This window comes from Klebsiella sp. CN_Kp100 (assembly GCF_040065315.1).
In the GTDB taxonomy this organism is placed as follows: domain Bacteria; phylum Pseudomonadota; class Gammaproteobacteria; order Enterobacterales; family Enterobacteriaceae; genus Klebsiella; species Klebsiella oxytoca.
Genome location: NZ_JBEAIJ010000055.1, coordinates 1 through 41,976, shown reverse-complemented (window position 1 = coordinate 41,976; position 41,976 = coordinate 1). Strand labels below are relative to the sequence as shown.

Below are 41,976 nucleotides of genomic sequence, written 5' to 3'. Positions count from 1 at the left end.
AGTGAAACGCCGTAGCGCCGATGGTAGTGTGGGGTCTCCCCATGTGAGAGTAGGGCATTGCCAGGCATCAAACAAGTAAAAAGCCCATCCGTCAGGATGGGCTTTTTGCGTTTTCGCTCCTGCGTAAATATCCTTTTTCCTGGCTGGTAATGGCAATTTATCCGTTTGACGTTATCTGAGGGGAGGGGCTTTGCCCGGCCTTTAGTCGCGGGTGATACCGTTAAGCATCGCGGAACTTACCTTCGGGAAGCGGTACCGGATAACCCTCCGGTACCTTTTATGGCAGAGAAGAGAAGGCGTTAACGGGTTAAAGCTACAATACCGAGCGTCAGGCCAGCTACCGCGGTTGCGCCGCCGGCAATCGCGCCAGCGGTTTCCCAGTTATCCTGAGTTGTTCCTTTCACACAAGTATTGGTATGGACGAGTCTACCTTCAGAGTCATAAACCGGTACGCACGGAGAGTCATGTGCACAGCCGGCAAGTAGCGTAGCCAGCAATGCCACTATAATAAATTTGTTCATGATGTTACCTCTAAATAATCCGCTTCGCTGTAGTGGCGAACCCACGTACATACGGAACAGCTTATTTTATCATCAGAAATATAGTTGGCCGCCAGAGTAAATAATCTCAATTTATGACTAACGTAAATATTATTAAGAAAGACAGATGATTATGAGTAAATAATGTGGATTGCGGGGCGAGGGTAGGTTAAAGAATAATAAATATATTTAATATCAGTGAGATAGGTATTTATTTTTCAGGCAAGAAAAAAGGCACCGGATGGGTGCCCTGGAAAGAATATTTAGTCTATGTGCCTGGTAAAGCGCCGCCTTACTACCACAAAGAAGACCGGGACAAAGAATATAGCCAGCAATGTTGCCGTCAGCATTCCGCCCATAACTCCGGTACCTACTGCATTTTGAGCTCCGCTGCCTGCGCCATGGCTAATAACCAGAGGCAGAACACCCAAAATAAAAGCAAGGGAAGTCATCAGGATAGGACGTAGACGCATACGGGATGCTTCCAGTGCGGCTTCGATAATGCCCTTGCCTTCTTTATCCATCAGGTCTTTGGCAAACTCAACGATAAGAATCGCGTTTTTCGCAGAGAGGCCAATAGTGGTTAATAAACCTACCTGGAAATAAACGTCATTATTAAGCCCGCGTAACGACGCCGCGAGTAATGCTCCAACAACGCCTAATGGTACGACGAGCATGACAGAGAAGGGAATCGACCAGCTTTCATAAAGCGCCGCAAGACACAGAAAGACGACAATCAGCGAAATGGCATACAGGGCTGGCGCCTGATTACCCGATAAACGTTCTTGATAGGACATTCCCGTCCAGTCGTAACCAATACCGGCAGGAAGCTTGCTGGCTAGCTGTTCCATTAAAATCATCGCATCACCGGTACTTTTCCCCGGCGCCGCTTCCCCCAAAACTTCCATAGAGGGTAAACCATTGTAGCGCTCCAGGCGCGGTGAACCATAAACCCAGCGCGAGGTCACGAATGCGGAGAACGGGACCATCTCGCCGTTCGCGCTGCGAACGTACATATTATTGATATCGCTCGGCAGCATACGGAATTTAGCATCGGCCTGAACGTAGACTTTTTTCACGCGTCCATGGTCAATAAAGTCGTTAACATAGTAGCCCCCTAGCGCCGCGGAAATGGTCTCATTGATATCGGATAGCGAAATACCCAGAGCCTGAGCTTTCTCTTGATCGACATCAAGCTTGAATTGCGGCGTGTCTTCGAGCCCGTTGGGGCGAACGCGTACCAGCTGGTCAGGGTATTCTCTCACCATACCCAGAAGTTGATTACGGGCCTGGGTTAATGCGCTATGGCCCAGGTTACCCTGATCGATAAGCTCAAAATCAAAACCGGTAGCCGTACCCAGCTCGATAATTGCCGGCAGGTTGAAAGGAAAGACCATAGCATCTTTAATCTGACTAAAGGCAACGGTAGCCCGTTTGATGATTGCCTCAACACCATTCTCTGCGCCACTGCGCTCTTCCCATGGCTTCAGGCTGACAAACGCCATACCGGAGTTTTGGCCCTGGCCGCTAAAGCTAAAGCCGTTAACGGTAAAGACGCTTTCAACGTTCGCCTTCTCTTTATGCAGATAGTAATCGGTAACCGTATCAAGAACCTTCTGCGTGCGTTCCTGCGTTGCGCCTGAAGGGAGCTGGATCATGGTCATAAATACCCCCTGATCCTCATCCGGCAAGAAAGAGGTGGGCAGGCGCATAAACAATACCGCCATACCCACAACGATTAGCAAATAGATGATCAGATAGCGCCCGGTACAGCGCAGGATCCCACTCACGCTGTTGGTGTAGTGATTCACGCTACGATCGAATTTCGCATTAAACCAGCCAAAAAATCCTTTTTTCTCATGATGATCGGCTGATGCGGGTTTCAGTAAGGTGGCACAAAGCGCGGGGGTCAGGATCAGCGCCACCAGTACGGACAGCGCCATCGCGGAGACGATGGTGATAGAAAACTGCCGATAAATCGCCCCCGTAGAGCCGCCAAAGAAGGCCATCGGGACAAACACCGCCGATAGCACCATGGCAATACCCACCAATGCCCCCTGGATTTGCGACATCGATTTTTCCGTCGCCTCTTTTGGGGAGAGCTTCTCTTCTACCATCACGCGTTCGACGTTTTCCACTACCACGATAGCATCGTCGACCAGCAGGCCTATTGCCAGCACCATGCCAAACATCGTTAGCGTATTGATGGAGTAACCGAAGGTTGCCAGTACGGCAAAGGTGCCAAGCAGAACGACCGGAACCGCGATAGTGGGGATCAGAGTAGCCCGGATATTCTGTAAGAACAGATACATCACCAGGAAGACGAGGATGATGGCTTCAAATAGCGTCTTCACCACCTCGTGGATAGAGATTTTCACAAACGGCGTGGTGTCGTAAGGATAGACGACCTTCATCCCCTGAGGGAAGTACGGCTGCAGTTCGGCAAGCTTCGCTTTTATCGCCGCGGCGGTATCAAGGGCATTAGCGCCGGTCGCAAGTTTAATTCCCAGGCCTGAAGCTGGCTTGCCATTGATTCTTGCGACGACGTTATAGTTTTCTCCGCCCAGCTCAATGCGTGCCACATCTTTCAGATGCACGACTGACCCGTCGGCGTTCACTCGCAGGGTTACTTTGCCAAATTCTGCGGGGTCCTTCAGTCGCGTCTGGGCAATGATGGATGCATTTAGCTGCTGGCCTTTAAGGGCCGGAGTGCCGCCAAGCTGCCCTGCAGCAATCTGATCGTTTTGGATTTTAAGCTGGTTAATGACGTCAACAGGCGTCAAATTGTACTTATTCAGCAGGTTTCCATTCAGCCAGATGCGCATTGCATACTGTGCGCCGAAGAGCTGTACGTCACCCACGCCGTTAAGGCGGCTGATGGTATCTTTGACGTTCGAGGCCACATAGTCAGAGATATCATCCTGAGTGGTGCTGGGGTTATCGGAGATGAAACCAGCGACCATTAAGAAGCTACTGCTTGATTTCTCGACGCTAATCCCCTGCTGCTGAACTTCCTGAGGCAGTAGCGGCGTTGCCAGCTGGAGTTTATTCTGTACCTGAACTTGCGCAATATCCGGATCCGTACCCGAGGTAAAGGTCAGCGTAATGGTCACGCCGCCGGCGGAATCGCTGGTTGAGGACATATACATCAGGTTATCAATGCCGTTCATGTTCTGTTCGATAACCTGAGTCACCGTATCCTGTACGGTTTGGGCATCCGCGCCAGGGTAGGTGGCGGAGATAGCGACCGCAGGCGGTGCGATGGTCGGGTATTGTGCTATCGGGAGCTGCATAATCGCGAGGCCGCCGGCAATCATCATGATGATTGCCAGCACCCAGGCGAAAACCGGGCGATGGATAAAAAACTTAGACATAGGGATTCGTACCTTATTGCGCGACAGTCGTCGCGGTATCCTCTTCGGCCTTCACCGTGACGCCGGGACGCACTTTCTGCAGACCGCTGACGATGACCTTTTCACCGGCTTTCAGACCGCTCGTAATTAACCACTTATCGCCAATCGCCTGCGAGGCGGTGACTGGCCGCGTTTCAACCTGGTTTTTGTCATTGACGAGCATCACGCTGGCATCACCGCGCGGCGTACGGGTTACCCCCTGCTGAGGAACGAGAATAGCGTCTGGTGAAATACCTTCGTCGATGCGAGCGCGAACAAACATTCCTGGCAGCAGAGCATGCTGTGGGTTGGGGAAGATCGCGCGCAGCGTAATAGAGCCGGTGCTCTCATCTACCGTAACATCGGAGAACTGCAGGGTGCCCCGCAGCGCATAAGGTTGACCGTTTTCCATAATCAGCTGCACGCTTTTAGTGCCACTGCCCTGCTGCAGACTCTCCTGCTTCAGGCGCATGAAATCATTACTGGACTCGGTAACATCAACATAAATAGGATCGAGCTGCTGTATCGTCGCCATTGCATCAGCCTGACCATTTGTCACCAGTGCGCCTTCGGTTACGCTGGATTTGCCGATGCGACCGCCGATAGGTGAAGTCACTTTGGTGTACGCCAAATCAATGCGCGCGCTTTCAACGGCGGCTTTTGTTGCGATAACATCGGCATCCGCCTGGCGGGCCGTCGCTACTGCCTGATCGTATTCCTGCTGACTGATATATTTTGTGCCGAGAAGAGGCGCATAACGTTTGACCGTTAAATGGGCGATAGCCGCTGCGGCCTCTGCTTTCGCTTCATCACCCTTTGCGCTGTTATAAGCTGCCTGATAGGTCGCCGGATCGATTTGATAGAGAGACTGTCCAGCGGCGACATCGCTACCTTCGACAAAGTTACGATGCAGGATAATGCCGCTAACCTGCGGGCGAACTTCCGCTACGCGGTAAGCTGATGTCCGGCCAGGTAGCTCCGTGGTCACGGACAGCGGCGCGCTGTTCACCACATAAACGGAGACCTGAGGTATCTGCGCATGCGGTTGCCGATCGCCTGAATCATCACAGCCGCTGAGCAGGAGGGCCGGGATGATGAGGCTGGATAAAAGTGTAACCCTGACGTGACGTGTCATTGCTGTTCCTTATAGATTTTGAGCCAGGCTTGGCCACGAATCTGTGCAAGAAATAATGAATTAAAATGCGGTTTGGTATCCTACAAATAAAAAACGGTGGATGTAAGAAATAGTTATTTTTTAGCCATCAGCAAGGCACGCAAAAACAAAATATCGGTGATTATGTTTTGAGAATGATCTCAATTTAAAATTTGCTTACACTGATATTTAATCGGTGAATAGATTTCTTTTAATTATTCTTGTGGTGTATTTATTTGCATTTCACTTGAGATTTAACTTATCTGTATTTTTGCTAAACAATATTCATTGTCAGATGTTAGGTTTATACGTATTCACTTATTTCCCACACTCTTAATCTGGCGTAGAGCGGAGCACCGTATGCCTAGAAGAACGAAAGAAGATGCGTTAAAGACGCGGCAGCTTTTGATTGAGTCAGCCATTCAACAGTTTGCCCTACGCGGCGTGACCGGTACAACGTTAGCCGATATCGCTGATGCTGCTGGCGTGACGCGGGGAGCAGTCTACTGGCACTTTTCCAGCAAAGCGGAACTCTTTAATGAAATGTGGCAACAGCAGCTTCCGTTACGTGATCTGCTTAAACATGAATTTACCTCTTCACATGCTCAGGACCCGCTCAGCAGGCTACGAGAAAAATTTATTATCGGTCTGCAATATATCGCCATTAATCCCCGTCAACGTGCGCTAATGCAAATTCTGTATCAGAAGTGTGAGTTTTCCAGCGAGATGATATCCGAGGCTGAGATTCGCAAAAAAATTGGTTTTAGCTATCCCGTTATTCGCAGTGTTTTACAGCTCTGCATTCGTAACGGATTATTACCAGAGGAAACCAACGTTGAAATTTCATTAATCGTATTACATAGCGCATTTGTCGGTATTATTAAAAACTGGCTCGTAGAGCCCGGAAAATTCGACCTGTATCATCAGGCTCCCGCTTTGGTTGATAATATTATGTCGGTCCTTTGCGGAACCCGCGGGCTACAGGCGATAGTCAATCATTAAAGCGGATGCAATAAAAAAGGCGCTTCCCCATGCCGAAGAGCGCCTTTTATATCAAACATTTAACTGATTAGTATCAGTTCATGCCGTATTTTTTCAGCTTTTTACGCAGAGTACCACGGTTGATGCCCATCATCAGGGCAGCACGGGTCTGGTTACCGCGGGTGTATTGCATCACCATGTCCAACAGGGGCTGTTCTACTTCAGCCAGTACCAGCTCATACAGGTCATTAACATCCTGACCGTTCAGTTGAGCAAAATAGTTCTTCAGTGCCTGTTTAACCGAGTCACGCAGGGGCTTTTGAGTTACCTGATCCTGAGAGTTAACGGTAGAAACGGTCAGTACGTCAGAATTTACGCGTTGTTCGAACATAGTTCTGTCAGCTCTTTATTTCTATTACGCAAAATTTTCGAAGTATGCCTCCAACGCCTCCAGCTGTTCGCTGGAATCTTCTATGGCGTTGAATGTGCGCCGAAACTGGTCATCTGGAGCGTGTTCCTGCAGATACCAGGATACGTGTTTGCGTGCGATTCGGTACCCTTTTGCGTGGCCGTAAAAGCCATGCAGTTCCCGAATGTGTGCACAAAGCAAGCGCTTAACCTCTGCCAGGGGCAGCGGGGGCAGCAGCTCTCCAGTGTCCAGATAGTGCTGGATTTCCCGAAAGATCCAGGGTCTTCCCTGAGCCGCACGGCCTATCATAAGGGCATCAGCCCCCGTATAGTCGAGCACGGCTCTGGCTTTAAGCGGGTCAGTAATGTCGCCATTCGCGATAACCGGAATGGAAACTTTCTGCTTAACTGCCCGAATACTGTCGTACTCAGCGTCTCCGTTAAACAAGCAGGCGCGGGTGCGTCCGTGAATAGTCAGAGCCTGAATGCCACATTCTTCAGCCAGTTGGGCAATTTCTACACAGTTACGGTGTTCCGGTTCCCAACCGGTGCGAATCTTGAGAGTTACGGGAACGTCCACTGCTTTGACGACCGCCGTCAGGATCGACTTCACCTGGTCGGGGTACTGCAAGAGGGCTGAACCTGCAAGCTTACGATTCACTTTTTTAGCCGGACACCCCATATTGATATCAATAATTTGGGCGCCGCTTTCCACGTTAATACGGGCGGCTGCAGCCATCTCTTCCGGCACGCTGCCGGCAATTTGCACGGTACGAATACCGGGCTCATCAACGTGCACCATCCGTAAGCGGGACTTGTCGCTCTCCCAGACCTGCGGGTTGGAGGACATCATCTCGGATACGGTCAACCCTGCTCCCATCTCGTAACACAGCGTCCGGAATGGTCTGTCAGTAATGCCAGCCATAGGCGCTGCGATAAGTCGATTTCTGAGCTGGTAGTGTCCGATGCGCATGAGTTAAGAAATGACCATACTGTGACTGCAAGGCGGCGTATATTACGCATTTTTTGCACGAGATGAAAGGCCAAACTTTGAGCAATCCACTGAGGTGGATCAAAGAATCGCCGTCCAGGTCGACGCTCATGAATAATTAGCTTTATAAATCATTGTATTAAAAATATGTGATGAATTTATCTACACATATATTTTTGCATAACTTCTCATTTTTTCTTCCCGGCCCGGGGTGTGGACAAGATAATCTGCTGAATTAATCAGCAAATTATCTTGGCTTTATGTGAGTTAGCTCTCATTTCAGAACATGATCGTGAAGCGTATCTGATGTTTACTCAATGACGACGCGACCATTCAGCGGCTGCACCGGACGATTATTATCGTGATGCATGGTGTGGCTAAATTTTGCCAGCTGCGCGGCAGACAACGTTAGCGGATGCTTAAGGACAATCCAGGTTACCCCTTCAGAGCAGGGCGGAGTAGTCAGAGAGCCGCTGAATCGCCAGTATGTCTTGTCCGCAGGAAGCAGGGCGTTGAGGTCCATTTGCGTGCTGATCTTCGCATTCTGCTCCGCTTTTTCCGGCATAGTGGCCCACAGTTTGTTCAGCTCGCTATTTTCCGCCCCCTGGTCAAACATCACCGCTACGACAGTGATGGCTCCTTGAGCGTTGGTATGGACCAGGTGCATCTCCATCGCATAGTGCTTACCGTGAACGGTATTTTCGCTCGGAGCATGGAAATGGAACTGCTGAAGGGTAAATGGCGTACCGTCAATTGTAATGGTGTCCGCTGTGGTAGTTTTTAACCCGGCCTGAATGGTGTGACCATTGTTGATGAGCGTAATTGGGCCATCAATGTAGTGGGTTTCCAGCGGTGTCAGGTGCGCTTTGAACGTGGTATCGATGTTGATGGGAGATTGGTTCATGCCGCTCAGGCAGGTTTTGTACTCTTCACTGAGCGCTCCCCAGTGCTCCGGCGAACCTTCGCCTTCATAGCCCCAGTGGGAAGCAAAAACCGTAATGGGCATCATGCTTAACACCAACAATGCCGCCTTGCCTAAAGATGTTTTCATATAATTCGTCCAATGAATAAGATGATGATTTTATTGGTAACTACAATATGTTACCGCATCATCTTATTCTTATTGGGCGAATGATTTTGTACAGAAAACGCGAAAAGTTGTGGCCTGCGATGAGGCCACAAGGAGAGATTACTTTTTAATACCGGTAATCCGGCACCACTCCTCTTTCTCCACGACGGGATCGAGATTAAAGAGGTCGGCGTATGCCTCACAAACGCTTTCCGCCTGGCTGGCAAGGATGCCGGAAAGCCCCAGCAGACCGCCTGTAACCGGCAGCACGCTGATAAGCGGGGCTAGCTCGCGTAATGGGCCAGCCAGAATGTTTGCGACCACGACATCGGCTTTCATCGCCTCTGGCTGATCTTTAGGCAGATACAGTTCCAGGCGTTCAGAGACCCCGTTGCGCTCGGCGTTATCGCGGCTGGCCTGAATTGCCTGCGGATCGATATCAATACCAATCGCTTTCGCTGCGCCCAGCTTTAAGGCCGCAATGGCCAGAATACCTGAGCCGCAGCCAAAATCGATGATCGTTTTGCCTGAGAGATCGAGTCCATCCAGCCATTCGAGACACATTGCCGTTGTGGGATGCGTACCGGTACCAAACGCCAGGCCCGGATCGAGCATCACGTTAACGGCGTTTTCATCCGGCACATCGCGCCAGCTCGGGCAGATCCACAGGCGTTTACCGAAGCACATAGGGTGGAAGTTATCCATCCATTCGCGCTCCCAGTCTTTATCTTCCAGTTGTTCGATTTTATGCACGAAACCGGCGCCCAGCAGCGGATGCTGCTCCAGAATCGCGACCACTTCTTGCATGTCTGTTTCAGCGTCAAACAGGCCGATAACGTCAGTATCGCCCCACAGACGGGTCTCGCCCGGCAGAGGTTCGAATACCGGCGTGTCGTGCGTATCCTGGAAAGTAATGGAAACGGAACCCGCTTCCATCAGCGCATCGCTCAGTTCTTCCGCGTTCGCGCCGGTAGTGTTCAGTTTCAGTTGGATCCATGGCATGGCAAAACTCTTTATTTATCAGTAGTCAATACGGCGGCTTGCGTGGCGGAGGTTCCGAAGCGGTTTCCGACCAGGAAAGCCAATAAGCTTAACAGTAACGAGGGCACTATCGGATGGAAGCCCAGGTACTGAAGATTAAAAGTGGCGAGTATGGCATAGAGTACGCCGCCGACGATCATCGCGCTCAATGCGCCTTTCGCGTTCGCTCGTTCCCAGTACAGGCCCAGCACCAGCGGCCATAAGAACACGGCCTCCAGGCCGCCGAACGCCAGCAGGTTGAGCCAGATAATCATCTCAGGCGGACGCCAGGCTGCCAGCAGCAGTAAAGCGCCCAACAGCAGGGTGATCGTTGCCGACATCCGCTTCAACCGGGTTTCATTTGTTATCTGCTCGGGGCGCAGATTCAGATACAGATCTTTAATGATCGTAGCGGAACTTTGCAGCAGTTGAGCGTTGATCGTCGACATAATGGCGGCCATTGGCGCAGCGAGGAAGATCCCGGCGGCAAATGGCGGCAATACTTTCACCATGAGGGTAGGGATGACCAGATCCGGCACCGTCAGATCCGGGATCACCGCGCGGCCGAGCGCTCCGGCAAGGTGCATACCAAACATCAGGATCGCGACGACTACTGTGCCAATGATAATTCCCCGGTGAACCGCTTTGCTGTCTTTATAGGAGATGCAGCGAACGGCGGTGTGCGGAAGGCCAATCACCCCGAAGCAGACCAGTACCCAAAAAGAGGTCATAAAGGTGGGAGAAAGAATATCATCAGCACCCTGCGGAGAGACCAGCTTAGGATCGATAGTTTGCAGTGTTTCTACCGCATTATGTAGCCCGCCAGCCGCATGCACGACGCCAACTAGCAGAACAATCGTTCCTATCAGCATTACCATCCCCTGGAGGGTGTCATTGAGGACGCTGGCACGAAAACCGCCGAACGCGGTATAAAGTGCGATACTGACGCCAAAAATCAGCAGGCCGGTTTCGTAGGGGATGCCCGCCGCGGTTTCCAGCAGGCGCGCCCCGCCGATGAACTGCACCGTCATTGCCCCAACAAAAGCAACCAGTAGGCTCAGGCTCGCAAGCCAGACCAGCAGGCGGCTTTGATAGCGGGCAAAGAGCATATCGTTCAGCGTTACGGCATTATAACGTCGCGCCAGAATGGCGAATTTCTTACCCAAAATTCCCAGCGAGAGCCAGATAGCAGGAAGCTGGATCATCGCCAGCAGTACCCAGCCGAGACCATATTTATAGGCCGCGCCGGGACCGCCTATAAACGAGCTTGCGCTGATATAGGTAGCCGTAAGTGTCATGGCTAATACAATGCCGCCCATCGAGCGGCTACCGAGGAAATATTCGTTCAGGAAGGAACCCGTTACGCGCTTACGCATCGCATAGATGGAGAGAGCAAACACCACCAGCAGGTAGGCGACAAGCGGCAGTATGACTTCAAGCTGCATCGTCATCCTCCAGAGGAATATCGCGATAAATCAGTTTTACCATTGCCCAGCACAGCAGGATAAACACCAGCGGTACCAGCAGGCAGGCCATTTCAAACCAGTGCGGCAGGCCGGTTATGCCAATACCGACGCCCGGCAAATAGGCGGCAGCCAGCCAGGCCGCAAGATAAAGAAGGGTTAGCCACAGCGCCCAGCGCGCCTCTTTATGGGCCTGAACAAAACGTTTGTCCATTTTTTGTCCCTTGAGGATGAAGAAAGCGGGGATTGTACCGCATGGAAAAGCGGAGAGGAGAGAAAAAGAAAAAAGGCCGGATTATCCGGCCTTTTGCAGCAGTAAGAGAATTACTTCTCCTGCAATCCGAGTTTTTTCTCCAGATAGTGGATATTGGTGCCACCATTCTGGAAATGCTCGTCGTTCATGATGCGGATCTGCAGATCTACGTTGGTTTTGATGCCATCGATAATCAGCTCCTGCAGCGCATTTTTCATGCGGGCAATCGCGACATCACGGTTTTCGCCATAGCAGATCAGCTTGCCGATCATTGAGTCATAGTACGGAGGTACGGTGTAGCCTGCGTAGATATGAGACTCCCAGCGTACGCCAAAACCGCCCGGCGCGTGGAAGCGGGTAATTTTACCCGGGCTCGGCAGGAAGGTGTTCGGGTCTTCAGCGTTGATACGGCATTCCACCGCATGGCCTTTAACCATAACTTCTTCCTGCTTGATGGACAGCGGCTGACCAGCAGCGATGCGCAGCTGTTCTTTAATCAGATCGACGCCGGTGATCATCTCGGTTACCGGGTGTTCTACCTGAATACGGGTGTTCATTTCGATGAAATAGAACTCGCCGTTTTCGAACAGGAACTCAAAAGTACCCGCCCCGCGATAGCCGATATCGACGCACGCTTTGGAGCAACGCTCGCCGATATAGCGGCGAAGTTCCGGAGTAATGCCCGGCGCCGGTGCCTCTTCGACGACCTTCTGGTGACGACGCTGCATGGAGCAGTCGCGCTCAGCCAGATAGATAGCGTTGCCCTGACCGTCAGCCAGTACCTGGATCTCGATGTGGCGAGGATTCTCCAGGTATTTCTCCATATACACCATGTCGTTGTTAAAAGCGGCTTTTGCTTCCGCTTTGGTCATGGAGATGGATTGAGCCAGCTCAGCATCGCTGCGCACGACGCGCATACCGCGACCGCCGCCGCCGCCGGAGGCTTTGATAATCACCGGGTAGCCAATGCGTTTGGCATGGGCGCGGTTAACGTCCATATCTTCACCCAGCGGGCCGTCAGAGCCCGGTACGGTTGGAACGCCCGCTTTCTTCATTGCGGTAATGGCAGAGACTTTGTCGCCCATCAGGCGGATAGTGTCTGCTTTCGGACCGATAAAGATAAAGCCGGAACGCTCAACCTGCTCAGCGAAGTTAGCGTTTTCGGACAGAAAACCATAACCCGGGTGAATAGCCACCGCGCCGGTGATTTCAGCTGCGCTAATGATAGCCGGGATATTGAGGTAACTTTTTACGGACGGAGCCGGGCCAATACAGACCGTCTCATCCGCTAACAATACGTGTTTTAAATCGCGATCCGCCGTTGAGTGCACAGCAACGGTCTTGATGCCCAGTTCTTTACAGGCACGCAGGATACGCAATGCAATCTCGCCGCGGTTGGCGATAACAATTTTATCCAGCATGTTCGCCTCGTTATTCGATGACGACCAGTGGCTCGTCAAATTCTACCGGTTGACCACTTTCGACCAGAATGGCTTTCACCACGCCGGATTTATCGGCTTCGATCTGGTTCATCATTTTCATGGCTTCAACGATGCACAGGGTATCGCCCGCGTTAACTTTCTGACCGATTTCGATGAAGGCTTTCGCGTCCGGGCTCGGGGTGCGGTAGAAAGTACCAACCATTGGGGAACGTACGATGTGACCACTGATTTCCGCTGCCGCAGGGGCTTCCATTGCTGGAGTGGCCGCAGTTGCGACTGCGTTAGACAGAGCCGGCTGTTGCTGCATCATCGGTGCGGCATAAGCCTGTTGCATCACCGGGAAACCTGCGTTTGGCGCGGCACGGCTAATGCGTACCGACTCTTCGCCTTCAGAAATTTCCAGTTCGGAGATACCTGATTCTTCAACCAGCTCGATCAGTTTTTTAATCTTACGAATATCCATGAGTGGGTTCCGTACTCTTTGTTTAGTGTGATTGTGACAGGCGTGTTAGCACCGTCTGTAAAGCATATGAATTACTGCTGATTCATGACGCCGCCATTGGGCATAAGTCGACAGGTTACGCTCCGGCTGCCCGAAAGCAAAAAGCGAAACTTACCGGCCAACATGCGGCCATCTTCTGCCATTCTCGGGTAAAAAACAAAATATACCTTCGATACGCGATTGTCACCTTTTCGGGACTCAAAAAGCCCGTAAGGAAAACCAAAGTCGCACATTATAACGATTTCGTAGCATTTGGCAGCTAAATACTGGTCTTATCAGGGAAGATTATCAACCGCTATCGTGTAAAGTGGGGCGGTTGATAAAAGAACTGCGGGAAACTGCACATATCCGGAATCAGCGCCACCACTGGCGAAACTTCTTGTATCGCCATGCTAAAAGCAGCAGTGCCAGCAGCGCATAAATGATCGGCTGCGGGGATAAAATCTTCACCGACCATAGGTAGTGAATCGGCGCAAGGATCGCGACAACATAGACGAAGTTATGCAATGTTTGCCAACGGCGGCCTAATTTCCGCTGCATCGCCTGGGTGGAGGTCGCCGCCAGCGCCAGCAGAATCAGCCAGCTGAGTAAACCCAGCGTCAGGTAAGGCCTGCTGATAACTTCTGAACCCAAAAGCGCCAGATTGTTAATCCCGAGTTCGAGCAGCGTATAGCTGGTTAAATGCAGCGTAGCCCAGGCAAAGCACCATAAGCCAAGTAAGCGCCGGGTGCGTATCAATAACGGCTGTTTAGCGTAGCGCGCCAGCGGCGAAACAAGCAAGGTAGCCAGCAGGAATTTAAGAGCCATCCTACCGGTAAAGTGCTGAATATCCTTTGCCGGGTCGGCGCTGAAATAGCCCTGCTGCCCGGCCCAGAACAGCCAGACAACGGGCAAAAAGCCAGCCAGATGGAGAAGCACTTTCAGCCAGGTTATCTGCTTTACATTCAGGCGCACTAGTAGTTCTCCCGCAAATTCAGGCCCCGATAGAGCGACGCCACTTCTTCGGCATAGCCGTTGAACAGCAGCGTTGGCTGGCGTTTAACGTCGAGTACGCCGCCGGCGCCGATAAAACGCTCAGTCGCCTGCGACCAGCGGGGATGATCGACATGCGGATTAACGTTGGCGTAGAAGCCATACTCTTCGGGCCCGGCCAGATTCCAGGTGGTGGGCGGACGCTCACGGGTGAGCTCAATACTGACGATGGATTTAATCCCTTTGAAGCCGTACTTCCAGGGCACGGTGAGCCGAACCGGCGCACCGTTCTGCGGGGGCAGCGCCTTGCCATACACGCCCACGCTGAGCAGCGTCAGAGGATGCATTGCTTCATCGAGCCGCAGTCCTTCAACGTAGGGATACGCCAGACCGCCGCCGATAAAACGGTCCTTTTGACCCGGCATCTGCTCAGGAGCATAAAGCGTTTTAAATGCAACGTAGCGAGCATTGCTGGTGGGTTCGACCAGCGACAGCAGCTTATGGAGCGGGAAACCGACCCACGGAACCACCATCGACCAGGCTTCTACGCAGCGCATTCGATAAATTCGTTCTTCCAGCGGGAATCGGCTGGTCAGGTCGTCATGATCGAGCGTGAGCGGTTTTGCCACTTCGCCACCGATCGTCAGCGTCCAGGGATCGGTGCGCAGGCTGCCGGCATTCGCCGCCGGATCGGCTTTATCCAGACCGAACTCATAAAAGTTGTTGTAACCAGCAACTTTATCCTCCGGCGTGAGCGGCAGGTTATTTTGCCATTGCGCCGGTTTTTCGAACGTTAGCGCTTTGCCCGCCGGCGCCGGCGGGCGATCGTTGCCTTTAAACCAATCCAGCAGACCGGCTTGCGCGGAGGGGGTAAGGGAAAGGGCGGTCGCGCTGATGCCCAGCATTTTCAGGACCTGGCGACGTTGCAGCATAAAAACGGATTCTGCCGTAACGTCGGCTTCTGTCAGTTTTTTGGGTTTCATAGCATCCTCCGTCATGCGTTTTTTCTAAGCATGACGGAGGCGAGGCGTTATTGCGAATATGTCACGAAAAATTGCAGATTAGGCGATTTTAACCAGCGTGCGGCCCTGAATCTTATTGGTCATAATCTTTTCAGCAAACTCAGGGGCTTCGGCGAGGGTGATTTCGGTTGCGCTGTGCGCATAGAACGATTCCGGTAGATCGCGGACCAGCCTTTGCCAGGCTTCAGCCCGGCGGGCGGGCGGGGTCATCACCGAGTCAACGCCCTGCAGGCGTACATTGCGCAGAATAAACGGCATCACGGTGGTCGGCAGCGCAAATCCGCCAGCGAGGCCGCAGGCTGCAACGCAGCCGCCGTAGTTCATTTGCGCCAGTACTTTTGCCAGTACTTTATCGCCAACCGTGTCAACAGCGCCGGCCCACAGCTGCTTTTCCAGCGGGCGGGTTTCGGCGAACTCATCTCGGCCAAGGATGCGCTGCGCGCCGAGGGCTTTCAAATATTCATGGGTGCTTTCGCGCCCGGAAACCGCCGCTACCTTGTACCCCAGCTGATGCAGCAAAGCGACTGCGGTGCTGCCGACGCCGCCGCTGGCCCCGGTAACTACAATTTCGCCATCTTCAGGACGAATTCCGGCATCTTCCAGCGCCATCACGCACAGCATGGCGGTGAAGCCCGCGGTACCAATGGTCATGGCTTTACGCCCATTCAGTCCTTGAGGCATTGCTACCAGCCAGTCGCCTTTAACGCGAGCGCGTTCCGCCAGACCGCCCCAGTGGTTTTCGCCAACGCCCCATCCGGTGAGCAGCACCTGCTGGCCCGCATGAAAGCGAGGATCTTCGCTGCTGTGGACCGAACCGGCAAAATCGATGCCAGGAATCATCGGAAAGTTGCGGATGATTTTTCCTTTACCGGTGATCGCCAGCGCATCTTTATAGTTGAGGCTGGACCACTCGATATCCACTGTCACATCGCCCTGCGGCAGCTGGCTGGCGTCAATGGTTTGCACCGAAGAGAGAGTTTTGCCATCCTGCTGTTCTAAGATTAAAGCCTGCATGCGCCGGTCCTCGTAGGTTGGATGATTGGAAAAATTTTTCTGCAGACTATACTCGCTAACGGCATTATTACACCGATGTAACGCAATAAATTGCCAGATACGCCAGCTTTGGTAGTATGCGTCGCTCTTTAGAAAGTTAGTGCTTACTTTAGTTTAGGCGCCAGCACTGGAGCCCGGATGTTTATCGGGCACTCATTCACTCGCGGAGTTAACACAGGGATGCGATTAACGACGAAATTCTCAGCCTTTGTCACGTTACTCACCAGCCTGACTATCTTTGTCACGCTGATTGGCGCTTCGCTGAGTTTTTATAACGGTATTCAGCTAAAAATGACCAACCGCGTTCAGGCGGTGGCAACGATGCTGGATAACCGCCTGGTCTCTATATCTTTTGACCAGTTAGAACCGCAGATGGATGAGCTGATGACGCCGGTCGAAGTCGTGCACGTTGATTTTCAGCTTAATGGCAAATCAGTCTATAGCCATTCCCGCAACGATAACTATCGTCCGTTAGGCAGCAGCAATCAGTTCCGTAGTATCACCGTGCCGTCGCTCAAGCACCCGGGCATGGTTATCCATCTGGTTTATCTGGATCCGATGGCCAATTATTTCCGTTCGCTGCACGTTACCGCGCCGCTTTCCATCGCCATTGGTTTCATGGTGCTGATTATCTTTTTTTCCGTCCGCTGGATCCGTCGTCAGCTGGCGGGCCAGGAGCTACTGGAGCTTCGCTCTGTGCGTATTCTTAACGGCGAACGCGGCCCGCAGGTGCGCGGGTCGGTACACGAATGGCCAGTCAACACCAGCAGTGCGTTAGATACGCTGCTATCAGAACTGCAGTTTGCCAGCGATCAGCGAAGCCGCATGGATACCCTGATTCGTTCTTACGTTGCGCAGGATTCAAAAACCGGACTCAGTAACCGATTGTTCTTTGATAATCAGCTGTCGACGCTGCTTGAAGATCAGGAGAAGGTGGGGTCGTACGGTATTGTTATGATGATCCGCCTGCCGGATTTCGACCTGCTGCGCGATAACTGGGGGCGTACAGCGACTGAAGAGCATTACTTTACGCTGATCAACATGCTTTCCACCTTTATTATGCGTTATCCCGGCGCGCTGCTGGCCCGCTATCACCGAAGCGATTTTGCCGTTCTGCTCCCTCATCGCACGTTAAAAGAGGCGGATAGCATCGCCGGATTGCTATTGAAGGCTATGGATGCCCTGCCGCCAACGCGAATTCTCGATCGTGACGACATGATGCATATCGGGATCTGCGCCTTCCGTAGCGGACAAACGGCAGCCCAGGTGATGGAGCATGCGGAAGCGGCAACGCGCAATGCGGTATTGCAGGGTAGCAACAGCTGGGCCGTCTACGATGACTCTCTCCCGGAAAAGGGGCGCGGCAACGTCCGCTGGCGCACGCTTATCGAGCAAATGCTCAGCCGCGGCGGACCGCGTCTCTACCAGAAACCTGCCGTAACGCGTGACGGTCGCGTACACCACCGCGAGCTAATGTGTCGTCTTTACGATGGCAAGGAAGAAGTTATCGCGGCGGAATATATGCCGATGGTACTGCAGTTCGGTCTGGCGGAAGAGTATGACCGCCTGCAAATCACCCGGTTGCTGCCGTTTTTAGGCTTCTGGCCGGAAGAAAATCTCGCGCTACAGGTGACGGTTGAGTCATTAATTCGCCCCCGCTTCCAGCGCTGGCTGCGCGATACTTTGATGCAATGCGAAAAATCGCAACGTCGGCGTATTATTTTTGAACTTGCAGAGGCGGATGTTTGTCAATATATCGGCCGCCTGCAGCCGGTTATGCGGTTGGTTAATGCTTTAGGTGTTCGAGTTGCCGTAGTTCAGGCTGGTCTGACGCTGGTTGGAACCAGCTGGATTAAGCAGCTCGACGTTGAGGTTATCAAGCTGCATTCGGGGTTATCGCGCAATATAGAAAAACGCAGTGAGAATCAGCTGCTGGTGCAGAGTCTGGTGGAAGCCTGTAAGGGGATGCCGGTTCAGGTTTTCGCAACCGGCGTGCTCAGCCGTAGCGAGTGGCAGGTACTGTCTCAATGCGGTGTCACCGGCGGTCAGGGGGAATTTTTTGCCGCCTCACAGCCACTTGACACAAATGTGAAAAAATATTCGCAAAGATACTCTGTTTGATCTGCCGTTTAGCGTGATTTCACGTAGAATAATGCGCGCCATAGTGATGGGGGTGTGCTTGTCTACCTGCCGGATTGTCGCAATGTAAATGCCAGTGAATGACCTTTGACAGGTTGCAGATTCAAGCGCGGAGCGCTGCTGAAGATTTCGGCATCGGACGGACTCAGTCAAATTTGTAACAAAGGTAACGAACTGCACTAATTTTCACCGCAGCAGATGATTTTTGCGCCTTGTCGCTGCTGCGCGTGGTTGGTAAAGTAAGCGGATTTTGTTTTCCGCCCCAGCTTTCAGGATTATCCCTTAGTATGTTAAAAAAATTTCGTGGCATGTTTTCCAATGACCTGTCCATTGACCTGGGTACCGCGAATACCCTGATTTATGTAAAAGGACAAGGCATCGTATTGAATGAGCCTTCCGTGGTGGCCATTCGTCAGGATCGTGCCGGATCGCCGAAAAGCGTCGCAGCGGTGGGTCATGAAGCGAAGCAGATGCTTGGGCGTACACCGGGCAACATTGCAGCTATTCGCCCAATGAAAGACGGCGTTATTGCCGACTTTTTCGTTACCGAAAAAATGCTTCAGCACTTTATTAAACAGGTGCACAGCAACAGCTTTATGCGTCCGAGCCCGCGCGTGCTGGTGTGCGTGCCGGTTGGCGCGACTCAGGTTGAACGTCGCGCGATTCGTGAATCCGCACAGGGCGCTGGCGCCCGTGAAGTTTTCCTGATTGAAGAGCCGATGGCGGCTGCGATCGGCGCAGGCCTGCCGGTCTCCGAGGCAACCGGTTCGATGGTTGTGGATATCGGTGGCGGGACGACTGAAGTGGCGGTCATCTCCCTGAACGGCGTGGTCTACTCCTCTTCCGTACGTATCGGCGGCGACCGTTTTGACGAAGCGGTGATTAATTATGTGCGTCGTAACTATGGCTCCCTGATCGGCGAAGCGACCGCAGAACGTATCAAACACGAGATCGGTTCCGCTTATCCGGGTGATGAAGTTCGCGAAATCGAAGTTCGCGGGCGCAACCTTGCTGAAGGCGTACCACGCGGCTTTACGCTGAATTCCAATGAAATCCTCGAAGCGCTGCAGGAGCCGCTGACCGGCATCGTTAGCGCGGTGATGGTCGCGCTGGAGCAGTGCCCGCCGGAACTGGCTTCCGATATCTCCGAACGCGGTATGGTTCTGACCGGCGGCGGCGCGCTGCTGCGCAACCTTGACCGCCTGTTAATGGAAGAGACAGGAATTCCTGTCGTAGTTGCAGAAGATCCACTGACCTGCGTCGCTCGTGGCGGCGGCAAGGCACTGGAAATGATCGATATGCACGGCGGCGACTTGTTCAGCGAAGAGTAGTCAGCCTGAGATCCGGGTAGCTGGCTTACGGCTGCCCCGGTCTTAACTGACACGAGAATACGCATAGCCTATGAAGCCAATTTTTAGCCGTGGCCCGTCGCTACAGATTCGCCTTATTCTGGCGGTTTTGGTGGCGCTTGGCGTGATAATCGCCGACAGCCGCCTGAGTACGTTCAGCCAGATTCGAACGTACATGGATACTGCCGTCAGCCCTTTCTACTTTGTCTCTAATGGTCCCCGGGAACTGCTGGATAGCGTTTCGCAAACGCTGGCCACCCGCGACCAGCTCGAACTGGAAAACCGCGCGCTGCGCCAGGAACTGCTGTTAAAAAACAGCGATCTATTGATGCTGGGTCAGTATAAACAGGAGAACGCGCGTCTGCGCGAGCTGCTGGGCTCTCCGCTGCGTCAGGACGAGCAAAAAATGGTGACCCAGGTCATCTCAACGGTTAACGACCCATACAGCGATCAGGTTGTTATCGATAAAGGCAGCGTTAACGGCGTATATGAAGGTCAGCCGGTCATCAGCGATAAAGGCGTCGTCGGCCAGGTGGTCGCGGTGGCGAAGCTGACCAGCCGCGTGCTGCTGATTTGCGATGCCACTCATGCGTTACCGATTCAGGTGCTGCGTAACGATATTCGCGTGATTGCGGCAGGCAACGGTTGTACTGACGATCTGCAGCTGGAACATCTGCCGGCCAATACTGATATTCGCGTCGGCGACGTCCTTGTGACTTCGGGGCTCGGCGGCCGCTTCCCGGAAGGGTATCCGGTGGGCGTGGTCTCTTCCGTTAAGCTAGATACGCAGCGCGCGTACACGGTGATTCAGGCCCGTCCGACCGCCGGTCTGCAGCGCTTACGCTATCTGCTGCTGCTGTGGGGCGCCGATCGCAACGGAGCTAATCCCATGACGCCGGAAGAGGTTCATCGCGTAGCGAACGAGCGCCTGATGCAGATGATGCCGCAGGTTCTGCCTGCGCCGGATGCGATGGGGCCGCAGATGCCGGCGCCAGCAACCGGTATGCCACAGCAGCCTCTGCCTGCAGGGGGGCAATAGTGGCAAGCTACCGTAGCCAGGGACGCTGGGTTATCTGGCTCTCGTTCCTTATTGCACTCTTGTTGCAGATTATGCCCTGGCCGGCGGACATTAGCGTTTACCGGCCAAACTGGGTATTTCTCATCCTGTTGTACTGGATTCTTGCGTTGCCCCATCGGGTTAACGTCGGCACAGGCTTTGTGATGGGCGCAATCCTCGATCTCATTAGCGGTTCGACGCTTGGCGTTCGCGCACTATCATTAAGTATTGTGGCTTATCTGGTTGCGCTGAAATATCAGCTGTTCCGCAATCTGGCGCTCTGGCAACAGGCGCTGGTGGTAGTCATGTTATCCCTCGCCGTGGATATCATTGTTTTCTGGGCAGAGTTTTTAGTGATCAACGTCTCTTTCCGCCCGGAAGTGTTCTGGAGTAGTGTAGTAAACGGTGTGCTCTGGCCATGGATTTTCCTGCTAATGCGTAAAGTGCGTCAGCAGTTTGCGGTGCAATAAGGTTGATATGACGACTCTGTATCTGGCTTCAGGCTCTCCCCGTCGGCAGGAACTGCTGACTCAGCTCGGTCTCTCTTTTGAACGCGTGATTCCCGGTATTGAGGAACAGCGCCGTCCCCAGGAGAGCGCGCAGCAGTATGTTGTACGTCTGGCGCGTGAGAAGGCTCAGGCTGGAGTGGCGTTAGCGCCGCTTGATCTCCCCGTACTGGGAGCGGATACCATTGTCATCCTTAATGGTGAAGTGCTGGAGAAGCCGCGCGATGCCGGCCACGCCGCCGAAATGCTGCGTATGCTTTCCGGGAAAACCCATCAGGTGATGACCGCCGTGGCCCTGGCCGATAAGCAGCAGACGTTGGATTGCCTGGTGGTCACGGAGGTCACTTTCCGTGTGCTCTCAGTACAGGATATCGCCGATTATGTTGCCAGCGGCGAACCTTTAGATAAAGCAGGTGCATACGGTATTCAGGGGTTGGGTGGCTGTTTTGTCAGGAAGATAAACGGCAGCTATCACGCCGTAGTGGGCTTACCGCTGGTGGAGACGTATGAGTTGCTGAGTAACTTTAACTCACTGCGTGAAGAAAAGGGATAAAGATGACTGCTGAATTATTAGTTAACGTAACGCCATCGGAAACGCGCGTCGCTTATATTGATGGCGGTATTCTTCAGGAAATTCATATTGAGCGTGAAGCGCGACGCGGAATAGTAGGCAATATCTACAAAGGTCGTGTCAGTCGGGTGCTGCCGGGAATGCAGGCGGCTTTTGTAGATATTGGCCTCGATAAAGCCGCGTTTCTGCACGCTTCCGATATTATGCCGCACACCGAATGCGTGGCAGGCGAAGAGCAAAAACAGTTCACCGTTCGCGATATTTCCGAACTGGTGCGCCAGGGGCAGGATTTAATGGTGCAGGTGGTGAAAGACCCGCTGGGTACCAAAGGCGCCCGTCTCACCACCGATATCACCATTCCTTCTCGCTATCTGGTCTTTATGCCAGGCGCTTCGCACGTCGGCGTCTCTCAGCGTATTGAAAGCGAAGCGGAACGTGAGCGCCTGAAAAAAGTGGTGTCTGAATACTGTGACGAACAGGGCGGTTTCATTATTCGTACCGCGGCTGAAGGGGTACATGAGCAGGAGATGGCCGCAGATGCCGCCTACCTCAAGCGCGTCTGGACAAAAGTCATGGAGCGCAAAAAGCGCCAGCAGACGCGTTATCAACTGTACGGTGAACTGGCCCTGGCGCAGCGCGTGCTACGTGATTTCGCCGATGCGCATCTTGACCGTATTCGCGTAGACTCCCGTCTGACCTACGAATCGCTGCTTGAGTTTACCGCCGAATATATTCCGGAGATGACCAGCAAGCTGGAGCACTACAGCGGCCGCCAGCCGATTTTCGATCTCTTTGACGTGGAAAACGAAATCCAGCGCGCGCTGGAGCGTAAAGTTGAACTGAAATCAGGCGGTTATCTGATCATCGACCAGACGGAAGCGATGACTACCGTCGATATCAATACCGGAGCATTCGTCGGTCACCGTAATCTTGACGATACTATTTTTAATACCAATATTGAGGCGACCCAGGCCATTGCCCGTCAGCTGCGTCTGCGCAATCTTGGCGGTATTATCATCATTGATTTCATTGATATGAATAATGAGGATCACCGTCGGCGGGTGCTGCATTCGCTGGAACAGGCGCTGAGCAAGGATCGGGTAAAAACCAGCATAAACGGCTTCTCTCAGCTTGGGCTGGTGGAGATGACCCGCAAGCGCACCCGCGAAAGCGTGGAGCACGTGCTGTGCAATGAGTGCCCGACCTGCCACGGCCGCGGCACGGTGAAAACGGTAGAAACGGTGTGCTACGAAATCATGCGTGAAATCGTGCGCGTACACCACGCCTACGATTCCGACCGATTCCTGGTCTATGCTTCTCCTGCGGTAGCGGAAACGCTGAAAGGGGAAGAGTCGCATGCGCTGGCGGAAGTCGAGATCTTTGTCGGTAAGCAGGTCAAAGTACAAATTGAACCGCTCTATAATCAAGAGCAGTTTGATGTAGTTATGATGTAATCATCCGTTTTGCCTGGCTCACTTCAGGACAGGGGCAGGTAAAAGGATGGCGCGTAAAAGGCTGACAAGGAGAGATGCGTGAGGCGACTGCCCGGGATTTTACTGCTCACCGCGGCAACAGTGATTGTTGTCGTCGCACTGCTGGTGAGCGGTCTGCGTCTCGTACTGCCGCAGTTGAACAGTTGGCGTCCGCAGGTGCTGGAAAAAGTATCGGCGATTGCCGGCGTACCGGTCGATGCGTCACAAATTACCGCCAGCTGGCAGACGTTTGGCCCGACGCTTGATGTCCGTGATATCAAGGCAGGCCTGAGCGACGGCGGTGAGCTTTCCGTCAAACGCGTCACTCTGGCGCTCGACGTATGGCAAAGTCTGCTGCATATGCGCTGGCAGTTTCGCGACCTGACCTTCTGGCAGCTACAGGTTCATACCAACACGCCGATCCAAACCAATAACAGCGGCGAAGGTCTGAAAACTGACCGCATCAGCGATCTTTTCCTCCGCCAGTTCGATCACTTTACCCTTCGCGATAGTCATCTGAGCTTCCTGACGATTTCCGGTCAGCGGGCAGAACTTACGATTCCGCAGCTTACCTGGCTGAACGGTAAAAATCGCCATCGCGCGGAAGGACAGCTTAGCCTCAGCAGCCTGACCGGCCAGCATGGCGTGATGCAGGTGCGAATGGATCTGCGCGACGAAGACGGTTTGCTCAATAAGGGGCGCGTCTGGCTTCAGGCCGATGATATCGACGTTAAGCCCTGGCTTGGACGCTGGATGCAGGACAACATCGCCCTACAGAGCGCGAAGTTTAGCCTGGAAGGCTGGATGACTATCGACAAAGGCGATGTCGCCAGCGGCGATGTGTGGCTGAAAAAAGGCGGCGCCAGCTGGCAGGGCGATAAAGATAAGCATCATCTGTCGGTCGATAATCTGACCGCGCACATCTATCGCGATAACCACAGCTGGGGCTTTCGCATCCCGGACACGCGTATCTCCATGGATGATAAACCCTGGCCGCGCGGCGCGCTGGCGATGGCGTGGATACCTGCCCAGGATGTCGGCGGAACAAATGCTCAACGCAGCGATGAGCTGCGCATACGCGCCAGCAACCTTAATCTTAGCGGCCTGACCGGGCTGCAGCCGATGGCGGATAAACTGGCGCCGTCGCTGGGTGAAATCTGGCGTACAACGCAGCCGGATGGCAAGATCAATCTTCTGGCGCTCGATATTCCTCTCCAGATGGCGGAGAAAACGCGTTTCAAAGCGGACTGGAGCGACATGTCCTGGAAGCAGTGGAAGCTGTTGCCCGGCGCGGAGCATTTTTCCGGCAGCATTGCCGGGAGCGTGGAGAACGGTATCCTGCATGCCAGCATAAAGCAGGCAAAAATGCCTTATGAGACGGTATTTCGCGCGCCGCTGGAGATCGCTAAAGGCGATGCGACGCTCAGTTGGATAAAGAACGACAAAGGTTTTATGCTCGACGGTCGCGATATTGACGTGCAGGCTACCGGCGTTCGCGCCCGCGGCGGCTTCCGCTATCTGCAACCGCAGGGTGATGAACCCTGGCTCGGTATTCTGGCCGGTATCAGTACCAATGATGGCGGTCAGGCATGGCGCTACTTCCCTGAAAATCTGATGGGTAAAGAGCTGGTGGATTATCTTAGCGGGGCGATTAAAGGCGGCCAGGCCACCGACGCCACGCTGGCTTACGGCGGTAATCCCCATCTGTTCCCTTACAAGCACAATGAAGGTCAGTTTCAGGTCTCGGTGCCGCTAAAAAACGCCACCTTCGCCTTTCAGCCTGACTGGCCAGCGCTCACCGGCCTGAATATCGATCTTAACTTTATCAATGACGGGCTGTGGATGAAGGCCGATAAGGCGATGCTCGGCAAAGTGACGGCCAGTAATCTGGACGCGGTGATACCGGACTACTCGCGAGAAAAACTGCTGATTGATGCCGATGTTAACGGCCCGGGTAAAGAGGTTGGTCCTTACTTTAACGAGACGCCGTTGAAAGAGACGCTGGGCGCGGCGCTGGACGAGCTTCAGTTGGATGGGGATGTGAGCGCTCGCTTACATTTGAACATCCCGCTGGACGGCGAGATGACCACCGCCAAAGGCGACGTCCAGCTGAAGAATAATAGTCTGTTTATCAAGCCTATCGATACCACGCTGCAAAACCTGAGCGGTAAATTCAGCTTTGTAAACGGCGATCTGAAAAGCGAACCGATGAGCGCGACCTGGTTTAATCAGCCGCTGAACGTTGATTTCTCGACCACCGAGGGCGAGAAAGCGTTCCTGGTTAACGTCGGGATGAACGCCAACTGGGAGCCAGCGCGTACCGGTCTGTTGCCGAAAGCGCTGGAGAACAGCCTGAGCGGCAGCGTGCCCTGGGACGGTAAAGTGGCGATTGAGCTTCCGTACCGCGGCAGCGCAAATTATAAAGTCGATATTAACGGTGAGCTGAAAAACGTAAGTAGTCACTTACCTGCTCCGGTTGATAAGCAGGCCGGTGAGCCTTTACCGGTAAAAATTAAGGTTGATGGCGGATTAAGCAGCTTTAATTTGACCGGCTCCGTGGGGACGAAGAATCACATTAATAGCCGCTGGCTGCTGGGCAATAAGCTCACACTAGATCGCGCGATTTTAACTTCTGACAGTAAAGCCGTATCTCCGCTGCCTGCGCAGTCAGGCGTCGAGCTGAATATGCCGCCGATGGATGGCGCGCAGTGGCTGGCGCTGTTCCAGCGCGGTGCGGCAACTGACGTCAGCAGTAGTATTGTCTTCCCGCAGCAGGTCACGCTGCGTACGCCGACGTTAACGATGGCGGGTCAGAGCTGGAATAACGTCAGCCTGGTCTCCCGGCCCGATGCAGGTGGAACGAAGATTGAAGCTCAGGGGCGTGAAGTCAACGCTACCCTGACGATGCGCAAAAATGCCCCGTGGCTGGCGGCCATTCGCTACCTCTATTACAACCCAACTTCGGCGAAAAGCAGCGGGACGGAAAATAGCAGCGCTCCGCTGACCGAGACAAAAGTAGATTTCCACGGCTGGCCCGATCTCCAGCTTCGCTGCGCAGAGTGCTGGCTGTGGGGGCAAAAATATGGTCGTATCGACGGCGATTTTACGATCAGCGGCGATACCCTGACCCTGGCGAACGGGCTGGTGGATACCGGTTTTGGCCGTCTGACGAGCGATGGCGTATGGGTTAGCGCCCCGAGCGGCGTACGGACCTCATTAAAAGGTAAGCTGCACGGGAATAAAACCGATGATTTTGTAAACTTCTTCGGCGTGTCCACACCGGTAAAAGGATCGTCGTTCGATATTGATTACGATCTACACTGGCGCGCGCCGCCGTGGCAGCCGGACGTTGCTTCGCTTAACGGCATTCTTAAAAGCCGTCTCGGGAAGGGAGAGTTTACCGATATCAGCACCGGACACGCCGGCCAGCTTCTGCGCCTGCTGAGCGTTGATGCGCTGCTGCGCAAGCTGCGCTTCGACTTTAGCGATACGTTCAGCGAAGGGTTCTACTTCGATTCGATTCGCAGCACGGCATGGATTAAAGACGGCGTTCTGCATACCGATGATACGCTGGTCGATGGTCTGGAAGCGGATATCGCAATGAAAGGCTCGGTGGATCTTGTTCGCCGCCAGCTGGATATGCAGGCCGTGGTTGCGCCGGAAATCTCCGCGACCGTAGGCGTTGCGGCGGCCTTTGCCGTTAACCCGATAATCGGTGCTGCGGTCTTTGCCGCCAGTAAGGTGCTGGGACCGCTATGGAATAAGGTCTCTATTTTGCGCTATCGCATCACCGGTCCTATCGATCAGCCGCAAATTAACGAAGTGCTGCGCCAGGCGCGGAGCGACAAAAAGCAATGATTTGACGATTGCGGGGAATTACCGCACTCTCAATAGATAGCGTTTTTTATTTCCGCCCGAGAGGCGGCAACAAACGAGTAGCATAACGATGAGTCTGAACCTGGTAAGTGAACAATTACTGTCGGCAAACGGCCTGAATCATCAGGATCTGTTTACCATTCTTGGCAAGCTGGCCGAGCGTCGTCTGGATTACGGCGATCTCTATTTTCAGTCGAGCTATCACGAGTCCTGGGTTCTGGAAGACAGCATCATTAAAGATGGTTCGTACAATATCGACCAGGGCGTCGGCGTTCGCGCGGTGAGCGGGGAAAAAACCGGCTTTGCGTACGCTGATCAGATTAGCCGGCTGGCGCTGGAACAGAGCGCGCAGGCGGCACGCACCATCGTGCGCGATCGCGGTGATGGTAAAGTTCATACTCTTGGAGCGGTGGAGTACAGCTCCCTCTATACCAGCATTGACCCGCTGCAGAGCATGAGCCGCGAAGAGAAGCTGGATATTCTGCGCCGGGTCGATAAAACCGCCCGCGCGGCCGATAAACGCGTGCAGGAAGTGTCCGCCAGTCTGACCGGTGTCTATGAGTTAATTCTTGTTGCCGCCACCGACGGCACGCTAGCGGCTGACGTTCGTCCGCTGGTTCGTCTTTCCGTCAGCGTGCTGGTGGAAGAAAACGGCAAACGCGAGCGCGGCGCCAGCGGCGGCGGCGGCCGCTTTGGCTACGACTATTTCCTGGCCTCGCTGGAGGGAGAAGTGCGCGCTGATGTTTGGGCGAGAGAAGCCGTGCGTATGGCGCTGGTCAACCTGACCGCCGTCGCAGCGCCTGCCGGGATGTTGCCGGTTGTTCTGGGTGCTGGCTGGCCTGGCGTGCTGCTGCATGAAGCCGTTGGTCACGGCCTGGAAGGCGATTTTAACCGTCGCGGAACCTCGGTGTTCAGCGGTCATATGGGGGAACTGGTGGCCTCTGAGCTATGTACCGTTGTGGATGACGGCACCATGGCCAACCGTCGCGGCTCCGTCGCCATTGACGATGAAGGTACGCCTGGGCAGTATAACGTGCTGATCGAAAACGGGATTCTGAAAGGTTATATGCAGGACAAGCTCAACGCCAGGCTGATGGGCGTGGCGCCAACCGGTAACGGTCGCCGCGAATCCTACGCGCATCTGCCTATGCCGCGTATGACCAACACCTACATGCTGGCGGGTAAATCCACGCCGCAGGAAATTATCGAATCGGTCGATTACGGTATCTATGCGCCGAACTTCGGCGGCGGTCAGGTAGATATCACTTCCGGGAAATTCGTTTTCTCTACCTCGGAAGCCTACCTGATTGAGAAAGGGAAAGTGACCAAAGCGGTGAAGGGGGCAACGCTTATCGGCTCCGGCATTGAAGCGATGCAGCAGATTTCGATGGTGGGGAACGATCTGAAGCTGGATAGCGGCGTCGGCGTTTGCGGTAAAGAGGGCCAGAGCGTGCCGGTTGGCGTCGGTCAGCCCACGCTGAAAGTGGATAAACTCACCGTCGGCGGTACCGCCTGATCCCTCATCATGCGCTTTCGCATTCCGCGAAAGCGCAAATTACCTCCGCGGGGTCGCGATGAAAGCCGCGCGTCAGCAGCAGATAGTTGAGTTACTCAATCAGCATCACACTTTAACCACCGAAGCGTTGTCCCATCTTCTGCAGGTCAGCATTGAGACTATTCGCCGCGATTTGAGTGAGCTACAGAGGCAGGGGAGCATTCAGCGTAGTCACGGGCGGGCGCGAGTTCTTCAACGCGATAATCATCACGGCGAGAAGCCTTTTCATCGTCGCGTGAAAAGCCACTATGCCCATAAATCCGATATTGCGCGTACGGCGCTGGCGTGGATTGATGCAGGCATGACGATCGCGCTGGATGCCAGCTCAACCTGTTGGTTTCTGGCGCGTCAGCTGCCGGATATTAACCTGACGGTATTTACCAATAGCCACCCGGTCTGCGTTGAACTTGGCCGCCGCGAGCGGATCCTGTTAATTAGCGCCGGTGGTCAGCTTCTGCGTCAATATGGCTATTACGTTAACCCCGCGCTGTTATCGCAGGTCAAATCGCTGGAGATCGATCTGTTTATTTTTTCCTGCGAAGGGATCGATAACGATGGCGTACTCTGGGATTCCAGCGTTAACAATGCCGCGTACAAATCCTTGCTCCTGAAACGGGCGGCGCAGTCGCTATTGCTTATCGACAAAAGTAAATTTCATCGTGCCGGCGAGGTGCGCATCGGAAATCTCAGCGAAGTGACGCAAATCATTTCCGATGCCGGACCTGATAATGAGTTAATGCCCTCTTTGGCTGATTCGGACGGCTAGCGGGCAATCCCCCGACCGTGCATGCCCTGATAAATTTTTGCCACCCCGACGAAATACTCCGTGAGATAATTAATGCATACCTGTACTTTCAGAGGCAGCTTATCTTTCTCGGTATACAGCGCGTAAACCGGGCGCGGATCGGACTGGTAGCTCGGCAGCAGGATCTCCAGTTCGCCGCGGTTGATCTCGTCGATCGCCCACATCAGCGGAACATAAGCCACGCCGACGCCTGCCGTCAGCCAGCGGACCAGCGTCATTGGATCGTTAGTGACAAATCGGCCCTGAGGGATCAGTTTGGTTGAGATCCCTTCCGGGGCGATGATTTCAAATTCGTTATCCGGCCGGACGCTGTATTCCAGCCAGGAGTGGCTGGCGAGATCTGCTGGTTTTTCCGGACATCCGGCATGCTGGAGATAGCTTTTCGCCGCGCACAGCACCATCGGCATCGAACCCAAGCGGCGGGAAAAGAGGCTGGAATCCTGCAGCGCCCCCACGCGAATAACCACATCCAGACCGTCCGCAATCAGGTCCGGAGCGGGGATGCCCGTGACCAGATTTATCGATAGTCCGGGGTGCTCTTTAAGCATGTCCGCCGTTATGCGCGCCAGGACATTCTGTGCCATAGTTGAAGAACAGCCGATGCGCAGGGTACCGATGGGCGTATTGTTAAACGCGTACAACTGTTCATGGACATCCTGGGCTTCGAACAGCATTCGCCGACAGCCCTGATAGTAGATTTTTCCCGCTTCTGTTAAGCCAAGGCTACGCGTACTGCGGTTGAGCAGCTTAACCTGCAGCTCATCTTCCAGTTTGGCTACCGTCTGGCTGATGGAAGAAACGCTCATCTGGAGCTGGCGAGCCGCGGCGGTAAATGACCCTAATTCGACCACTCTGGCAAAAACGGACATGCGTTTTAATCGTTCCATTATTCACTCTGGCTTAAAAGTGATTTAGATCACACATTGTAGATAAGGCTGCAATTGTTACGGTACTATATAGTTAGCTAAATAATAAACGCATTGCGCATATCACCTGCACGCTTCTTATCAAGGTCATCATGAGTCTGTTTCCTGTCATTGTGATTTTCGGCTTGTCGTTTCCGCCGATCTTCTTTGAGTTGCTGTTGTCGCTCGCCGTCTTCTGGCTGGCGCACCGCCTGCTGGTTCCAACGGGCATCTATGATTTTGTCTGGCACCCGGCACTGTTCAATACCGCGCTATATTGCTGCTTGTTTTATCTGATATCACGTTTGTTCGTTTGAGGTTGATGTGAAAACACTAACAAGAAATATCCTCCGTACCGCAATCACTGTGATACTGGTTATCCTTGCATTTATGGCGATTTTTCGCGCATGGGTGTACTACACCGCATCGCCCTGGACGCGCGATGCGCGCTTTAGTGCGGATATTGTGGCCATTGCCCCCGATGTTTCCGGCCTGATTTCGCAGGTGAATATCAAGGATAACCAACTGGTTAAGAAAGACCAGGTTTTGTTCGTCATTGACCAACCGCGTTACCAGAAAGCGTTAGCAGAGGCCGAAGCCGATGTCTCCTATTACCAGACTCTGGCGCAGGAGAAGCGCGTGGAAGCCGGTCGTCGTAACCGTCTTGGCGTCCAGGCCATGTCCCGGGAAGAGATAGACCAGGCGAATAACGTCCTGCAAACCGTTGAACATCAATTAGCCAAAGCGACGGCGAGTCGCGATCTGGCGAAGCTTGACCTTGAACGGACGGTGATTCGCGCTCCGGCCGATGGCTGGGTGACCAACCTGAACGTGTACCGCGGCGAGTTTATCACCCGAGGTTCCACCGCGGTTGCGCTGGTGAAGCAAAATACCTTCTATGTCATGGCCTATCTTGAAGAGACCAAGCTTGAAGGCGTGCGCCCCGGGTTTCGTGCTGAAATTACCCCTCTGGGAAGCGTACATACCCTCAGGGGGACCGTCGACAGCATCGCTGCTGGCGTCACCAATGCCAGCAGCAGCAGCGATTCAAAAGGGCTGGCCTCTATTGATTCTAATCTTGAGTGGGTGCGCCTGGCGCAGCGGGTACCGGTACGTATTCGCCTTGATCAGCAGCAGGGCAATCTCTGGCCAGCGGGCACCACGGCGACGGTGGTGATCACAGGTAAAGAGGATCGCGATACCAGTCAGGCAAACTTCTTCCAGAAACTGGCGATGCGCCTGCGTGAGTTCGGTTAATCGCCATGGGGATCTTCACCATCGAACTCCGGCATCTCCGCTTCGCTGTTAAGTTAGCCTGTGCGGTGGTGCTGGCGTTATTCGTCGGTTTTCATTTTCAGCTGGAAACTCCGCGCTGGGCGGTGCTTACCGCAGCGATCGTTGCTGCCGGTCCGGCATTTGCCGCAGGCGGGGAGCCTTACTCCGGCGCCATTCGCTATCGCGGGATGCTGCGTATCGTCGGCACCTTTATCGGCTGTATCGCCGCGCTGGCGATTATCATCCTGATGATCCGCGCCCCGTTGCTGATGGTACTGGTCTGCTGCCTGTGGGCGGGCTTCTGTACCTGGATCTCCTCGCTGGTGCGGGTTGAGAACTCCTATGCGTGGGGTCTGGCGGGTTATACCGCGCTCATCATTATTATCACTATTCACGAAGAGCCGATGCTGGCGCCGCAGTTCGCCGTCGAACGATGCAGTGAGATTGTCATCGGTATCGTCAGCGCCATTGTGGCCGATCTGCTGTTTTCTCCGCGATCGATAAAAAAAGAGATCGATCTTGAGCTGGATAACCTGCTGATCGATCAATATCGCCTGATGCAGCTTTGCGTGGCCCATGGCGATAAAGATGAGGTCGATAAGGCCTGGAGCGCCCTGGTACGCCGTACCAACGGGCTGGAGGGGATGCGCGCCAACCTGATCATGGAGTCTTCGCGCTGGGCTAAAGTGAATCAACGCCTGAAGGCGATCAACACCCTCTCTTTGACCCTGATTACTCAGGCCTGTGAAACCTTTCTGATTCAGAACACCCGGCCTGAGATAGTGACGGATGATTATCGGGAGCTCTTTGCTGAACCGGTTGAGACCGTGCAGGACGTGCACCGTCAGCTAAAACGTATGCGCCGCTTTTTGACCTGGAAGGGGGAGCATAATACGCCGGTGACGATCTACAGCTGGGTAGGTGCTGCGACGCGCTATCTGCTTTTGAAGCGGGGCGTGGTCGGCAATACCAAAATCAGCCGTATTGAAGAGGAAGTACTGCAGGGCGAAGTGGTGGTGAAGGTGGAATCCGCCGAGCGCCATCATGCGATGGTGAACTTTTGGCGAACTTCCATCTCTTGTATCCTCGGTACGTTGTTCTGGCTATGGACCGGCTGGACTTCGGGAAGCGGGGCGATGGTGATGATTGCGGTTGTTACGGCCCTGGCGATGCGTTTGCCAAATCCGCGGATGGTGGCTATTGATTTCCTTTATGGCACGCTGGCGGCTTTACCTCTGGGCGCGCTGTTTTTCCTGGTGATTATGCCTGCGACGCAGCAAAGTATGCTGCTGCTGTGCATTAGCCTTGCGGTGATGGCATTTTTTATCGGCATCGAGGTACAGAAGCGGCGCCTGGGGTCGTTGGGCGCGCTGGCCAGCACGATTAATATCCTGGTGCTCGACAACCCGATGAAGTTTGAATTCAACCAGTTTCTTGATAGCGCCTTAGGTCAGATCGTAGGATGCTTCCTCGCGCTGATGGTGATCCTGCTGGTGCGTGATAACTCCCAGGCTCGCACCGGACGCGTGCTGCTTAACCAGTTTGTCTCGGCAGCGGTATCATCGTTGACCACCAATACGGCGCGACGTAAAGAGAACCATTTGCCCGCTCTGTATCGTCAGCTTTTTTTATTGCTGAATAAGTTTCCTGGCGACATCGCGCGCTTTCGTCTGGCATTAACCCTGATTATTGCCCATCAGCGCCTGCGCGATGCACCGGTACCGATAAACGACGATCTGTCCGCCTTTCACCGGCAGCTGCGTCGCACGGCGGATCGCGTCATTTCCGCTAAGAGCGATGATAAGCGTCGCTACTATTTTGCCCGTTTGCTTGATGAACTGGATATCTATCAGCAAAAATTACAGCACTGGGAAGCCTCTTCCCAGGTTACCGAGCCGGTACAAAGGCTGGTGGATATGCTGCATAAGTATCAGCACGTACTCACCAACAGCTAGCATCCATAACCGACGCCTGAAGCGTCGGTTTTTTTATCGCTATACTTAATCGTCAGAAAACGAATTCCTCCGGCAGAGTGGGACGATACGCCGGAATATCGGGCTAAGACGAGCTGCAGGTGTGGACAGGATGCGGGCAATGACGACTACCTATACCTTTGATTTTGACGAAATAGCTGAGCAGCAGGATTTTTATCGCGAGTTTTCACGTACTTTTCACTTAGAGCGTGAGAAAGTGAACAACCTTGATTCACTATGGGATGCGGTGACCGCCGGGTTGCTGCCGCTACCGCTGGAGATTGAATTTATTCATTTAAGCGATAATCAGCGACGCCGATTCGGCGCATTAATTCTGCTTTTTGATGAGGCGGAAGAGGAGCTGGAAGGAGAGCTTCGTTTTAATGTGCGGCATTCATAAAAAAGCCCCCGACAGAGCGGGGGCAAGTCGTCGGATAAGACGACGAGGGTTTATTTGTACAGTTCAGCCGTAGCGTGCCAGTTATCGCCGGTACGGGCTTCAATGATGCGGTAGCTGCTGGCGCCTTCTTTTTCAGCTTTAGCCGCCAGCTCCTGACGCATATCCATCGGTGCGCTGCCTACCTGAGAAACGGAAACGGTGCCCATGGACTGTAAATTTTGCGCCTGTTCTGCGTTCACTTGATTAACGGCGGCGTTTGCACCGAAAGAGAGAACGGAAGCCAGACCCAGGGATGCGATGATAATTGCGCTTTTCATAATCTTTTCTCCAACCTTCATATTTTCAGCGGCGGAAAGTTGTAATCAACTTGAGGCCGCTGAAGAGATTCTGTTTAGTTAATGACCGACAATCGTTAAATCTTATTTATACAGTTCAGCCGTTGCGTGCCAGTGGTCACCGGTACGTGCTTCAATAATGCGATAAGAAGAAGCACCTTCTTCCTGCGCTTTTTTGTTCAGCATTTCATGCATATCCATCGGGGAAGAACTTACCGCGCCGACGGAAACGGTGCCGATTGCCTGACGGCCCTGAGCCTGTTCGCTGTTGATAGAGTCAGCGGCAAAGGCGCCAAAGGAGAGAACGGAAAGGATGCTCAATGCTGCTACAGTGGTTTTGATTTTCATGATGTTCACCTCGTCGAATCTTTTTGTTGGGGTCTTTTGTTTCGTGACCCTCATCACAAAATCAAGTATACACTAATAACTGAAAATATTAATACCTTGCTAATTGTTGTTCATGTAAATAATTACAAAGAAACGTCGTTTTTATAACGTATAAGTATTAGAAATGTCATTTTTTCGACATGGATTGCTTTTATAGCTTTTTAAATCATGAAGATAGGATAATTTGATCTTTTGTGCGCTTACGTTAATTTCATCAAGTAAATGAATGTATAGAAGCGGAAAAACACACAAAATGTTAAAGGAATGATAATTTTTTGAAGGGTTCCCCTCTGGCGTTAACCTGAGGGGAGGGGATCAGAGTTCTTGCTCAAACAGAACGAGAATAGCGTCATGCAGCTCTTTAACGGTAAAACCTCTGGCCGGGGTGGTAAAGATGGTGTCATCACCAGCAATACTCCCGAGGATGCCTTCAGCCTTGCCAAGCGAGTCGAGAAGCCGGGCGATAAGCTGTGCCGCGCCAGGGCTGGTGTGAATGACCACGACTGAATCGTTATAATCGATATCCAGCACCAGATTTTTCAGCGGGCTGGAGGTCGTCGGGACGCCAAGCTCGGCGGGCAGGCAGTAAACCATTTCCATTTTGGCGTTGCGCGTGCGTACAGCGCCAAATTTGGTGAGCATACGTGAGACTTTCGATTGGTTGATATTATCGAAGCCTTCTTCCTGTAGTGCCTGGACGATTTCACCTTGAGAGCTGAATTTTTCTTCTTTAAGCAGCGCTTTAAACGCTTTAACCAGTTCTTCTTGTTTTGCCGAACTTCGCATAAGTCACCCAATTATGGTGGTAAAAACAACATCATTATGCATAACAATGCATTTTTATGCAAATAATCCACAGGGGAGAAGCGTAAATAATGTTATGAAGGGCGCATATTTTAGCAAAAAACTCTAATAAGGAACATGCCTTCGTCACGGCGTGTGAGTTGCTACAAAAGTAAATGAAATGTTATTAAATGATGTTGTTCTGCTCAATACGCTGGGTGTATTGTAACCAATAGTCGATCCGGTACTACTTTGCTGGATGGTCAGTCTCAGGGAGGAAAATGCGAAGCTGCTGCATCGCTGCGCACGACCACGCATTCTTCAGCCATACTTATTGTAATTGTTCATCTTGTGAATTAAGGTCCAGGCGACGGAGTAACGAAAGATTATTTTAACCATAATAAGGAGTTTAGGATGAAAGTTGCAGTCCTCGGCGCCGCTGGTGGAATTGGCCAGGCGCTTGCCCTACTACTTAAGACCCAACTGCCTTCAGGTTCAGAACTCTCGTTGTACGACATCGCTCCGGTAACTCCGGGCGTGGCGGTTGATCTTAGCCATATCCCTACCGATGTAAAAATCAAAGGTTTTTCCGGCGAAGACGCCACCCCTGCACTCGAAGGCGCGGATGTGGTGCTGATATCCGCGGGCGTAGCGCGTAAGCCCGGTATGGATCGCTCCGATTTATTTAACGTTAACGCCGGTATTGTGAAAAATCTGGTTCAGCAAATTGCTAAAACCTGCCCGCAGGCCTGCGTCGGGATTATCACCAACCCGGTGAATACCACCGTGGCGATTGCCGCAGAAGTGCTGAAAAAAGCCGGCGTTTACGACAAGAACAAGCTGTTTGGCGTAACCACGCTGGATATTATCCGCTCGAATACCTTTGTGGCGGAACTGAAAGGCAAATCTTCATCCGATGTTGAGGTTCCGGTAATCGGCGGCCACTCAGGCGTAACTATTCTTCCTTTATTATCACAAATTCCAGGCGTGAGCTTCAGCGAGCAGGAAGTGGCGGATCTGACTAAACGTATTCAAAACGCCGGTACTGAAGTCGTTGAAGCCAAAGCTGGCGGCGGCTCAGCAACCCTGTCGATGGGTCAGGCTGCAGCCCGATTTGGTCTCTCTTTAGTTCGCGCCATGCAGGGAGAGAAAGGGGTGGTGGAATGCGCCTACGTGGAAGGTGATGGTCAATATGCCCGTTTCTTCTCTCAGCCGCTACTGCTGGGGAAAAATGGCGTAGAGCAGCGTCAGCCTATTGGCAAACTCAGTGCGTTTGAGCAACAGGCGCTTGAAGGGATGCTGGATACGTTGCAGAAAGATATCGCCCTTGGCGAAGATTTTGTGAATAAATAATCTGGCATAAAAAGAGAAGCCGGGACCTGGGTTCCGGCTTTTTTATGGTTTTCTCCTGCCTCTGAATGACTCTCCCGCCTGGTAAATCTGCTAAACTCCCCCGCGTCTTAAGCGGCAACAAATGAGGACATCGTGAAAAAAATTGAAAGAAAGCAGACCAGGGACCACATTACTCAGATGATCCGTTATGAGATCCTTTCCGGTGGGATGAAACCCGGAGAGGAGCTTGCGCAGGAAAGTATTGCGGAACAGCTGGGGCTCTCTCGTATGCCGGTTCGGGAAGCGCTACAGGCCCTTGAGCAGGAAGGGTTTCTGGTGCGCTTGCCAAACCGCCATATGCAGGTCGCAAAACTGGAGCCTGACCATGTCAGCCACATTTTTCGGGCAATTGCGGTGATGGCCACGGAGCTTTTTTTATTGGTGCCCGCGGCGGCAGGCGAATCGCTCGCTGCGCGCGCGCGCGCGCTGGCGCATCCGGGTGAGCGGTCGCGGGAGTTGGCGTTCCACCAGACGCTAATTTCATATATTGATAACCGCTATCTGCAAAAGATTTATCAGCAGTTTTTGGATGGCTATATCAGCTATGTCATTCTGTATCTGAAAGAGGATAATCAGGAATCGGCGCAGATACTCAGCTCTCTGATGGACGCTATCCGTCGGGGTGATGGTGATGAGATCGCGCAGGAAACGCAGCGTTATTTCCTCTCTCTGGCAGAAATAATGCGTCAACACATGAAGGATTGGGAAAGTGCAGAAGCCTCGATTAGGGAAAATTAAGCTTCTTTCAGCGAAAGAGCAGGTCGCGGCAGTATTACGTAAAGCTATACTGTCGCGCGATTTAGTTGAAGGGCAAGAAATTACCCTTGAAGGGATCGCCAGCATGGTCGGCGTCTCCAGTATGCCCGTGCGTGAAGCATTTCAGATCCTGGCAGCGGATGGACTGATTAAAGTCCGGCCCAATAAAGGGGCGGTTGTGCTGGGGATTAACGAACAAACGATTCGCGAGCATTATGAGATTCGCGCGCTGCTGGAGAGTGAAGCGGTCGCTAAAGCCTCTCGTCCCGGGACGGATATTTCGCGAATTGCCGAAGTGCACTACTCAGCAGAAAAAGCGCTGGCCGAAAATAACTCGGCTGAATATTCCGACATGAATCAGGCCTTTCATATGGAGATATGGAATGCGGCCGGAAATGCTAAAATGAAGCTCTTGCTCAGCAATATGTGGAACGGGCTGTCGATGGGACATAAGGTCACTGAGGAAGAGTACGCTTCCATTTCGATACGCGAGCACAAGGGCATTTTACAGGCCCTGGAGCTGCATGATGAAGAGCTGGCGCGCCTGCGAATGCGCGAACATATTATCCGTTCGATGGAGAATATGCTGACGCGCTACGTTGACGATCCCGGCGCTTGACGCCCCCCGCCTGTACGATCGCTACAGGCGTCTTACTTATTTATCTGCTCAATTAATTACGCTAAGTTACTGCTTTTGCGATATTTTGATAAAGATCGCACTCCTGACGCTTTCCTGAAAAACGCATTGACTTACTCTTTGCATGGGAATAATTTCCCTCTCGTCAATATTGGATACAATATCATATATCATTGATGGGACGATTATAAATATGGAACCGATTACCATTACTCTATGTTTGCTGGTGTTTGCTATCGCCATGTTCGTGTGGGAGAAAATACCCCTTGCGGTCACTTCGATGGTGGTTTGCGTAGCGCTGGTTCTCACCGGCGTACTTGACCTCAAACAGGCTTTTGCCGGCTTTATCGACACCAACGTTATTCTTTTCGTCGCTATGTTCATCGTCGGCGGCGCGCTATTTGAAACCGGGATGGCGAATAAAGTTGGCGGCGTGATTACGCACTTCGCCAAAACTGAAAAGCAGCTGATTTTCACGATTATGGTGGTGGTCGGCGTGATGTCCGGCTTTCTTTCAAATACCGGTACTGCCGCAGTATTGATCCCCGTCGTCATCGGCGTGGCGGCGAAATCCGGCTTTACCCGTTCTCGTCTGCTGATGCCGCTGGTTTTTGCCGCAGCGCTTGGCGGCAACCTGTCGCTGATCGGCGCGCCGGGCAATCTGATTGCACAATCGGCGTTGCAGAATATCGGCAGCGGTTTCGGATTTTTTGAATATGCCAAAGTGGGTCTACCGATGCTGGTTTGCGGCATCATTTATTTCCTGACGATTGGCTATAAGTTTCTGCCCAATAACCCGAATAGCAGCGAAGTCGGCAGCATCGGTGAACAGCGCGATTACAGCCACGTTCCGCGCTGGAAGCAGATCCTGTCGCTGGTCGTTTTGATTGCCACGATCCTGGGCATGATTTTCGAAAAACAGACCGGTATTAGCCTGGCGGTAGCGGGCTGTATTGGCGCGCTGGTGCTGGTAGTCACCGGGGTGCTGAGCGAAAAGCAGGCCTATAAAGCCATTGATTCACAAACTATTTTTATCTTCGGCGGCACCCTGGCGTTAGCAAAAGCGCTGGAAATGACCGGTGCCGGAAAGCTGGTTGCCGATCAGGTTATCGGCATGCTGGGGAACAACTCTTCGCCATTCATGCTGCTGGTGGTGGTTTTCGCACTATCCGTCGTTATGACCAACTTTATGTCCAACACCGCGACCGTCGCGCTGCTGGTGCCGGTGAGCCTGTCGATTGCTGCGGGTATGGGGGCCGATCCGCGCGCCGTGCTGATGGCCACGGTGATTGGCAGTTCCTGCGCCTATGCCACCCCAATCGGTATGCCTGCCAACATGATGGTGCTGTCGGCGGGTGGATATAAGTTTGTCGACTACGCCAAATCCGGCATCCCTCTGATTATCGTTTCCACCATTGTCAGCCTGATTCTGCTGCCAATCCTTTTCCCGTTTCATCCGTAACTCACGGAAGCTGTTCTGACTAAGGAGCATTTATGAGCAAAAGTGAACAGATATCCCATATGACCAATATTATGGCCAAGTTTGTGGGATACACCGGCAAAGTCTTGCCCGATGACGTCACTGCAAAACTGGAAGATTTGCATAAAAAAGAGACCAGTAAACTGGCCGACGTCATCTTTACGACCATGATTGAGAACCAGCGCCTGGCGAAAGAGCTGGATCGTCCTTCCTGCCAGGATACCGGGGTGATTCAGTTTCTGGTGGAGTGCGGGGCGAACTTCCCGCTGATCGGCGAACTGGAAGCGCTGCTGCGTGAAGCGGTGATCAAAGCGACCGTCGATTCTCCGCTGCGCCATAACAGCGTCGAAACTTTTGATGAATACAATACCGGCAAAAACGTGGGTAAAGGGACGCCGACGGTATTCTGGGAGATTGTCCCGGATTCCGACCAGTGCAGCATTTATACCTATATGGCGGGCGGCGGCTGCTCCCTGCCGGGGAAAGCGATGGTGCTGATGCCGGGCGCGGGTTATGAAGGCGTCACTCGCTTTGTCCTCGATGTGATGACCAGCTATGGCCTGAACGCGTGTCCGCCGCTGCTGGTGGGCGTGGGCGTGGCGACTTCCGTTGAAACGGCGGCGCTGCTGTCGAAAAAAGCGCTGATGCGTCCGATTGGTTCGCATAATGAGAATGAGCGTGCGGCTTCGCTGGAAAAAATGCTTGAAGACGGCATCAATAAAATTGGCCTCGGGCCGCAGGGCATGTCCGGTAATACTTCCGTTATGGGCGTGAATATTGAAAACACCGCGCGCCATCCATCCACCATCGGAGTGGCGGTGAACGTCGGCTGCTGGTCGCACCGTAAAGGGCATATCGTTTTTGATAAAGACTTGAACTACACCATTACGTCTCACAGCGGAGTGAATTTCTGATGACTAAAAAAATTCTTACCACGCCAATTAAAGATGAAGATTTAGCCGATATTAAAGCTGGCGATATTATTTACCTCAATGGCCATATTGTTACCTGTCGCGATGTGGCGCACCGTCGCTTAATTGAAGGTGGCCGCGAATTACCCGTAGACGTTAACGGTGGCGCTATTTTGCACGCTGGTCCAATCGTCCGCCCAATTAAAGGCGAAGACGATAAGTTTGAAATGGTCTCCGTTGGTCCAACCACCAGTATGCGCATGGAAAAATTCGAAAAAGAATTCATTGCCAAAACGGGTGTGAAATTAATCGTTGGTAAAGGCGGAATGGGGAAAGGCACCGAAGAGGGCTGTGCGGAGCATAAAGCGCTGCACTGCGTATTCCCGGCAGGCTGTGCGGTAGTGGCGGCAGTATGCGTGGAAGAGATTGAAGATGCGCAGTGGCGCGATCTGGGAATGCCGGAAACGCTGTGGGTATGCCGGGTGAAAGAGTTTGGCCCGTTAATTGTTTCTATTGATACGCATGGTAATAACCTGTTTGAACAGAACAAAGTTATTTTCAATCAGCGTAAAGAGATTGTCGCTGATGAAATATGCCAGAACGTAAGTTTTATCAAATAATCTGATTTATATCATTCGCACGATAATGATGGCGTTATGTTTATGACGGTAATAAACAGGGACTCTGACCGGGGCGGTTCAGGGAAATCCACCCTTATTATTTTCGCTATATACCCCATGGATTTTGAGTTGCTTTGAGGCGGCAAGAGAGAATCCCAGGAGCTTACTCAAGTAAGTGGCTGGGGTGAATGAACCTGGCCAACAAAGAAGCAACTTGAAAGACGACGGGGATAAATAACATCATTATCGTGCCTCCTGCTCGAAGGCTATTCTATGACTGATGCAGCACTGCTATTAGGTGAAGGCTTCACCCTGATGTTCCTCGGCATGGGGTTCGTGCTGGCGTTTCTGTTTCTGCTGATTTTCGCCATCCAGGGCATGTCCGCCGCTGTCAACCGCTTCTTCCCCGAACCGGCTGTCGCGCCGAAGGCGGCACCTGCGCCCGCCGCCGCGCACGCTGACGATTTTGCCCGCTTGAAGCCGGTGATTGCCGCCGCTCTCCACCACCATCGCCGACTTAACCCTTAATTCA

38 protein-coding genes and 1 pseudogene are annotated in these 41,976 nt (G+C 53.0%); 21 read left to right on the top strand and 18 right to left on the bottom strand.

The window, feature by feature from the left end:
* Positions 1-299 precede the first annotated feature (299 nt).
* The 3 genes from ABLV12_RS24245 to ABLV12_RS24235 form a co-directional block, all read right to left on the bottom strand.
* Entirely contained in the window at positions 300-521 is a 222-nt protein-coding gene (locus ABLV12_RS24245; RefSeq protein WP_348867410.1) for a hypothetical protein, read from the bottom strand.
* A 281-nt stretch (positions 522-802) separates the two neighbouring features.
* The gene (locus tag ABLV12_RS24240; protein ID WP_064399086.1) at positions 803-3,913 is read right to left on the bottom strand and encodes an efflux RND transporter permease subunit; all 3,111 of its coding nucleotides are present in this window, start codon (positions 3,911-3,913) and stop codon (positions 803-805) included.
* A 13-nt stretch (positions 3,914-3,926) separates the two neighbouring features.
* Positions 3,927-5,066, bottom strand: coding sequence for an efflux RND transporter periplasmic adaptor subunit (locus ABLV12_RS24235; protein ID WP_017145332.1), 1,140 nt, complete (start codon positions 5,064-5,066; stop codon positions 3,927-3,929).
* Between the two features lie 378 nt (positions 5,067-5,444).
* Between ABLV12_RS24235 and envR the strand changes: the two genes are divergently transcribed.
* Entirely contained in the window at positions 5,445-6,086 is a 642-nt protein-coding gene (gene envR, locus ABLV12_RS24230) for an acrEF/envCD operon transcriptional regulator (RefSeq protein WP_004106278.1), read from the top strand.
* Between the two features lie 73 nt (positions 6,087-6,159).
* On the opposite strand, the gene fis is transcribed toward envR, so the two are convergent.
* The 11 genes and pseudogenes from fis to ABLV12_RS24175 all read right to left on the bottom strand — a co-directional run bounded on the left by fis (position 6,160) and on the right by ABLV12_RS24175 (position 16,221).
* A complete protein-coding gene (gene fis, locus ABLV12_RS24225) occupies positions 6,160-6,456 on the bottom strand; it encodes a DNA-binding transcriptional regulator Fis (RefSeq protein WP_000462905.1) in 297 nt (98 codons plus the stop codon).
* Positions 6,438-7,446: pseudogene (dusB, locus tag ABLV12_RS24220) on the bottom strand (tRNA dihydrouridine synthase DusB). The gene fis and the pseudogene dusB overlap by 19 nt, the downstream one beginning before the upstream one ends.
* A gap of 328 nt (positions 7,447-7,774) precedes the next feature.
* On the bottom strand, positions 7,775-8,515 hold the full coding sequence (locus ABLV12_RS24215) for a carbonic anhydrase family protein (RefSeq protein WP_016808191.1): 741 nt from the start codon (positions 8,513-8,515) through the stop codon (positions 7,775-7,777).
* Positions 8,516-8,653: 138 nt separating this feature from the next.
* Positions 8,654-9,535 carry a 50S ribosomal protein L11 methyltransferase gene (prmA, locus tag ABLV12_RS24210; RefSeq protein WP_004106272.1) on the bottom strand — a complete coding sequence of 294 codons (882 nt, stop codon included), beginning with the start codon at positions 9,533-9,535 and terminating at the stop codon, positions 8,654-8,656.
* Positions 9,536-9,546: 11 nt separating this feature from the next.
* A complete protein-coding gene (panF, locus tag ABLV12_RS24205) occupies positions 9,547-10,998 on the bottom strand; it encodes a sodium/pantothenate symporter (protein ID WP_064399082.1) in 1,452 nt (483 codons plus the stop codon).
* Positions 10,988-11,230, bottom strand: coding sequence for a YhdT family protein (locus ABLV12_RS24200; RefSeq protein ID WP_004106269.1), 243 nt, complete (start codon positions 11,228-11,230; stop codon positions 10,988-10,990). Before ABLV12_RS24200 ends, panF begins: the two co-directional genes overlap by 11 nt.
* A gap of 110 nt (positions 11,231-11,340) precedes the next feature.
* Entirely contained in the window at positions 11,341-12,690 is a 1,350-nt protein-coding gene (gene accC / locus ABLV12_RS24195) for an acetyl-CoA carboxylase biotin carboxylase subunit (protein WP_004106267.1), read from the bottom strand.
* A gap of 10 nt (positions 12,691-12,700) precedes the next feature.
* Entirely contained in the window at positions 12,701-13,174 is a 474-nt protein-coding gene (gene accB, locus ABLV12_RS24190) for an acetyl-CoA carboxylase biotin carboxyl carrier protein (protein ID WP_004106265.1), read from the bottom strand.
* Positions 13,175-13,567: 393 nt separating this feature from the next.
* Positions 13,568-14,167, bottom strand: a complete 600-nt coding sequence (msrQ, locus tag ABLV12_RS24185; RefSeq protein ID WP_004106263.1) for a protein-methionine-sulfoxide reductase heme-binding subunit MsrQ — start codon at positions 14,165-14,167, stop codon at positions 13,568-13,570.
* On the bottom strand, positions 14,167-15,168 hold the full coding sequence (gene msrP / locus ABLV12_RS24180; RefSeq protein WP_064399080.1) for a protein-methionine-sulfoxide reductase catalytic subunit MsrP: 1,002 nt from the start codon (positions 15,166-15,168) through the stop codon (positions 14,167-14,169). Before msrP ends, msrQ begins: the two co-directional genes overlap by 1 nt.
* A 78-nt stretch (positions 15,169-15,246) precedes the next feature.
* Positions 15,247-16,221, bottom strand: coding sequence for an MDR family oxidoreductase (locus tag ABLV12_RS24175; RefSeq protein ID WP_004106258.1), 975 nt, complete (start codon positions 16,219-16,221; stop codon positions 15,247-15,249).
* Between the two features lie 219 nt (positions 16,222-16,440).
* Between ABLV12_RS24175 and csrD the strand changes: the two genes are divergently transcribed.
* The 9 genes from csrD (at position 16,441) to fucR (ending at position 29,551) form a co-directional block, all read left to right on the top strand.
* On the top strand, positions 16,441-18,381 hold the full coding sequence (csrD, locus tag ABLV12_RS24170) for an RNase E specificity factor CsrD (RefSeq protein ID WP_024274767.1): 1,941 nt from the start codon (positions 16,441-16,443) through the stop codon (positions 18,379-18,381).
* 305 nt (positions 18,382-18,686) lie between these two features.
* Positions 18,687-19,730 (top strand): rod shape-determining protein MreB, encoded by a 1,044-nt coding sequence (gene mreB / locus ABLV12_RS24165; RefSeq protein WP_002918653.1) that lies wholly within the window; start codon positions 18,687-18,689, stop codon positions 19,728-19,730.
* Between the two features lie 70 nt (positions 19,731-19,800).
* A complete protein-coding gene (gene mreC / locus ABLV12_RS24160) occupies positions 19,801-20,787 on the top strand; it encodes a rod shape-determining protein MreC (protein WP_348867409.1) in 987 nt (328 codons plus the stop codon).
* Positions 20,787-21,275 (top strand): rod shape-determining protein MreD, encoded by a 489-nt coding sequence (gene mreD / locus ABLV12_RS24155; RefSeq protein WP_004106250.1) that lies wholly within the window; start codon positions 20,787-20,789, stop codon positions 21,273-21,275. Before mreC ends, mreD begins: the two co-directional genes overlap by 1 nt.
* Positions 21,276-21,282: 7 nt before the next feature.
* Positions 21,283-21,864 carry a nucleoside triphosphate pyrophosphatase gene (locus ABLV12_RS24150; protein ID WP_004106247.1) on the top strand — a complete coding sequence of 194 codons (582 nt, stop codon included), beginning with the start codon at positions 21,283-21,285 and terminating at the stop codon, positions 21,862-21,864.
* Between the two features lie 2 nt (positions 21,865-21,866).
* Positions 21,867-23,336: a ribonuclease G gene (gene rng, locus ABLV12_RS24145; RefSeq protein ID WP_004106246.1), complete on the top strand. Its 1,470-nt coding sequence runs from the start codon at positions 21,867-21,869 to the stop codon at positions 23,334-23,336.
* Positions 23,337-23,414: 78 nt separating this feature from the next.
* Complete coding sequence (yhdP, locus tag ABLV12_RS24140) at positions 23,415-27,212, top strand: AsmA2 domain-containing protein YhdP (protein ID WP_064399078.1); 3,798 nt, start codon at positions 23,415-23,417, stop codon at positions 27,210-27,212.
* 88 nt (positions 27,213-27,300) lie between these two features.
* Positions 27,301-28,746, top strand: a complete 1,446-nt coding sequence (gene tldD / locus ABLV12_RS24135) for a metalloprotease TldD (RefSeq protein WP_004106242.1) — start codon at positions 27,301-27,303, stop codon at positions 28,744-28,746.
* A gap of 58 nt (positions 28,747-28,804) precedes the next feature.
* Positions 28,805-29,551: an L-fucose operon activator gene (gene fucR / locus ABLV12_RS24130; protein ID WP_348867408.1), complete on the top strand. Its 747-nt coding sequence runs from the start codon at positions 28,805-28,807 to the stop codon at positions 29,549-29,551.
* On the opposite strand, the gene aaeR is transcribed toward fucR, so the two are convergent.
* Positions 29,548-30,477 (bottom strand): HTH-type transcriptional activator AaeR, encoded by a 930-nt coding sequence (gene aaeR, locus ABLV12_RS24125; RefSeq protein WP_348867407.1) that lies wholly within the window; start codon positions 30,475-30,477, stop codon positions 29,548-29,550. The genes fucR and aaeR overlap by 4 nt on opposite strands.
* A gap of 131 nt (positions 30,478-30,608) precedes the next feature.
* Here aaeR and aaeX point away from each other — a divergent pair, with 131 nt between their 5' ends.
* From aaeX to ABLV12_RS24105, 4 genes are all read left to right on the top strand, one after another.
* The gene (gene aaeX, locus ABLV12_RS24120) at positions 30,609-30,812 is read left to right on the top strand and encodes a p-hydroxybenzoic acid efflux pump operon protein AaeX (protein ID WP_016808195.1); all 204 of its coding nucleotides are present in this window, start codon (positions 30,609-30,611) and stop codon (positions 30,810-30,812) included.
* A 7-nt stretch (positions 30,813-30,819) separates the two neighbouring features.
* Entirely contained in the window at positions 30,820-31,752 is a 933-nt protein-coding gene (gene aaeA, locus ABLV12_RS24115; RefSeq protein WP_004106235.1) for a p-hydroxybenzoic acid efflux pump subunit AaeA, read from the top strand.
* A 5-nt stretch (positions 31,753-31,757) separates the two neighbouring features.
* Positions 31,758-33,725: a p-hydroxybenzoic acid efflux pump subunit AaeB gene (aaeB, locus tag ABLV12_RS24110; RefSeq protein ID WP_064399077.1), complete on the top strand. Its 1,968-nt coding sequence runs from the start codon at positions 31,758-31,760 to the stop codon at positions 33,723-33,725.
* A gap of 139 nt (positions 33,726-33,864) precedes the next feature.
* Positions 33,865-34,143, top strand: coding sequence for a barstar family protein (locus tag ABLV12_RS24105; RefSeq protein WP_023321690.1), 279 nt, complete (start codon positions 33,865-33,867; stop codon positions 34,141-34,143).
* A 50-nt stretch (positions 34,144-34,193) separates the two neighbouring features.
* Here ABLV12_RS24105 and yhcN-B read toward each other — a convergent pair whose 3' ends face one another.
* From yhcN-B to argR, 3 genes are all read right to left on the bottom strand, one after another.
* Positions 34,194-34,460 carry a DUF1471 family stress response protein YhcN-B gene (yhcN-B, locus tag ABLV12_RS24100; protein WP_004106229.1) on the bottom strand — a complete coding sequence of 89 codons (267 nt, stop codon included), beginning with the start codon at positions 34,458-34,460 and terminating at the stop codon, positions 34,194-34,196.
* A gap of 102 nt (positions 34,461-34,562) precedes the next feature.
* Positions 34,563-34,826 (bottom strand): peroxide/acid stress response protein YhcN, encoded by a 264-nt coding sequence (gene yhcN / locus ABLV12_RS24095; RefSeq protein WP_004106226.1) that lies wholly within the window; start codon positions 34,824-34,826, stop codon positions 34,563-34,565.
* Between the two features lie 354 nt (positions 34,827-35,180).
* Positions 35,181-35,651: a transcriptional regulator ArgR gene (argR, locus tag ABLV12_RS24090; RefSeq protein WP_004106225.1), complete on the bottom strand. Its 471-nt coding sequence runs from the start codon at positions 35,649-35,651 to the stop codon at positions 35,181-35,183.
* Between the two features lie 411 nt (positions 35,652-36,062).
* Between argR and mdh the strand changes: the two genes are divergently transcribed.
* The 7 genes from mdh to ABLV12_RS24055 all read left to right on the top strand — a co-directional run bounded on the left by mdh (position 36,063) and on the right by ABLV12_RS24055 (position 41,972).
* Complete coding sequence (mdh, locus tag ABLV12_RS24085; protein WP_004106224.1) at positions 36,063-37,001, top strand: malate dehydrogenase; 939 nt, start codon at positions 36,063-36,065, stop codon at positions 36,999-37,001.
* Between the two features lie 132 nt (positions 37,002-37,133).
* Positions 37,134-37,778 carry a GntR family transcriptional regulator gene (locus ABLV12_RS24080; protein ID WP_004106223.1) on the top strand — a complete coding sequence of 215 codons (645 nt, stop codon included), beginning with the start codon at positions 37,134-37,136 and terminating at the stop codon, positions 37,776-37,778.
* Entirely contained in the window at positions 37,750-38,415 is a 666-nt protein-coding gene (locus tag ABLV12_RS24075) for a GntR family transcriptional regulator (RefSeq protein WP_070555392.1), read from the top strand. Before ABLV12_RS24080 ends, ABLV12_RS24075 begins: the two co-directional genes overlap by 29 nt.
* A gap of 211 nt (positions 38,416-38,626) precedes the next feature.
* Positions 38,627-39,895, top strand: a complete 1,269-nt coding sequence (locus ABLV12_RS24070) for an SLC13 family permease (RefSeq protein ID WP_004106221.1) — start codon at positions 38,627-38,629, stop codon at positions 39,893-39,895.
* 32 nt (positions 39,896-39,927) lie between these two features.
* The gene (gene ttdA / locus ABLV12_RS24065; protein ID WP_004106220.1) at positions 39,928-40,827 is read left to right on the top strand and encodes a L(+)-tartrate dehydratase subunit alpha; all 900 of its coding nucleotides are present in this window, start codon (positions 39,928-39,930) and stop codon (positions 40,825-40,827) included.
* The gene (gene ttdB, locus ABLV12_RS24060) at positions 40,827-41,444 is read left to right on the top strand and encodes a L(+)-tartrate dehydratase subunit beta (protein ID WP_004106218.1); all 618 of its coding nucleotides are present in this window, start codon (positions 40,827-40,829) and stop codon (positions 41,442-41,444) included. The genes ttdA and ttdB overlap by 1 nt, the downstream gene beginning before the upstream one ends.
* Positions 41,445-41,717: 273 nt before the next feature.
* The gene (locus ABLV12_RS24055; RefSeq protein WP_004106216.1) at positions 41,718-41,972 is read left to right on the top strand and encodes an oxaloacetate decarboxylase subunit gamma; all 255 of its coding nucleotides are present in this window, start codon (positions 41,718-41,720) and stop codon (positions 41,970-41,972) included.
* Positions 41,973-41,976 lie beyond the last annotated feature (4 nt).

What these genes read in the sequence shown, in the direction of transcription:
- ABLV12_RS24245 (WP_348867410.1), bottom strand. Translation starts at nt 521, where the DNA reads ATGAACAAATTTATTATAGTGGCATTGCTGGCTACGCTACTTGCCGGC.
- ABLV12_RS24240 (WP_064399086.1), bottom strand. Translation starts at nt 3,913, where the DNA reads ATGTCTAAGTTTTTTATCCATCGCCCGGTTTTCGCCTGGGTGCTGGCA.
- ABLV12_RS24235 (WP_017145332.1), bottom strand. Translation starts at nt 5,066, where the DNA reads ATGACACGTCACGTCAGGGTTACACTTTTATCCAGCCTCATCATCCCG.
- envR (WP_004106278.1), top strand. Translation starts at nt 5,445, where the DNA reads ATGCCTAGAAGAACGAAAGAAGATGCGTTAAAGACGCGGCAGCTTTTG.
- fis (WP_000462905.1), bottom strand. Translation starts at nt 6,456, where the DNA reads ATGTTCGAACAACGCGTAAATTCTGACGTACTGACCGTTTCTACCGTT.
- ABLV12_RS24215 (WP_016808191.1), bottom strand. Translation starts at nt 8,515, where the DNA reads ATGAAAACATCTTTAGGCAAGGCGGCATTGTTGGTGTTAAGCATGATG.
- prmA (WP_004106272.1), bottom strand. Translation starts at nt 9,535, where the DNA reads ATGCCATGGATCCAACTGAAACTGAACACTACCGGCGCGAACGCGGAA.
- panF (WP_064399082.1), bottom strand. Translation starts at nt 10,998, where the DNA reads ATGCAGCTTGAAGTCATACTGCCGCTTGTCGCCTACCTGCTGGTGGTG.
- ABLV12_RS24200 (WP_004106269.1), bottom strand. Translation starts at nt 11,230, where the DNA reads ATGGACAAACGTTTTGTTCAGGCCCATAAAGAGGCGCGCTGGGCGCTG.
- accC (WP_004106267.1), bottom strand. Translation starts at nt 12,690, where the DNA reads ATGCTGGATAAAATTGTTATCGCCAACCGCGGCGAGATTGCATTGCGT.
- accB (WP_004106265.1), bottom strand. Translation starts at nt 13,174, where the DNA reads ATGGATATTCGTAAGATTAAAAAACTGATCGAGCTGGTTGAAGAATCA.
- msrP (WP_064399080.1), bottom strand. Translation starts at nt 15,168, where the DNA reads ATGAAACCCAAAAAACTGACAGAAGCCGACGTTACGGCAGAATCCGTT.
- ABLV12_RS24175 (WP_004106258.1), bottom strand. Translation starts at nt 16,221, where the DNA reads ATGCAGGCTTTAATCTTAGAACAGCAGGATGGCAAAACTCTCTCTTCG.
- csrD (WP_024274767.1), top strand. Translation starts at nt 16,441, where the DNA reads ATGCGATTAACGACGAAATTCTCAGCCTTTGTCACGTTACTCACCAGC.
- mreB (WP_002918653.1), top strand. Translation starts at nt 18,687, where the DNA reads ATGTTAAAAAAATTTCGTGGCATGTTTTCCAATGACCTGTCCATTGAC.
- mreC (WP_348867409.1), top strand. Translation starts at nt 19,801, where the DNA reads ATGAAGCCAATTTTTAGCCGTGGCCCGTCGCTACAGATTCGCCTTATT.
- ABLV12_RS24150 (WP_004106247.1), top strand. Translation starts at nt 21,283, where the DNA reads ATGACGACTCTGTATCTGGCTTCAGGCTCTCCCCGTCGGCAGGAACTG.
- rng (WP_004106246.1), top strand. Translation starts at nt 21,867, where the DNA reads ATGACTGCTGAATTATTAGTTAACGTAACGCCATCGGAAACGCGCGTC.
- tldD (WP_004106242.1), top strand. Translation starts at nt 27,301, where the DNA reads ATGAGTCTGAACCTGGTAAGTGAACAATTACTGTCGGCAAACGGCCTG.
- fucR (WP_348867408.1), top strand. Translation starts at nt 28,805, where the DNA reads ATGAAAGCCGCGCGTCAGCAGCAGATAGTTGAGTTACTCAATCAGCAT.
- aaeR (WP_348867407.1), bottom strand. Translation starts at nt 30,477, where the DNA reads ATGGAACGATTAAAACGCATGTCCGTTTTTGCCAGAGTGGTCGAATTA.
- aaeX (WP_016808195.1), top strand. Translation starts at nt 30,609, where the DNA reads ATGAGTCTGTTTCCTGTCATTGTGATTTTCGGCTTGTCGTTTCCGCCG.
- aaeB (WP_064399077.1), top strand. Translation starts at nt 31,758, where the DNA reads ATGGGGATCTTCACCATCGAACTCCGGCATCTCCGCTTCGCTGTTAAG.
- ABLV12_RS24105 (WP_023321690.1), top strand. Translation starts at nt 33,865, where the DNA reads ATGACGACTACCTATACCTTTGATTTTGACGAAATAGCTGAGCAGCAG.
- yhcN-B (WP_004106229.1), bottom strand. Translation starts at nt 34,460, where the DNA reads ATGAAAAGCGCAATTATCATCGCATCCCTGGGTCTGGCTTCCGTTCTC.
- yhcN (WP_004106226.1), bottom strand. Translation starts at nt 34,826, where the DNA reads ATGAAAATCAAAACCACTGTAGCAGCATTGAGCATCCTTTCCGTTCTC.
- argR (WP_004106225.1), bottom strand. Translation starts at nt 35,651, where the DNA reads ATGCGAAGTTCGGCAAAACAAGAAGAACTGGTTAAAGCGTTTAAAGCG.
- mdh (WP_004106224.1), top strand. Translation starts at nt 36,063, where the DNA reads ATGAAAGTTGCAGTCCTCGGCGCCGCTGGTGGAATTGGCCAGGCGCTT.
- ABLV12_RS24070 (WP_004106221.1), top strand. Translation starts at nt 38,627, where the DNA reads ATGGAACCGATTACCATTACTCTATGTTTGCTGGTGTTTGCTATCGCC.
- ttdA (WP_004106220.1), top strand. Translation starts at nt 39,928, where the DNA reads ATGAGCAAAAGTGAACAGATATCCCATATGACCAATATTATGGCCAAG.
- ttdB (WP_004106218.1), top strand. Translation starts at nt 40,827, where the DNA reads ATGACTAAAAAAATTCTTACCACGCCAATTAAAGATGAAGATTTAGCC.
- ABLV12_RS24055 (WP_004106216.1), top strand. Translation starts at nt 41,718, where the DNA reads ATGACTGATGCAGCACTGCTATTAGGTGAAGGCTTCACCCTGATGTTC.